The organism is Cellulomonas sp. P4_D11 (genome assembly GCF_056401915.1).
This window is the reverse complement of record NZ_JBFUIK010000009.1, coordinates 1-55,024: the sequence shown is the minus strand read 5'-3', so window position 1 is coordinate 55,024 and position 55,024 is coordinate 1. Positions and strand designations below refer to the sequence as shown.

The 55,024-nt window shown below is 73.2% G+C and carries 56 protein-coding genes, 1 pseudogene and 2 riboswitches (1 of these 59 cut by a window edge); of the genes and pseudogenes, 20 read left to right on the top strand and 37 right to left on the bottom strand.

Translation table 11 applies throughout. The features are described 5' to 3' along the window. Together AC1DT4_RS07740 and AC1DT4_RS07735 are read left to right on the top strand one after the other, a co-directional pair. Positions 1-765, top strand: partial view of a 3-oxoacyl-ACP reductase gene (locus tag AC1DT4_RS07740; protein ID WP_477089201.1) — the 3' portion only. It extends 579 nt beyond the left edge of the window; only the last 765 of its 1,344 coding nucleotides appear in the window; its start codon lies off the left edge, out of view; its stop codon occupies positions 763-765. Next, positions 762-1,631 carry a MaoC family dehydratase gene (locus tag AC1DT4_RS07735; RefSeq protein WP_477089200.1) on the top strand — a complete coding sequence of 290 codons (870 nt, stop codon included), beginning with the start codon at positions 762-764 and terminating at the stop codon, positions 1,629-1,631. Before AC1DT4_RS07740 ends, AC1DT4_RS07735 begins: the two co-directional genes overlap by 4 nt. Positions 1,632-1,676: 45 nt before the next feature. Here the strand turns inward: AC1DT4_RS07735 and AC1DT4_RS07730 are convergent, their stop codons facing one another. The 3 genes from AC1DT4_RS07730 to AC1DT4_RS07720 form a co-directional block, all read right to left on the bottom strand. Continuing rightward, the gene (locus tag AC1DT4_RS07730; protein WP_477089199.1) at positions 1,677-2,324 is read right to left on the bottom strand and encodes a fasciclin domain-containing protein; all 648 of its coding nucleotides are present in this window, start codon (positions 2,322-2,324) and stop codon (positions 1,677-1,679) included. A gap of 267 nt (positions 2,325-2,591) precedes the next feature. Further along, a complete protein-coding gene (locus tag AC1DT4_RS07725; RefSeq protein WP_477089198.1) occupies positions 2,592-2,966 on the bottom strand; it encodes a YrdB family protein in 375 nt (124 codons plus the stop codon). A 135-nt stretch (positions 2,967-3,101) separates the two neighbouring features. After that, complete coding sequence (locus AC1DT4_RS07720; protein WP_477089197.1) at positions 3,102-4,496, bottom strand: aminotransferase class V-fold PLP-dependent enzyme; 1,395 nt, start codon at positions 4,494-4,496, stop codon at positions 3,102-3,104. Between the two features lie 45 nt (positions 4,497-4,541). After that, positions 4,542-4,656, bottom strand: a riboswitch (SAM riboswitch). 119 nt (positions 4,657-4,775) lie between these two features. Beyond that, positions 4,776-4,876: riboswitch (SAM riboswitch) on the top strand. A 10-nt stretch (positions 4,877-4,886) separates the two neighbouring features. Between AC1DT4_RS07720 and AC1DT4_RS07715 the strand changes: the two genes are divergently transcribed. From AC1DT4_RS07715 to AC1DT4_RS07705, 3 genes are read left to right on the top strand one after another with little or no spacing between them, the layout of a single operon-like run. Beyond that, positions 4,887-5,300, top strand: coding sequence for a rhodanese-like domain-containing protein (locus tag AC1DT4_RS07715; RefSeq protein ID WP_477089196.1), 414 nt, complete (start codon positions 4,887-4,889; stop codon positions 5,298-5,300). Positions 5,301-5,359: 59 nt separating this feature from the next. Next, the gene (locus AC1DT4_RS07710; protein ID WP_477089278.1) at positions 5,360-6,553 is read left to right on the top strand and encodes an O-succinylhomoserine sulfhydrylase; all 1,194 of its coding nucleotides are present in this window, start codon (positions 5,360-5,362) and stop codon (positions 6,551-6,553) included. Between the two features lie 41 nt (positions 6,554-6,594). Continuing rightward, the gene (locus tag AC1DT4_RS07705) at positions 6,595-7,206 is read left to right on the top strand and encodes a DUF1345 domain-containing protein (RefSeq protein ID WP_477089195.1); all 612 of its coding nucleotides are present in this window, start codon (positions 6,595-6,597) and stop codon (positions 7,204-7,206) included. Positions 7,207-7,210: 4 nt separating this feature from the next. Here AC1DT4_RS07705 and AC1DT4_RS07700 read toward each other — a convergent pair whose 3' ends face one another. After that, a complete protein-coding gene (locus AC1DT4_RS07700) occupies positions 7,211-7,693 on the bottom strand; it encodes a pyridoxamine 5'-phosphate oxidase family protein (RefSeq protein WP_477089194.1) in 483 nt (160 codons plus the stop codon). 110 nt (positions 7,694-7,803) lie between these two features. On the opposite strand from AC1DT4_RS07700, the gene AC1DT4_RS07695 reads away from it, so the two are divergent. Then, the gene (locus tag AC1DT4_RS07695; RefSeq protein WP_477089193.1) at positions 7,804-8,121 is read left to right on the top strand and encodes a hypothetical protein; all 318 of its coding nucleotides are present in this window, start codon (positions 7,804-7,806) and stop codon (positions 8,119-8,121) included. On the opposite strand, the gene AC1DT4_RS07690 is transcribed toward AC1DT4_RS07695, so the two are convergent. The 6 genes from AC1DT4_RS07690 to purS form a co-directional block, all read right to left on the bottom strand. After that, positions 8,118-8,912, bottom strand: coding sequence for a DUF1684 domain-containing protein (locus tag AC1DT4_RS07690; RefSeq protein WP_477089192.1), 795 nt, complete (start codon positions 8,910-8,912; stop codon positions 8,118-8,120). The genes AC1DT4_RS07695 and AC1DT4_RS07690 overlap by 4 nt on opposite strands. Then, entirely contained in the window at positions 8,912-10,288 is a 1,377-nt protein-coding gene (locus tag AC1DT4_RS07685) for an NtaA/DmoA family FMN-dependent monooxygenase (RefSeq protein ID WP_477089191.1), read from the bottom strand. Before AC1DT4_RS07685 ends, AC1DT4_RS07690 begins: the two co-directional genes overlap by 1 nt. A 9-nt stretch (positions 10,289-10,297) precedes the next feature. After that, complete coding sequence (locus AC1DT4_RS07680; RefSeq protein WP_477089190.1) at positions 10,298-11,383, bottom strand: LLM class flavin-dependent oxidoreductase; 1,086 nt, start codon at positions 11,381-11,383, stop codon at positions 10,298-10,300. A 178-nt stretch (positions 11,384-11,561) separates the two neighbouring features. Beyond that, complete coding sequence (locus tag AC1DT4_RS07675; protein WP_477089189.1) at positions 11,562-12,521, bottom strand: GNAT family N-acetyltransferase; 960 nt, start codon at positions 12,519-12,521, stop codon at positions 11,562-11,564. A 2-nt stretch (positions 12,522-12,523) separates the two neighbouring features. Next, positions 12,524-13,219 carry a phosphoribosylformylglycinamidine synthase subunit PurQ gene (gene purQ / locus AC1DT4_RS07670; RefSeq protein ID WP_477089188.1) on the bottom strand — a complete coding sequence of 232 codons (696 nt, stop codon included), beginning with the start codon at positions 13,217-13,219 and terminating at the stop codon, positions 12,524-12,526. Then, complete coding sequence (purS, locus tag AC1DT4_RS07665) at positions 13,216-13,470, bottom strand: phosphoribosylformylglycinamidine synthase subunit PurS (protein ID WP_477089187.1); 255 nt, start codon at positions 13,468-13,470, stop codon at positions 13,216-13,218. The genes purQ and purS overlap by 4 nt, the downstream gene beginning before the upstream one ends. Positions 13,471-14,174: 704 nt before the next feature. Between purS and AC1DT4_RS07660 the strand changes: the two genes are divergently transcribed. Together AC1DT4_RS07660 and AC1DT4_RS07655 are read left to right on the top strand one after the other, a co-directional pair. Then, positions 14,175-15,509, top strand: coding sequence for an HNH endonuclease signature motif containing protein (locus AC1DT4_RS07660; RefSeq protein WP_477089186.1), 1,335 nt, complete (start codon positions 14,175-14,177; stop codon positions 15,507-15,509). A 169-nt stretch (positions 15,510-15,678) separates the two neighbouring features. Further along, entirely contained in the window at positions 15,679-16,707 is a 1,029-nt protein-coding gene (locus AC1DT4_RS07655; RefSeq protein ID WP_477089185.1) for a DMT family transporter, read from the top strand. Positions 16,708-16,745: 38 nt separating this feature from the next. Here the strand turns inward: AC1DT4_RS07655 and AC1DT4_RS07650 are convergent, their stop codons facing one another. Together AC1DT4_RS07650 and AC1DT4_RS07645 are read right to left on the bottom strand one after the other, a co-directional pair. Then, the gene (locus AC1DT4_RS07650; RefSeq protein WP_477089184.1) at positions 16,746-17,780 is read right to left on the bottom strand and encodes a zinc-binding dehydrogenase; all 1,035 of its coding nucleotides are present in this window, start codon (positions 17,778-17,780) and stop codon (positions 16,746-16,748) included. A gap of 125 nt (positions 17,781-17,905) precedes the next feature. Then, positions 17,906-19,396, bottom strand: a complete 1,491-nt coding sequence (locus tag AC1DT4_RS07645) for an amidohydrolase (protein ID WP_477089183.1) — start codon at positions 19,394-19,396, stop codon at positions 17,906-17,908. Between AC1DT4_RS07645 and AC1DT4_RS07640 the strand changes: the two genes are divergently transcribed. Continuing rightward, positions 19,397-20,200, top strand: a complete 804-nt coding sequence (locus AC1DT4_RS07640; protein WP_477089182.1) for a DNA/RNA non-specific endonuclease — start codon at positions 19,397-19,399, stop codon at positions 20,198-20,200. It begins immediately after the preceding gene. Positions 20,201-20,203: 3 nt separating this feature from the next. On the opposite strand, the gene AC1DT4_RS07635 is transcribed toward AC1DT4_RS07640, so the two are convergent. The 6 genes from AC1DT4_RS07635 to AC1DT4_RS07610 form a co-directional block, all read right to left on the bottom strand. Further along, positions 20,204-21,010 carry an ABC transporter ATP-binding protein gene (locus AC1DT4_RS07635; protein ID WP_477089181.1) on the bottom strand — a complete coding sequence of 269 codons (807 nt, stop codon included), beginning with the start codon at positions 21,008-21,010 and terminating at the stop codon, positions 20,204-20,206. Next, complete coding sequence (locus tag AC1DT4_RS07630) at positions 21,007-22,047, bottom strand: FecCD family ABC transporter permease (protein ID WP_477089180.1); 1,041 nt, start codon at positions 22,045-22,047, stop codon at positions 21,007-21,009. Before AC1DT4_RS07630 ends, AC1DT4_RS07635 begins: the two co-directional genes overlap by 4 nt. Then, complete coding sequence (locus AC1DT4_RS07625) at positions 22,044-23,078, bottom strand: FecCD family ABC transporter permease (protein ID WP_477089179.1); 1,035 nt, start codon at positions 23,076-23,078, stop codon at positions 22,044-22,046. Before AC1DT4_RS07625 ends, AC1DT4_RS07630 begins: the two co-directional genes overlap by 4 nt. Before the next feature lie 10 nt (positions 23,079-23,088). After that, entirely contained in the window at positions 23,089-24,126 is a 1,038-nt protein-coding gene (locus tag AC1DT4_RS07620) for an iron-siderophore ABC transporter substrate-binding protein (protein ID WP_477089178.1), read from the bottom strand. A gap of 118 nt (positions 24,127-24,244) precedes the next feature. Beyond that, positions 24,245-25,141, bottom strand: coding sequence for a phosphoribosylaminoimidazolesuccinocarboxamide synthase (locus AC1DT4_RS07615; RefSeq protein WP_477089177.1), 897 nt, complete (start codon positions 25,139-25,141; stop codon positions 24,245-24,247). Between the two features lie 31 nt (positions 25,142-25,172). After that, positions 25,173-25,580, bottom strand: coding sequence for a hypothetical protein (locus AC1DT4_RS07610; protein ID WP_477089176.1), 408 nt, complete (start codon positions 25,578-25,580; stop codon positions 25,173-25,175). Positions 25,581-25,598: 18 nt separating this feature from the next. On the opposite strand from AC1DT4_RS07610, the gene AC1DT4_RS07605 reads away from it, so the two are divergent. After that, complete coding sequence (locus AC1DT4_RS07605; protein WP_477089175.1) at positions 25,599-26,108, top strand: P-loop nucleotide/nucleoside kinase family protein; 510 nt, start codon at positions 25,599-25,601, stop codon at positions 26,106-26,108. Here AC1DT4_RS07605 and purD read toward each other — a convergent pair. Both purD and AC1DT4_RS07595 read right to left on the bottom strand, forming a co-directional pair. After that, complete coding sequence (purD, locus tag AC1DT4_RS07600; RefSeq protein ID WP_477089174.1) at positions 26,105-27,394, bottom strand: phosphoribosylamine--glycine ligase; 1,290 nt, start codon at positions 27,392-27,394, stop codon at positions 26,105-26,107. The two genes, AC1DT4_RS07605 and purD, sit on opposite strands and share 4 nt — an antisense overlap. Positions 27,395-27,405: 11 nt before the next feature. After that, on the bottom strand, positions 27,406-28,020 hold the full coding sequence (locus tag AC1DT4_RS07595) for a helix-turn-helix domain-containing protein (RefSeq protein ID WP_477089173.1): 615 nt from the start codon (positions 28,018-28,020) through the stop codon (positions 27,406-27,408). A 67-nt stretch (positions 28,021-28,087) separates the two neighbouring features. Between AC1DT4_RS07595 and AC1DT4_RS07590 the strand changes: the two genes are divergently transcribed. Beyond that, positions 28,088-29,395, top strand: a complete 1,308-nt coding sequence (locus tag AC1DT4_RS07590; protein ID WP_477089172.1) for an MFS transporter — start codon at positions 28,088-28,090, stop codon at positions 29,393-29,395. Positions 29,396-29,441: 46 nt separating this feature from the next. Here the strand turns inward: AC1DT4_RS07590 and AC1DT4_RS07585 are convergent, their stop codons facing one another. Both AC1DT4_RS07585 and AC1DT4_RS07580 read right to left on the bottom strand, forming a co-directional pair. Then, positions 29,442-30,728 (bottom strand): adenylosuccinate synthase, encoded by a 1,287-nt coding sequence (locus AC1DT4_RS07585; RefSeq protein WP_477089171.1) that lies wholly within the window; start codon positions 30,726-30,728, stop codon positions 29,442-29,444. 115 nt (positions 30,729-30,843) lie between these two features. Beyond that, positions 30,844-31,272, bottom strand: a complete 429-nt coding sequence (locus AC1DT4_RS07580) for a DUF3151 domain-containing protein (RefSeq protein ID WP_477089170.1) — start codon at positions 31,270-31,272, stop codon at positions 30,844-30,846. Between the two features lie 125 nt (positions 31,273-31,397). On the opposite strand from AC1DT4_RS07580, the gene AC1DT4_RS07575 reads away from it, so the two are divergent. Continuing rightward, positions 31,398-31,769, top strand: coding sequence for an STAS domain-containing protein (locus tag AC1DT4_RS07575; RefSeq protein ID WP_477089169.1), 372 nt, complete (start codon positions 31,398-31,400; stop codon positions 31,767-31,769). A 10-nt stretch (positions 31,770-31,779) separates the two neighbouring features. Here the strand turns inward: AC1DT4_RS07575 and AC1DT4_RS07570 are convergent, their stop codons facing one another. Further along, positions 31,780-33,816: a SpoIIE family protein phosphatase gene (locus AC1DT4_RS07570; RefSeq protein ID WP_477089168.1), complete on the bottom strand. Its 2,037-nt coding sequence runs from the start codon at positions 33,814-33,816 to the stop codon at positions 31,780-31,782. A gap of 166 nt (positions 33,817-33,982) precedes the next feature. On the opposite strand from AC1DT4_RS07570, the gene AC1DT4_RS07565 reads away from it, so the two are divergent. Continuing rightward, entirely contained in the window at positions 33,983-34,402 is a 420-nt protein-coding gene (locus AC1DT4_RS07565; protein ID WP_477089167.1) for an STAS domain-containing protein, read from the top strand. 48 nt (positions 34,403-34,450) lie between these two features. Here the strand turns inward: AC1DT4_RS07565 and fbaA are convergent, their stop codons facing one another. From fbaA to AC1DT4_RS07530, 7 genes are all read right to left on the bottom strand, one after another. Next, positions 34,451-35,476, bottom strand: coding sequence for a class II fructose-bisphosphate aldolase (gene fbaA / locus AC1DT4_RS07560; protein ID WP_477089166.1), 1,026 nt, complete (start codon positions 35,474-35,476; stop codon positions 34,451-34,453). 81 nt (positions 35,477-35,557) lie between these two features. Continuing rightward, complete coding sequence (locus AC1DT4_RS07555) at positions 35,558-36,205, bottom strand: TrmH family RNA methyltransferase (RefSeq protein ID WP_477089165.1); 648 nt, start codon at positions 36,203-36,205, stop codon at positions 35,558-35,560. A gap of 66 nt (positions 36,206-36,271) precedes the next feature. Then, positions 36,272-37,807, bottom strand: a complete 1,536-nt coding sequence (gene arfA / locus AC1DT4_RS07550) for an arabinosylfuranosidase ArfA (RefSeq protein ID WP_477089164.1) — start codon at positions 37,805-37,807, stop codon at positions 36,272-36,274. 32 nt (positions 37,808-37,839) lie between these two features. Beyond that, positions 37,840-38,760, bottom strand: coding sequence for a carbohydrate ABC transporter permease (locus tag AC1DT4_RS07545; RefSeq protein WP_477089163.1), 921 nt, complete (start codon positions 38,758-38,760; stop codon positions 37,840-37,842). Then, on the bottom strand, positions 38,760-39,704 hold the full coding sequence (locus AC1DT4_RS07540) for a carbohydrate ABC transporter permease (protein ID WP_477089162.1): 945 nt from the start codon (positions 39,702-39,704) through the stop codon (positions 38,760-38,762). The genes AC1DT4_RS07545 and AC1DT4_RS07540 overlap by 1 nt, the downstream gene beginning before the upstream one ends. Before the next feature lie 16 nt (positions 39,705-39,720). Further along, positions 39,721-41,082 (bottom strand): extracellular solute-binding protein, encoded by a 1,362-nt coding sequence (locus AC1DT4_RS07535; protein WP_477089161.1) that lies wholly within the window; start codon positions 41,080-41,082, stop codon positions 39,721-39,723. Between the two features lie 131 nt (positions 41,083-41,213). Continuing rightward, positions 41,214-42,215, bottom strand: a complete 1,002-nt coding sequence (locus AC1DT4_RS07530; protein ID WP_477089160.1) for a LacI family DNA-binding transcriptional regulator — start codon at positions 42,213-42,215, stop codon at positions 41,214-41,216. Between the two features lie 95 nt (positions 42,216-42,310). Here AC1DT4_RS07530 and AC1DT4_RS07525 point away from each other — a divergent pair, with 95 nt between their 5' ends. From AC1DT4_RS07525 to AC1DT4_RS07515, 3 genes are all read left to right on the top strand, one after another. After that, a complete protein-coding gene (locus AC1DT4_RS07525) occupies positions 42,311-43,060 on the top strand; it encodes a VTT domain-containing protein (RefSeq protein ID WP_477089159.1) in 750 nt (249 codons plus the stop codon). A gap of 41 nt (positions 43,061-43,101) precedes the next feature. Then, entirely contained in the window at positions 43,102-43,842 is a 741-nt protein-coding gene (locus AC1DT4_RS07520) for an HAD-IIA family hydrolase (protein WP_477089277.1), read from the top strand. 63 nt (positions 43,843-43,905) lie between these two features. Continuing rightward, a complete protein-coding gene (locus AC1DT4_RS07515) occupies positions 43,906-44,646 on the top strand; it encodes a hypothetical protein (RefSeq protein ID WP_477089158.1) in 741 nt (246 codons plus the stop codon). A 4-nt stretch (positions 44,647-44,650) separates the two neighbouring features. On the opposite strand, the gene AC1DT4_RS07510 is transcribed toward AC1DT4_RS07515, so the two are convergent. Genes AC1DT4_RS07510 through AC1DT4_RS07495 form a run of 4 tightly spaced genes read right to left on the bottom strand, consistent with a single transcriptional unit; the run spans position 44,651 to position 47,401 of the window. Next, positions 44,651-45,220 carry a LemA family protein gene (locus AC1DT4_RS07510; RefSeq protein WP_477089157.1) on the bottom strand — a complete coding sequence of 190 codons (570 nt, stop codon included), beginning with the start codon at positions 45,218-45,220 and terminating at the stop codon, positions 44,651-44,653. Between the two features lie 53 nt (positions 45,221-45,273). Then, positions 45,274-45,969 (bottom strand): type III secretion system chaperone family protein, encoded by a 696-nt coding sequence (locus AC1DT4_RS07505; RefSeq protein WP_477089156.1) that lies wholly within the window; start codon positions 45,967-45,969, stop codon positions 45,274-45,276. Positions 45,970-45,974: 5 nt separating this feature from the next. After that, positions 45,975-46,550 carry an orotate phosphoribosyltransferase gene (pyrE, locus tag AC1DT4_RS07500; protein WP_477089155.1) on the bottom strand — a complete coding sequence of 192 codons (576 nt, stop codon included), beginning with the start codon at positions 46,548-46,550 and terminating at the stop codon, positions 45,975-45,977. 56 nt (positions 46,551-46,606) lie between these two features. Beyond that, entirely contained in the window at positions 46,607-47,401 is a 795-nt protein-coding gene (locus tag AC1DT4_RS07495; protein ID WP_477089154.1) for an SDR family NAD(P)-dependent oxidoreductase, read from the bottom strand. 103 nt (positions 47,402-47,504) lie between these two features. On the opposite strand from AC1DT4_RS07495, the gene recQ reads away from it, so the two are divergent. Beyond that, positions 47,505-49,517, top strand: a complete 2,013-nt coding sequence (recQ, locus tag AC1DT4_RS07490) for a DNA helicase RecQ (protein ID WP_477089153.1) — start codon at positions 47,505-47,507, stop codon at positions 49,515-49,517. A 9-nt stretch (positions 49,518-49,526) separates the two neighbouring features. Here recQ and AC1DT4_RS07485 read toward each other — a convergent pair whose 3' ends face one another. Further along, positions 49,527-50,009 (bottom strand): nucleoside deaminase, encoded by a 483-nt coding sequence (locus tag AC1DT4_RS07485; protein WP_477089152.1) that lies wholly within the window; start codon positions 50,007-50,009, stop codon positions 49,527-49,529. Continuing rightward, positions 50,006-50,992 (bottom strand): phosphotransferase enzyme family protein, encoded by a 987-nt coding sequence (locus AC1DT4_RS07480; protein WP_477089151.1) that lies wholly within the window; start codon positions 50,990-50,992, stop codon positions 50,006-50,008. Before AC1DT4_RS07480 ends, AC1DT4_RS07485 begins: the two co-directional genes overlap by 4 nt. Positions 50,993-51,150: 158 nt before the next feature. On the opposite strand from AC1DT4_RS07480, the gene manD reads away from it, so the two are divergent. Continuing rightward, a complete protein-coding gene (gene manD, locus AC1DT4_RS07475) occupies positions 51,151-52,434 on the top strand; it encodes a D-mannonate dehydratase ManD (protein ID WP_477089150.1) in 1,284 nt (427 codons plus the stop codon). Positions 52,435-52,478: 44 nt separating this feature from the next. Further along, a complete protein-coding gene (locus AC1DT4_RS07470) occupies positions 52,479-53,477 on the top strand; it encodes an NADP-dependent oxidoreductase (RefSeq protein ID WP_477089149.1) in 999 nt (332 codons plus the stop codon). A gap of 18 nt (positions 53,478-53,495) precedes the next feature. Here the strand turns inward: AC1DT4_RS07470 and AC1DT4_RS07465 are convergent, their stop codons facing one another. Continuing rightward, complete coding sequence (locus AC1DT4_RS07465) at positions 53,496-54,146, bottom strand: GntR family transcriptional regulator (RefSeq protein WP_477089148.1); 651 nt, start codon at positions 54,144-54,146, stop codon at positions 53,496-53,498. Positions 54,147-54,325: 179 nt separating this feature from the next. On the opposite strand from AC1DT4_RS07465, the pseudogene AC1DT4_RS07460 reads away from it, so the two are divergent. Further along, positions 54,326-55,024 (top strand): annotated as a pseudogene (locus AC1DT4_RS07460) (hypothetical protein); the annotation flags it as partial.

The window sequence follows — 55,024 nt, the reverse complement described above, 5'->3', positions numbered from 1 at the left end:
GCGGGGTCGCTCCCGGAGGACTGGGAGAAGCCGCTGGCCGGCCGCGTCGCGGTCGTCACCGGCGCCGCGCGCGGCATCGGCGCCTCGATCGCCGACACGCTGGCCCGCGACGGCGCCACAGTCGTCGCGGTCGACGTGCCGGCGGCCGGCGAGCAGCTGGTCGCCGTGGCCAACCGCGTGCGGGGGACCGCGCTGCAGCTCGACGTCACCGCGCCGGACGCCGGCGAGCGCCTGCTGGAGCACGCGCTGCAGCGGCACGGGCGGCTGGACATCGTCGTGCACAACGCCGGGATCACGCGCGACAAGCTGCTGGCCAACATGTCCTCGGACAAGTGGGACTCGGTCCTCGCCGTGAACATCGCGTCGCAGCTGCGGATCAACGAGGCCCTGCTGACGTCGGGCGACTTCACCGATGCGCCGCGCATCGTGTCGCTGGCGTCGACGTCGGGCATCGCCGGCAACCGCGGGCAGACCAACTACGCCGCGTCGAAGGGCGGGGTCATCGGCATGGTCCGCGCGACCGCGCCGCTGCTCGCGGCGTTCGGCGGCACGGCCAACGCGGTGGCTCCCGGGTTCATCGAGACCGAGATGACGGCGCGCATCCCCGCTCTCACGCGGCAGGTCGCGCGCCGGCTCAACTCGCTGCAGCAGGGCGGCCAGCCGGTCGACGTCGCCGAGACCGTGGCGTTCCTCGCGTCGCCCGCCGCGGGAGGCATCGTCGGACGCGTGCTGCGCGTGTGCGGCCAGAACATGGTGGGCCAGTGACGACGACCGTCGTCCTGCCGGGGGTGCCGCGGCTCGGCGGGCTGTACGCCCGCGGGGCCGGGCTCGCCGTGGCGCATCGGGTGCGGTCCGGGCCGTCGACCCTGCCGTCCGTGGAGTACGTGGTCCGCGGGGTGCGCGCGTCCTCGGAGCACCTCACGGAGTACCAGCACCTGCTCGGCGAGTCGGCCTCGGACCAGCTGCCCGCCGGCTTCGTTCACGTGCTCGCGTTCCCCGTGGCCACCGCGCTCATGGTCCGGTCGGACTTCCCGCTGTCGCTCGTCGGCCTCGTGCACCTGGCCAACCGGGTCACGCAGAGGCGGCCGCTGACGCTCGGCGACGCGCTCGACATCCGCGCCTCGGCCGCCGACCTGCGCCCGCACCGGTCGGGCACGCAGGTCGACCTCGTCACCGAGGTGTCGGTGGACGGAGCGCTCGCGTGGCGCGGCGTCTCCACGTACCTGGCGCGCGGGGTGTTCCTGGCCGGGTCCGTCGACGACTCGTCGGAACCCTTCGCACCGCCCACCCCGACCGGCCGCTGGACGCTCGACGGCGACGTCGGTCGGCGGTACGCGGCGGTGTCGGGCGACCGCAACCCGATCCACCTCTCGGCGCTGTCCGCCAAGGCGCTCGGCTTCCCCCGCGCCATCGCGCACGGCATGTACACGGCCTCGCGGGCGCTCGCCGACGTCGGCGCCGGCCGCGGGGACGCGTTCGACTGGTCGGTCGAGTTCGTCAAGCCGGTGCTGCTGCCGGGGACGGTGACCGTGCGGGTGGCGGGCGCCCCGGCCGACGGGTTCACGTTCGCCGGCTGGGACGCCCGCTCCGGCAAGCCGCACCTGACGGGAACGGTCACCCGGCTGCGCTGAGCGCGCCGCCTCCGGCCGGTTCTTGACCGGAGGCAGCGGCTGGCCTCAGAGGTCGATCGGGCGCAGGACGAACGTGATCGCGTGCGCGATCTGCACGTTGCCCTTGTTGAGGTCGAGCTTGCCCGGGATCAGGAACGGGTTGAGGTCGTTGCGGTCCTGGTCGCGCAGCTGCACGAGGCCGAACCTCTTCGAGAGGACGTTGACCTTGAACGTGCCGCCCTGGGCGGTAGTGAGGACGGCGTTGTCCGAGGCCAGCGCGGTGGCGGAGTCGATCGTCGCGCCCGGGACCACGTGGTAGAGCAGCACCTGCTCGATGGCGTCGATGCCGACCGCCCCCGCGAGCGCCGTGAGGACCTCCTGCTCGCTGCCGTACCAGCGGTGGGTCAGGTCCTTGGCCAGCAGCTGGAACGCGCGGTCCGTCGGCAGGAACGCCGTGAGCGGGACCGTGCCGTCGGCGAGCACCGCGACCGGGCTCGACGGCTTCGCGGCCAGGACCGCGCCGACCGCCTGGTCGAGGATGTCGAAGTCCCGCCAGTTGTGGTCGAACGTGTCGCCGTCCGACGCCAGCAGCGCCGCCAGGCTGGACGTGCCGGTGGGTGGGGCCTCGGCGCTCGCGGCGGGCGCGAGGGCGAGCCCCCCGCCGGCGACGACACCGGCGGCGACCAGGACGGAGAGCGTGCGACGGATCCTCATGGTGGGCTCCTGCGGACGACGGTCGCGGCCGACGCCCCTGCGCCGCGCCGCGCGGGCACCGGAAGGCGCCCTGTCCCCTCTTCGCCCGACCCCCGGCCCCCGGATGCACCCGGCCGCGGCGAGGTCGTGAGTCTGCGACGAAGTCGTGCGTTGCAGCTCGCGACTTCGTCTCGAACTCACGACCTCGCGGGCGGATCCGGCCGGTGGTCCCCGAGAGCCGGGTCGACCTTCTCGCGACGGGATCCGGCGCCCGGCGTCTCGGTCGGGTCAGGGGCGCTGTGCGGGATCGGTGTCCTTCGCGCCGGCGAACACCGCCGACGCGACGATGGCGAAGGCGATGCCCCACGCGGTGAGGCCGGCGGAGATGCAGACGGCGCCGACCGCGACGAACAGCGCCGTCTGCGCGGCGACCCGCGGCCCGCGTCGGAGGCGGTGTGCCGATGCCGGCGCCATCCATCGCGCCCAGATCCCGATCGCCACCACGCAGAACCCGACCGCGAGCGCGATCGAGGCGAGGGTGCTCGATCCGAGCCGCCAGCCAGCCACCGCCAGCAGAGCGATCATCGCGAGCTCGCAAACGAACGCGAGCACGCCGAGCACCCCGATGCGCGGGACGACGGGCAGCTGCTCGGGCTCGGTCACCGGCCCATTCTCCCCATCGTCGCCCGATCCGATCGCGAGAACGTCACTTCGCCGGGAGAACGGCACCTCGAAGTGACGTTCTGGCGGCGAAGTGACGTTCTCGGTCGGGCGGGCCGGGGGGTGGCAGGGCGGCGGTCAGTCGTCCAGGGCCGGGCCGCAGGCGGCTGCGGCTGTCGCGGCCAGGTGGTCCAGGCCGTGCACGGCGAGCAGCGGGCGCGTGTCGTCGACGACCGCCCAGCAGCCGTCGACCACCTCGTACCGGACGGCCGGACCTGACGCGAGGTACGCGGTGAGCGCCTCGACCAGGCGGTCGACGGCCTCGCTCGTCGTCCCGACGCCCACCGACGCGCGGATGGCGCCGCCCGACGCGCCGAGGTGCGCGAGCAGCGGGTGCGCGCAGAAGCGGCCGTCGCGGACGCCGATGCCGTGCTCGGCGGCGAGGTACGCGGCGACCAGGCCCGGGTCGTGACCCGGCACGGTGAACGTGAGGACGCCGACCGGCGCCGCGGAGTCCGGCCAGATGCGCGCGATCTCGACACCGTCGATGCCCGAGAGCCCCTCGACGAGCCGCGCCCGCAGCGCCTCCTCGTGCGCGGCGAGGGCGCCGGCGGGGAGGGCCGCCAGCTGGTCGCACGCCTCGGCCAGGGCGATCGCGCCGAGCACGTTCGGCGAGCCCGCCTCGTGCCGCGCCGGCGCCGGCTGCCAGACCGTCCGATCGGTCCGCACGTCGCGCACCGCACCTCCCCCTGCGAGGTACGGCGTGCCCGTGTCGAGCCAGTCGCGGCGGCCGACGAGGGCCCCCGCGCCGAACGGTGCGTACGTCTTGTGGCCCGAGAAGGCGACGTAGTCGGCGTCCGTCGACGTCAGCGAGAAGCCCCGGTGCGGGACCAGCTGCGCGCCGTCGACCGCGACCCGGGCGCCCTCGGCGTGGGCGAGTGCGACGACCTCGTCGATCGGCAGCGCCTCCCCCGTCACGTTGGAGGCGCCCGTGACGGTGACCAGGGCGTACGGCTGCCGGGCGAGCTCGGCGCGCAGGGCATCGAGGGTCGCGGCCACGGTGTCGCGGATGGGCAGGATCGTCGTGCGGTTGCCGTGCCGCTCGGACGACTGCACCCAGGGCAGCAGGTTGGCGTGGTGCTCGACGTCCAGCACCAGCACCCGACCGCCGGACGGCACGACGCCGGCCAGCAGGTTGAGGGAGTCCGTGGTGTTGCGCGTGATGATCGCGACGTCGTCGGGACGCGCGTCGACGAACCGCGCGATCGTCTGCCGCGCGGACTCGTACAGCGCGGTGGACACCTGCGACAGGTACCCGGCGCCGCGGTGCACGGAGGCGTAGAGCGGCAGCACCTCGGTCACGCGCGCCGCGACAGCCTCGAGCGCGGGCGCGCTGGCGGCGTAGTCGAGGTTGGCGTACACGCGCTGGGTGCCGTCCACGAGCGGGACGGTGGTGGTGCCGCCGACGACGGGGAGCAGCGCACCCACGACGTCGACGGAAGCACACGAGGTGCGCTCGGCGATGATGGTCATGGTGGTCCTCCGACACGTTCCGGGGGGACACCCTCGACAGGTGGGACCCCGCGCTTGCCGAACCCCGGACGGGGCGCGGCCAGGTCGTCACCCGGGGCACCCCACCGCGGAGGAGGGTTGCCGGCCAGCGAGCCGGGGCTTGACGCTGGCGCTCATGACCTGCAACGAGGGTCGCGGCAGCCCGCGGCACCTGTCAACGCACCGCGCGGTTCGTCTCGCCTGACGGGACACCGTGTCCACCAGTTGGTTCGGACCTGCCGACCGCGCGTAGCATCACCGGCACCATCCAGAGCGGCTGAGAGATCTGGCTCGACGACGCCGCAGCAACCCGCGGGCACCACGTGCCCGGCCGAGGGTGCTACCGCCAGGACCGATGAGACGAGGCCGTTGATGAGCTACGCCGGTGACCTGACCCCCCAGCAGGCCTGGGACCTCCTGACGTCCGACGAGACCGCCGTGCTCGTCGACGTCCGCACGGACGCCGAGTGGCGGTACGTCGGCATCCCCGACTCCGCGGCGCTCGACGGGCGCGCGGCCCTGGTCGAGTGGGTCTCCTACCCGTCGGGACGGCCCAACCCACAGTTCCTCAAGCAGCTCGCCGACGCCGGCGTCGGGGCCGGTCGACCCGTGGTGTTCCTGTGCCGCTCCGGCGTCCGGTCGATCGCCGCCGCGCAGGCCGCGACCGCCGCGGGCCTGGGCCCGGCCTACAACGTGCTCGAGGGCTTCGAGGGTGACGTCGGCCCCGACGGTCACCGCGGTCACTCCGGCTGGCGCGCCGCCGGCCTGCCGTGGCGGCAGGCGTGAACCCCCGGCGCGTCCCCGGCCCCGGCGACTGGGACGACCGCCGCGCCCCGCGCACCGACCTGCGGCCCGACACCCTCGCCGTGCGCGGCGGGCTGGTCCGCTCGCAGTTCCAGGAGACCTCCGAGGCGATCTTCCTGACGCAGGGGTACGTCTACGACGCCGCCGCGGAGGCCGAGGCCGCGTTCGCCGGCGAGGCCGACCGGTTCCTCTACAGCCGCTACAACAACCCGACGGTGTCCACGTTCGAGGAGCGCCTGCGGCTGCTCGAGGGCGCCGAGGCGGCGTTCGCGACGGCGTCGGGCATGTCCGCGGTGTTCACGTCGCTCGCCGCGCTCGTGCAGTCGGGGTCGCGCATCGTGTCCGCGCGCGCGCTGTTCGGGTCGACCGTCGTGATCTTCGAGGAGATCCTGGCCAAGTGGGGCGTGCGCACCGACTACGTCGACGGGCACGAGCTCTCGCAGTGGGAGGAGGCGCTCTCGACGCCGGCGGACGTCGTGTTCTTCGAGACGCCGTCCAACCCCATGCAGGACCTGGTCGACATCGCCGCCGTCAGCCGGCTGGCGCACGCCGCCGGCGCGACCGTCGTCGTCGACAACGTGTTCGCCACCCCGGTGCTCTCGCGGCCCCTCGAGCTCGGCGCGGACGTCGTCGTGTACTCGGCGACCAAGCACATCGACGGCCAGGGGCGGGTGCTCGGCGGCGCGATCCTGGGCACCGACGAGTACATCCACGGGCCGGTGCAGACGCTCATCCGGAACACCGGGCCGTCGCTGTCGGCGTTCAACGCGTGGGTGCTGCTCAAGGGCCTCGAGACGCTGTCGCTGCGCGTGCGGCACCAGACGGCGTCGGCCCTGCAGGTGGCGACCTGGCTCGAGCAGCAGCCCGGCGTGTCGCTGGTCCGCTACCCGTACCTGGCGAGCCACCCGCAGCACGAGCTCGCGCTCGCGCAGCAGTCCGGCGGCGGGACCGTCGTGACGTTCAACCTCGCAGTGCCGGCGGGCGCGCAGCCCGACGTCGCCAAGAAGGTGACGTTCGGCGTGCTCGACGCGCTGCGGATCGTCGACATCTCCAACAACCTCGGCGACGCCAAGTCGATGGTCACGCACCCGGCGACGACGACGCACCGCAAGCTGGGCCCCGAGGGGCGCGCGGCCGTCGGCATCGGCGAGTCGACCGTGCGGCTGTCGGTGGGCCTCGAGGACCCGGCGGACCTCATCGACGACCTGACGCAGGCGCTCGACACACTGGGGTGACACCTCCCTGATCCCGCCGTCGGGAGCGGAACACTGGCGGCGTGAGCAACTCGTCGTCGCTGGTCCGACTCCTGGTCGGAGTGCTGGCCGGGGTGGTCGTCGCCGCCGTCGTCGGCTGGACGTCGGCGGTCGCCGCGGTCCTCGCCGGCTGGGCGACCGTGGCCGCGGTGTTCGTCGTGTGGACCTGGGCGGCGGTCGCGCCGATGGGTCCCGACGACACCGCGTCGCACGCCACGCGCGAGGAGCCCACCCGGTTCGGCGCGCACGCCGTCGTCCTCGCCGCGGCGCTGGTCACCCTGGTCGGGGTCGTCGTCGTGCTGGTCGAGAAGGAGATCGGCCAGCTGCTGCCGACGATCGCCGTGCTCGCCAGCGTGCTGGCGTCGTGGGCCGCGATCCACACGGTGTTCGCGCTGCGGTACGCGCGCATGTACCTGACCGACGGCGCCGGTGGGATCGACTTCCACATGCGAGAGGCGCCGCGGTACACCGACTTCGCGTACGTCGCCGTGACCGTCGGCATGAGCTTCGCCATCTCCGACACCGACCTGGGCTCGTCGTCGATGCGCCGGACCGCGCTCGGGCACGCGCTGCTCAGCTACCTGTTCGGGACCGTGATCATCGCGCTGCTGGTCAACCTCGTCGCGTCGATGTGACCGCTCAGAGCCGGACGGTCTCGTTCTCGCCGCCGTCGTAGCGCTCGCCGGTCACCTTGGCCTTGACCAGGCTGAACGCGGTGGTCAGGCGGCCGCCCTTGGCGTGCCAATACTCCGCCGTCTCCCCGCGGAGCACGACCAGGACCACGCCGGGAGTCTCCGGACCGTCGGGGAACCAGGCCTCGGCGGAGGTGCCCCACAGCTCCTTGATCTTGGCGCGGTCGCGGACCACCTCGGCGCGACCGGAGACCGAGACCCAGGCCGTCGAGTCCGCGAAGGCCGCGTTGGCGGGGCTGCCGCCCTCGACCTCGTGCACCTTGTGGCTGCCCTCCTCGGCGAAGAACCACAGGTCCCCGTCGAAGTCCACGTCCTGCACACCCATGGGCCGGCTCACCAGCGAGCCGTCCGCCGACACCGTGGTGAGCATCGCGATCCGCGCGTCCTTGATCAGTCCCGCGACCTTGGCCTGCTGGTCCTCGTTCGTCATGCGTTCCTCCTCGGGTGGCACGCCCGCGGGGCTGCTGATCGCGGCGGCCGGGCCACCGTAGGCACGCCGCGCCGGTACCGCATGTCGGAGGTGCGCGGGATGCTCGGTCCATGACGGACAGCGACTACGACGCGATCGCCGACGACCTGGTCGCGCGCGGCGCGACGCGCGCGCAGATGATGGGGCGCCCGATCCTCAAGGTGGGCTCCACCATGTTCGCCGGGCACGTCGGCGGCGACCGGTTGGTGGTCAAGCTCGGCCGGAACAGCGCCGAGCACGCGGAGGCGCTGGCGCTGCCCGGGGCGGCGGTGTGGTCACCGGGCGACAGCGGGCGCCTGTTCTACGACTGGGTCGCGCTGCCCGCCTCGGCCGAGGACGAGTGGATGAGGTTCGCGGAGATCGCGCGGCTGCGCGCGTCGAAGGCCTAGAGCACCCACTGCTCCCCGGCCTCGATCGCCACGGTCAGCACGTTCTCCGGCGGCGGGATCGGGCAGGTGGCGAACTGCGTGAGGCCGCAGGGCAGGTTCGAGGCGCGGTTGAGATCGAGCGTGACCGTGCCGTCGTCGGCCACTGGGCCCAGCGCGAGGGTGCGCGCGGCGGGGTAGGTGGTGACGCCGCTCGTCGCGTCCCGGAACAGCACGCTGAGCCCGCGGGCGCCGCCGTCGAACACGATGAGCGCCTGCGGGACCCCGGAGACCTCGAAGTGCACGGTGCCGACGGCGGTGTGGTGGTGCTCGAGCCCGTCGACGACCGCACCCGTGGTGACCGTGCGGCGCTCGTCGTACGGCTCGAACCGGCCGGTCAGCACCCAGTCCGGCGACGGGTCGTAGGCCGGGATGCCGTCGAACGCGGCGAGCTGCGGGGCTGCCGGGTCGTGCACCCGGACGATCGCGTGACCGGTGCGGCGGGCCACCTCGAGGAGGAGGTCACCGGCACGGACCGACAGGCCGGGCGCGCCCTCGACCGGGTCGAGCGTCGCGACGCCGCCCTCGACCGGCGTGCCGTCGGGCAGCTCGAGCCCCTCGACGGCCTCCACGCGCACGAGCCCGTCGGCGGACCACAGGCCCGGCACGCCGGCGAGCGCGCGGGGTTCGGCCGAGAGCCAGTGCAGGGCCGTGATCGCGACCCAGCCGTGCGGCTGGCGGAAGTAGGCCTCGCGCGTCGCGTGCCAGTCCTCCCAGTCGGCGAGGAAGGCGGAACGCTCGGTCGTGGTCGTCATCAGGAAGCCCTCACATCGGCGTCGGCGGTGCGGCCGAAGGCGTCGGCCGGCGGGAGCCCGAGGTGCTCGCGCAGGGTCGAGCCCTCGTAGGACGTGCGGAACGTGCCCCGCTCCTGCAGCAGCGGGACCACGGTGTCGACGAACTCGTCGAGACCGTGCGGCGTCAGGTGCGGCACGAGGATGAAGCCGTCGGAGGCGTCCTCCTGCACGTACCGGTCGATCTCGGCGGCCACGTGCTGCGGGGTGCCGACGAACGAGTGGCGGCCGATGACCTGGATCACCAGCTCGCGGATGGACAGGCCCTTGGCCTCGGAGAGCTCGCGCCACTGACGGGCGATGGCCAGCGGGTCGCGGAAGTGCGAGGCGCGGCCCTGCGTGATCGACGGGGCGTCGACCAGCGGGTCGATGCTGGGCAGCGGGCCGTCGACGTCGTAGTCCGACAGGTCGCGGTTCCAGACCTGCTCGACGAACGACCGCGCGACGCTCGGCCGGACCTGCTGGAGCTGGATCGCGCGGAGCTTCTCTTCGGCCTCGGCCTCGGTGTCCCCCAGCACGAACGACGCGGCGGGCAGGATCAGCAGGTCCTCGGAGCGCCGGCCGTACGCGGCCAGCCGTCCCTTCACGTCCGTGTAGAACGCCTTGCCGTCGGCGAGCTCGCTGTGCCGGGAGAAGACCGCGTCCGCCACCTGCGCGGCGAGCTCGCGGCCGCCGTCGGAGTCGCCGGCCTGCAGGATCACCGGGTGGCCCTGCGGCGGCCGCGGGAGGGTCGGGGTGGCCTCGATGTCGACCAGGCGGCCGCCCGTGCGGACGGTGTCCAAGGAGCCCGGGCGGACGAACTGGCCGGAGGCCGCGTCGGCCACGACCGCGTCCGGTGCCCACGCGTCCCACAGCGCCCGCGCGGCGTCGACCACCTCGCGCGCCCGCTCGTACCGGTCCGGGTAGGCGAGGTAGCCGCCGCGACGGAAGTTCGCGCCGTGGAAGGCGTCCGACGAGGTCACGACGTTCCACGCGGCCCGGCCGGCCGAGAGGTGGTCGAGCGTCGCGAGCTGCCGGGCGAGCTCGTAGGGGTCGTTGAAGGTCGCGTTGATGGTCCCCGCGAGGCCGACGTGGGTGGTCACGCCGGCCAGGGCGGCCAGAACCGCGTAGGTGTCGGGGCGGCCGACGACGTCCTGGTCGACCAGCTGTCCCCGGTGCTCGCGGAGGCGCAGGCCCTCGGCCAGGAAGACGAAGTCGAACAGCCCGCGCTCGGCGGTGGCGGCGAGGTGCCGGAACGACGCGAACGACGACTGGGTGTCGGCGTGGTGGCTCGGGTCCGTCCAGACCGTGTGGTGGTTGACGCCCGGGAAGTGGGCCGCGAGGTGAATCTGCTTGGTCATCGGAGGTCCTTAGCGGGCGGCCGCGTAGCGGCTGACGGGGCGGGGCAGGCCGAGGGAGTCGCGCAGGGTGCTGCCGCCCCGGCTCGGTGGCAGGACCTCGCCCAGCAGCGGGAGGTCGCCCGCGAGGGCGAGCGGGCGGAGCGTGAGCCCGTCGGCGCCGGAGCGGTCGACCAGGTCCCGAAGCGTCTCGGCCGCGGTGGCGGGGCCGGCGACGACGGCGGCGGTGGGCCACGGCTCGAGCGCGTCGAGGTCGTCGAGGCGTGCGCGGGCGTCGTCGTCGGACGTGCCGAGCAGGACGTCGACGTCGAGGAGGACGATCACCTCGCGCCCGGCTGCCGCGGCCGCCGCCCGCACGAGCGCCACGGCGCCCTCGTCGGCAACCCGCACGACGTCCGCCCGGCGCGCGGCGACCTCGCGGGCGTGCGGCTCGTCGCCCCGGAGGATCACGACCGGACGGCCCTGGGGCGAGCGCGGCGTGATCGACGCGCCTTGCACCGAGAAGAACTCGCCCTCGAACTCGATGGCGTGCACGCGGTCGCGGTCGATGTACCGGTCGTTCTCGGCGTCCAGGACGATCGCATCGTCCTCCCAGCTGTCCCAGAGCCGGCCGAGCACCTCCAGCACGTCGTCGGCCTCGCGCCACAGGGCGGACAGGTCCCGCGGGACGCGCTCGTCGTAGCGCAGGGCCTCGGCGCCGGCCCGGCTGTCCCCCGCCGGCGCGGCGACGTCGACCTGCACGGCTCCGCGGCCCAGGCTCACGTGGTCCAGCGTCTGGATCTCCTTGCCGACGTGAAACGGCTCGCGGTAGGTCACCGGCACCACCGGGGCCAGGCCGACGCCGTCGGTGAGCGGCCCGAGCAGCGCCGCCACGCCGACCGCGTCCAGGCTGCCGACGAGGGCGCCGGGCCGCTCGACCGGCGGGGCCGCGGTGTCGTCGAGGATGACGAGGGTCGCGCCGGCGTCGGCTGCTGCTCGCGCGAGCCGGACCCAGTGCTGCGCGGCGAAGGGGTCGGTCGGGCTCAGGCGCCAGGCGGCCGGGTGGCGGCCCGCGGCTGTCAGCTCGATCGCGACAGGGAACGTCTCAGAGGTGGTCATCGTGTCTTCCGGTCGTCGGGCGCATCGGTCCTGGCAGGAGCACCCGCACCCGGTGGGCCGGGGGGTTGCTGCGACGTCGACGAGCCAGGTCTCTCGGTCGCTCGGGATGGCGCGCACAAAGTAGGAAGGGGTCGGCCCTATGGCCAGGCTTGGGACTGAAGATCCCGCGATGTGAGACTCAGAGGTCCTTCGCGAAGCACAGCGAGAGGAGGTCGTCCGCGTAGGGCGCGAACGGCGGCACGGGCCGGTAGCCGGCGGTGCGGTACAGCGTGACGGCCTCCGGCTGCCGGATGCCCGTCTGCAGGACCACGCTGGTCAGGCCGTGGGCGCGGGCGTCGTCCTCGATGGCGGCGAGCAGGGCGCGGGCGACGCCGGTGCCGCGGGCCTCGTCGGCGACCCAGACCTTCTTGAGCTCGCCGGAGCCGTCCGGGAAGCCGTCGCCGGTCGCGCGCAACGACGCGCACCCGACCGCTCGGCCGTCGATGCGTGCGAGCACCGTCGAGAGGACGCCGATGCCGTTGCGGGCGTCGAAGTCCTCGTAGGGCCCGACGTCGGCGAACTCGGGGTAGCGCGTGGACCCGTCGAGGTGGAACGCGTAGCGGAGCGCCGCGGCATCCGGGTCGTCCCACGGGACGCGCGTCAGCTCGATCGGGGGGCGCTGCCTTTCCCGCGGCGCGCGCGGCTCCTGGTCGAGGTCCTTGGTGAAGCAGCGCGACGACGTCTCCGTCGCGTACTCGCCGAAGTTGTCCATCGAGTGGTAGCCGGCCGACAGGTACAGGCCGATCGCCTGGGCCTGCAGCACGCCCGTCTCGAGGACGAGCCGGTGCAGGCCCCTGTCTCGGGCGACCCGCTCCAGCTCGGTCAGCACCGCGCGCGAGTACCCGCGGCCCCGCTGCTCCGGCACGACGAACATGCGCTTGAGCTCGCCGACGCCCGGCCCCAGCACGTCCTGGGCGTCGCGGATCGCGCCGCAGGCCACCGGCTCGCCGTCGACGCGCAGCAGGATCATCGCGAGGATGCTCTCGCCCGTCATCGTGTGGCCGATGTCGTCCTCGCCGTACAGGTCCCGGAGCTCGTCCTGCTGGGCGGTGCGGAGGCGTGCGGCGTCGGGGTGGTCCCAGTCGACGATCTCCAGCACGGTCAGCCGACGAGGGCCTTGAGGACCGACGTGAAGAACCGCAGCCCGTCCGTGCCCGTCCGGGGTCCGTTCGCGCCGTCCGGGCCGAAGCCCTCTTCGACCGCGTGCTCGGGGTGCGGCATCAGGCCGACCACGTTGCCCGCCGCGTTGCTGATGCCGGCGATGCCGCGGCGCGAGCCGTTCGGGTTCCAGCCCTGGTAGCGGAACACCACGCGGCCCTCGCCCTCCAGCTCGTCGAGCGTGTGCTCGTCGGCGACGTACTGGCCGTCCTGGTTCTTCAGCGGGATCGTGATGTGCTCGCCCACCGTGTAGTCGCGGGTCCACGCGGTGTCGACGTTGTCGACGGACAGGACCTGCTCGCGGCACACGAAGTGCAGGTGGTCGTTCTTGATCATCGAGCCGGGCAGCAGGTGTGCCTCCGTGAGGACCTGGAAGCCGTTGCAGATGCCCAGGACCGGGAGGCCCTTGTTCGCCGCATCGACGATCTCGCCCATGACCGGCGCGAACCGGCTGATGGCGCCCGCGCGCAGGTAGTCGCCGTACGAGAAGCCGCCGGGGAGCACCACCGCGTCGACCCCGTGCAGGTCGGCGTCGCCGTGCCAGAGGCTCACGGCCTCCGCGCCCGCGAGCCGAACCGCGCGCGCGGCGTCCCGGTCGTCCAGCGTGCCCGGGAAGGTGACGACGCCGATGCGGGTCATGCCTGGGCGTCCTCGTACACCGCGACGACGTCCTCGATCACCGGGTTGGAGAGGACCTGCTCGCCGGCCCGGCGGGCTGCCGCGAGGATCTCGTCGGTCACCGGCCCGTCGACCTCGAGCTCGAACCGCTTGCCCTGACGGACGGACGCGAACTGCCCGAACCCGAGCCGCGGCAGCGCGCCGGCGACGGCCTTGCCCTGCGGGTCGAGGATCTCGGGCTTCGGCATGACATCGACGACGACTCGTCCCACAGGGGGGCTCCAGGTGTTCGCGCGGCGGTGGGGGTCGCGGCGATTCTAGCGAGTGGTTCGGGGGGTCCTGCGCACGTGCTCAGTCGGTGGCCGCGAGGGCAATGACACGTTGCCATTGGCGACGGGTCGGTGGCCGCGAGGGCGTTGCCATCGGGGACGACTGCGCGCGGCCGGCCTCGCGCACCCCCGGAACCGACCGCGCGCATCCTCGCTGCTCACGCCTCCGCACTTGGCTGCGGGCAGATGCAGCTTGCCCTCTACCGCCTCCTTGCCACTCACTTCTCTCCTGCTCGCCCCTGCCCTCAGCTCCCCGATCCCATCTCGCGCGCTGCGACCTTCGCGTCCACCCCCTCGCGCCGCAATCGCGTCGAGCACGGCGGCATCAGGCCGACTCTATTTGCGCTGGTCAGGGGCGAATGTCAGTGGTCGGTCGTACAGTTGTTCGAAGACGGATCGAGCGAGGTCGGTGGCGGGAGGTGGCGACGATGACGGCGGTGCTGGATGCTCCGGTGCGCGTTGATGGGCGGTCGACCGCGACGCTCACCCCCGCTTCGGGCGCGACCAACGGGTCTGTGCGGCAGGGCTCCGCCCCCGCAGCCGCTACGGGGATGGACGACTACCCGCCGGTGGTGTGGGCGGACTCGGGGCACGGCGCTCGGCCCGATGCGGCGCCGGCGCCTGGTCCGGCTGGCCGGGTCGTGGACATGGCCGCCGCGGAGGTCCCGCTGCCGGGTGTGCGGGTCGAGGACTTGGTCGCGATGCTGACCTCGGTGCCGGTCGCGGACGTCTCGGGTGCGGCGTTGGTGAACGCTGTTGCGGCGTCGCAGCAGGCGGTCGCGATGCTCCAGGCTTTGCAGGCCGGGTTCGTGCGTGAGCTGGCGGACCGCACCCCGATGGACACCCTGGAGCGGGTCTCCGACGAGGTCGCCTGCGCCCTGGTCTGCACCCGCCGGTTGGCCGAGAACCTGTTCCTGCGTGCGGACGCCGTCGCGGACCACCCGGTGCTGGCCGACGCGTGGGCGGCCGGTGCTCTGGAGGCGCGCAAGGTCGACGTGATCCTGGCCGAGATCCACACGGGCGGGGCCGGTCTGGACCGCGACGTCATCGACCGGGTGGTCGCCGACGCCGTGAACCACGCCGCCGAGCTGACCGCCCCGCAGCTGACCCGGCACGTGCGCGCGATCCTGCTGGCCGCCAACCCGGACGTGCCGGAGAAGCGGCGCCGGACCGAACGGGAGCGGCGCGGGGTGTTCCTGGAGCTGGCGCCCGACGCGATGGCCCGCCTGATCGCCTACCTCCCCGCAGCCGAGGCCACCGCGGCGTTCACCGCGATCGACGCCCTGGCCGGCAACGCCACCGTCGACGGGGATGGCCGGACAGTCGATCAGCGGCGCGCGGACGCATTCAGTGACATCTTCACCGGGATCCTGGACCGGCAGGCCACCCCCGACGGCACCCCACTACCCACCCGGCACGGGCAACGGGCCGCCCTGCAGGTCTCTGTGGCCGCCTCCACCCTGCTGGGTCTGGACGACAACCCGGGGTTCCTGGGGTCCTACGGGCCGATCCCGGCCCAGGTCGCCCGTGAGCTCGCCCAAGACGCGACCTGGCGCCGGGTGCTGACCGACCCGGCCACCGGGCAGGTCTGCTCCGTGGGCACCCAGTCCTACCGGCCGGGTGCGGACCTGACCCGCACCGTCCAAGCCCGCGACGTCACCTGCACCTTCCCCGGCTGCCGGCAACCCGCCACACGCTGCGAGCTCGACCACCGCATCCCCTACGACCACAACCGCACCGACACCGAGCAGGCTCACGACACGCAAACGTGCGAGTCGAACCTGCACGCCCTCTGCAAACACCACCACCAAGCCAAGACCAAGGGCTGGTGGCAGGTCACCTACAACCCCACCACCGGGGTCTCGACCTGGACCGACCGGCACGGACTGACCTACGCGCGCAGTCCCGTCCTGGTCCTGGTCCCACCCGACGCGCTCGAGCACCGATCCCCGCCACCCGACATCGGCGACCCACCCTTCTGACGCCTCTGACCGTCTGACACCTCGGACGCCCCGCGGCCTCCATCTGAGCTGGCTCCTCGCGGCGGCTGAACCACACCCCGCCAGTTGCGCGCCGCTTCCGTCAGGGCTTGGGGCTCGTGCGATCCGGGGGTCGTCTACGGGTGTCAGTGGGTCGGGAGATGATGCGTGCATGAGCTCTCCGGCCCCTTCGACCCGCGGCTGGATCGGCCCCTACCTGCTGCTCGCCGGCCTGTGGGGATGCAGCTTCCTGTTCATCGCCACGGCGCTGCAGACGTTCGCTCCCACCCAGGTCGCGTTCGGGCGGATCATCGTCGGATTCGCCATGCTCGCCCTGATCCTGCTGGTCCGGCGCGAGCGGGTCCGGGTGGAGCGGCGTCGGATCGGTGACTTCGTGATCGTCGGCGCGGTGATGACCGCGATCCCGTTCGTGCTCTTCGCGCTTGCCGAGCAGCGGGTCAGCTCGGTGCTGGCGGGGCTGGTGAACGCGACGACGCCCCTTTTCACAGCGGTGTTCGTCGCTCTCCTGCTGCCGGCAGAACGGCCGGACCGGCTGCAGGTCGGCGGCCTGGTGATCGGGTTCGGCGGCATCGCGGTGCTGCTCGGAGTGTGGGACTCGGGCGCGATCGACCTGGTCGGCGGCCTCATGCTGCTCGGCGCCACGTTCTGCTACGGCATCGGTAACGCGTGGAGCCGTCGGCGGCTGACCACCACCGGCCTCTCGAACGTGGCGCTGCCAGCGATCCAGCTGGCGGTCGGCGCTGTCGTGATCCTGCCCTTCGCGGTCTCGACGCCGCTCGCCGGGCCGCTCGCCCCCGCGCCCGCACTCGCGCTGCTGGCGCTCGGGCTCGGCGGCACCGGGTTGGCGTACGTGCTGTTCTGGCGGGTGCTCGCGATCGCCGGCGCCACGGTGACGGCGAGCGTCACGTACGTGATCCCGCTCGTCTCCACGACGCTCGGGGTGCTCGTCCTCCACGAGGGGCTGCACTGGTACGAGCCGGTCGGCGGGGCGATCGTGCTCGCCGGTGTCGCCCTGACCCAGTGGGGCGCCGCCCGGCGTCGCGCAGCCGGTGCCACGCAGGCAGCAGCTGCGGCCGTGAAGATCCCCGCAGGGCCCGCGGTGGGTGCCGACTCAGAGGTCGGCTCGGGCGAACCCGGGTCGGTGCGCGCCGAACAGGGCGCCGGGCCTCTCCGCGGCTGACTGCTGCCGCGGGCACCAAGAACCGGGTGCGCCGCAGGTCAGGGGACGACGACCGTCATGCCTGGTCCGCTGGTCCCGGCGCCCAGGGCAGCGAGCGCGGCCGGGGCGTCGTCGAGGCCGATCGTGCGCCCGACCAGGCGGGACGGGTCGAGCTCGCCGGAGGCGATCCGGGCGAGCATGGCCGGGTACTCGTGCGCGGCCATGCCGTGGCTGCCGTAGATCTCGAGCTCCCACCCGATCACGCGGCCCATCGGCAACGGCGGCGCGGTGTCGGCGCCGAGCAGGAGGCCGACCTGCACGTGCCGCCCTCGCCGGCGCAGGGAGAGGATCGACGCGGCCGCCGTCGCGCGGCTGCCGAGCGCGTCGAACGACACGGCCGCGCCACCGTCGGTGAGCGCGTGGATCTGCGCGGCGACGTCGCCGGTGCCGTCGAGGACCGCGGTGGCGCCCATGTCCAGCGCGGCCTCGCGGGCGGCGGGGGCGACGTCGACCGCGACGACCCTCGCCCCGGCGGCGGCCGCGATCATCACTGCGGAGAGCCCGACGCCGCCGCAGCCGTGTACGGCGACCCAGTCCCCCGCTGCGACTCGGCCGTGCACGGTGACGGCGCGGTAGGCGGTCGCGAACCGGCAGCCGAGCCCGGCCGCGGTGACCGGCGACATCCCGGCGGGAAGGCGGACCAGGTTCACGTCCGCGTGGTGGAGGGCGACGAGGTCCGCGAACGAGCCGTCGTCGGTGAATCCCGGCTGGCGCTGCCGCTCGCACACCTGCTGCTCGCCAACCCGGCACGCGGCACACGTCCCGCAGGCGCAGACGAACGGCACGGTGACCTCGTCGCCGACGGCCCAGGAGCGGACGCCAGGACCGACCTCGACCACGACGCCCGCGAGCTCGTGACCGGGGACGTGCGGGAGCGTGATGTCGTCGTCGTGACCCTGCCAGCCGTGCCAGTCCGAGCGACACACGCCCGTGGCCGTGACACGCAGGACGACGCCGTCGTCGGGGCAGGTGGGCGAGGGGACCTCGCGGACGGCCGGGAGGACGCCGAACTGGTCGATCACGACGGCACGCATGGCGCCCATCCTCGCGGATGAGCCGGGGGCTCCTGACGCGCGGCGCGGTCGACCAGAGACGACGCCGCACGGTCGACGAGAGCGGCGCGGCGTGGTCGACCACAGGAGCGGTTCGACGAGAGCGCTCAGAGCGTGCGGTGCGTCCAGTCGCCGGCGACGAGCGTCCCGGCGACGGGCATGCCGCGCAGCGGGGCGGTCAGGGGGTCGGCGTCGAGGACGGCGAGGTCGGCGGGTGAACCGACCGCTGGCGCCAGCCCGCGGCCGTCGACGGACGACTCCAGCGCGACCCGCCGGTCGAGCGCCTGCTCCGGGTGCCAGGGGGAACGGCCATCGCGGGACCGGGCGACCGCGGCGTCGGCGGCGATCCACGGGTCCAGGGGTGCCACGGGGGCGTCGGACCCGAGCGCGAGCCGGACGCCGGCCCGGTGCAGCGCACCGAACGCGAACGCGCGGTCGGTGCGGCCTGCCCAGTGGTGGTCGGCCACGTCCCGGTCGTCCATCGCGTGCTCGGGCTGGACGCTCGCCACGACCCCGAGCGAGGCGAACCGCTCGACGTCGTCCCAGGACACCAGCTGCGCGTGCTCGATGGACCCGGCGGCGCCGGACGAGGCGAACGAGTCCAGGGCCAGGGCGTTGGCGGCGTCGCCGATCGCGTGGATCGCGCAACGCAGGCCGTGGCGCGTCGCGTGCGCCATCAGGGGCGCCAGCCGCGAGGGCGGGATGGTGAGGATCCCGCGGGCGTGCGGGCCGGTCAGGCCCGGGTACGGGTCGTGGCAGAAGGCGGTGCGGGTGTTGAGCGAACCGTCGGTGATGACCTTGAGCGGCCCCTGCGTGACGAGGCCTGCGACGAGGTCGCCGGTGTGCAGGTCCTCGCGCACGACGCGGTCGAGGAACTCCTCCCAGACACCGGCGCGGATCCGGAGCCTCCCCGGCCGGGCGGCGGCCCGGCGACGCCATACAGCGACGTTGTCGGCGATCTCGAGGTCGACGACGCCGACGACTCCCCGCGCGGCGGCCGCGGCGCTCGCGTCGTCGACGAGCGCGTCGGCGACGTCGTCGGGAACGTGGTCGACCGCGCCCTGCAGCGGCAGCCACTCGCTCTCGCGGAGCAGACCGGTGGGGTGCGCGCCGACGCCGAGGAACCGCAGGCCGGCGGTCGAGACCCAGGCGCAGTGCAGGTCGCCGGACACGAGGACCACGGGCACGTCGCCGACGGCGGCGTCGAGGAGCGCGGCGGTCGGCACGTCGGGCCAGAGCCCGTCGCGGAAGCCGTACCCGACGAGGGCGGTGCCGGGAGTGGGCCGGGGCGCGGCGGCGACGAGCGAGGCGGCGTGCGCGGCCGACGTGGCCGACGAGACGTCGAGCCGGCGCCGGGCCAGCGCCCACTGCGTGAGGTGCACGTGCGCGTCCCAGAGTCCGCGCATGAGCCAGCGGCCGTCGAGCGGCACGTGGGCCGCGCGGTCGCCCGCCGCGGCGGTCAGGTCGGCACCGACCGCGGCGACCCGGCCGTCCCGGAGCAGGACGTCGACGGGCTGGTCGGCGCCGACGAGCCGCGCCTGCCGCAGCAGGAGCGCGGCCGCCGGGTGGGCGTGGGCGGTGGTCGGTACGGTCCCCATGTGAGCACCGTAGAGGCGGGATACGACCCCACGTTCCTCGGTCCGCCGGTGCCGCTCCCGGTGCCGACGCAGCCGGTCCGCGAGCTGCCGTCGACGCACTTCACCGTGCTGCTCGACCCGGAGCGCCGGCTCGCGGCGGCGACAGCGGTGAACATCGACGGCGCCCGGCTGGTCGACCTCGAGCGCGGCGACGACTGGCACCTCGACCCGCGCGTCCCGGCCGACGAGCAGGCCGGTCCCGAGCTGTACGTGCGCAACGACCTCGACCGCGGCCACCTGGTGCGCCGCCGCGACCCGGTCTGGGGTGACCTCGTCGTCGCCCGGCGGGCCAACTTCGACACGTTCGCGTACCCGAACGCCGCGCCGCAGGCCTCCGCCTTCAACCAGGGCGAGCTCCTGTGGGTCGGCCTGGAGGACCACGTGCTGGAGTACGCGCGCGCCCACCGGAGCCGGCTGTCGGTGTGCACGGGACCGGTGCTGGCCGACGACGACCCGGTCTACCGCGGCGTCGGCATCCCGCGGTTGTTCTGGAAGGTCGCGGCGTGGGCTGCCGAGGACGGGCGGCTTCGGGCGACGGCCTTCGTGCTCGACCAGGCGAGCCTCGTGGCGGGCATCCAGGCCGCCGACGAGGTCCCGCCGCTCGGCCCGTTCCGCACGTTCCAGGTGCCCGTCGCGGACGTCGAGGAGCTCACGGGCGTCGACCTCGGGCCGCTGGTGGACGCCGACGTGCTCGCGCCAGTCGGCGCGCGGGGCGACCGCACGCGGTGGGTTCCGCTGGCCGCGCTGGAGGAGATCCGGCTGTAGAGGTCAGGCCGAATGACGGACGTGGGCGTCGCGGCGCGCGGGCACGACCATCGGGGTTCCGGTCTCCGGGTCGGGCACGACACGGCAGGCGAGGCCGAACACCTCGCGGACGAGCGGCTCGGTGACCACGAGCTCGGGCGGACCCTCGGCGACGACCACGCCGGCCTTCATGGCGATCAGGTGGGTCGCGTAGCGCGCGGCCTGGTTGAGGTCGTGCAGGACGGCGACCAGCGTCCGCCCGTCCTCGTGCAGCCGGGCGCAGAGGTCCATGACCTCGAACTGGTGCGCGATGTCGAGGAACGTCGTCGGCTCGTCGAGGAGCAGGAGGTCGGTCTGCTGCGCGAGGGCCATGGCCAGCCAGACCCGCTGCCGCTGGCCGCCGGAGAGGTCGGAGACGAACCGGTCGCGCAGGTCCGTGACCTCGGTGGCGTCGAGGGCGTCGGCGACCGCGCGGGCGTCGGCGGCCGACCACTGCCGCAGGAGCCCCTGGTGGGGGTAGCGGCCGCGGGCGACCAGGTCGCCGACCGTGATCGCCTCCGGCGCGATCGGGCTCTGCGGGAGCATTGCGAGCCGCCGCGCCACGTCCTTGCTCTTCATCGACGCGATGGGCTGGCCGTCCAGCAGCACCTCGCCGGCCCGCGGCTTGAGGGTGCGGCCGAGCGCGCGCAGGAGCGTCGACTTGCCGCACCCGTTCGGCCCGATGATGACGGTGAACGACGCAGGCGGGATCTGGACCGACAGGTCCTGCGCGACGACGAGCTGGTCGTAGGCCAGGGTCAGGCCCGACGCCTCCAGCGGTGGACCGTTCACGCGGCGCTCCTCCTCCACTCGCGGACCAGCAGGACCGCGAGGTACACGCCGCCGAGGGCGGCGGTGACGACTCCGACGGGGTAGACGACGCCGGGCACGGCGTACTGCGCGATCAGGTCCGCGACGACGAGCACCGCGGCACCGCAGCAGGCGGCCGCGACCATGCCGGGACCGGTCGACCGGGTCAGGCGGCGCGCGATCTGCGGCGCGGTGAGCGCGACGAAGGCGATCGGCCCGCTCACGGTCACGGCCGCCGCGGTCAGCAGGACACCGACGACGACCGCCCAGGTCCGCACGCGGTCGGCCGGGACACCGACCGCCACGGCGACCTCGTCGCCCATCTCCACCAGCTGCAGGGGTCGGGTGAGCACCAGCGCCGCGGGCAGGAGCACCAGCAGCGCGACGACGATGAGCACGACGTCCGCCCACGACCGAGCCGCGAGGCTGCCGTTGAGGTACGCGGCGACGACCTGCGCGTCCTCGCGGGTGGCCCGCGCGAGCGCGAGCTGCACGAACGCGAGCGACATGGCCCCGACCGCGATGCCGACGACGACCATGCGCAGCGGCGCCCGGAACCCGGCGCCGGACCCGAGGTAGACCGCGAGGATCGCGATCCCGGCGCCGATCAGCGCCCCGACCGGGACCGGCACGACGCCGGGCCACAGCAGGGAGGCCGCCGCGGCACCCGCGGCGGCACCGGCGCCGAGCCCGATGACGTCGGGGCTGCCCAGCGGGTTGCGCGTCACGGACTGGAACATGGCTCCCGACACGGCGAACGCGGCGCCGGCGGCTGCCCCGACCAGCAACCGCGGCAGCCGGTTGGTCCACAGCACCCACTCCTGCGCCCGCGACCCCTGACCGGCAACGACCGACGGCAGCTCGGCGAGCGGGATCCCGAGCTTCCCGGCGGCCAGCGTGACCAACGCCGTGACGACGACGATCGCGAGCGCGACCACGCAGACGACGACCGGCCGGCGGTGCCAGCGGACCGCGACGACCGGCTCCGCGGCCGGGCCCAGGGTGAGGACGCCGCTCACAGTCCGACCCTCCCCCGGCGCACGGCGGCGATGAGGAACGGCGCCCCGACGAACGCGGTCACCGCGCCGACGGGCAGCTCCCCGGGCCGCGCGACGACCCGGCCGAGGACGTCGGCGGCCAGCAGCAGGACCGGCCCGAGGACGAGGCAGTACGGCAGGAGCCAGCGATGGTCGGAGCCGGTGAACCCGCGGACCACGAGCGGGACGGCGAGGCCGACGAACGCGATCGGCCCGACGGCGGCGACCGCCGCGGCGCACAGCACCGTCGCGCCCGCTGCGCCGAGCAGGCGGGTGCGGCCGGCGCGCACGCCGAGGGAGGTCGCCGCCTCGTCGCCGAGCGCCAGCGCGTTCAGCGGCCGCGCGAGCAGGAGGCAGAGCACGAGCCCGGCGACGATGAACGGGAGCACCGCGCCGACGGTCGACGGCGGCCGCCCGGCCAGCGACCCGACCACCCAGTACCGATAGGTGTCGAACACGGTCGGGCTCGCCAGCGTGATGGCCTCCACCAGCGCGACGAGCACCGCCGAGACGGCCGCGCCCGCGAGCACGAGCCGTACCGGCGTGGCTCGTCGGCCTCCCGACCCGACGACGTAGACCGCGAGCGCCGCGAACAGGGCGCCCGGCACGGCGGCCCACACGGACCGACCGGTGGCGCCGCCGACCAGCACGGTCGTGACGACGAGCGACGCCGACGCCCCGGCGTTGACGCCGAGGAGGCCGGGGTCGCCCAGCGGGTTGCGCGTGAGCCCCTGGATCACCACGCCGGCCACCGCGAGCGCGGCGCCGACCAGCAGGCCGAGCTCGGTTCGCGGGATCCGCGAGGCCACGACGGTCGAGACGTACGACCCGTCGGGGCGCTGCCACGCCGCCCAGACGTCGCCGAGCGGCACCGCCTTCGACCCGACGGCGATGCTCAGGGCGACCACCAGCACGAGCAGGAGCGCCGCGGCGACGAGCCCGAGACCGAGCCGGAGCGTGCGCGAGCCCCGCACGCGGGCGGCGTGCGGGGCTCGGGCGACGGCGGTGGTCACGGGACGAAAGCTACGGAGCGACGTTCGCAGCGCCCGCGGTGATCAGCGGGAGGTACTGGTCGAGCGCCCACGGCACGCTCAGCGGCGTCGCCACCGAGACCGCCATGCCGAGCTTCGGGTCGAGCATCGGCACGTAGGCACCGGACGCGAACGCCGGGATCTGCGCCCAGAGCGGCTGCGCCTCCGTGGCGGCCTGCTCGTCGGCGTCGTTGAACCACGTGAAGAGCATCTGCGCGTCGTCCAGCTGGTCGGCGTTCTCCAGGCCCAGGGTCGCGACGAACGTCCCGGGCGAGGCGGTCAGCGTCGACACCGAGGGGGCGAGCGTCATGCCCAGGCCGGTGAGCAGCTCGACGCGCGGGTCGCCGGGCAGGTAGACCGACAGGGCGCCGGGCTGGTCGCCGCCGTACACGTAGGCGAAGGTGACGCCGGCGAGCTCGGGGTGCACCGCGGCGGCCTCGTCGATCGCGGCCTGGCGCTGGTCGAGCAGCGGCTGCGCCTTCTCGGGCACGCCGAGGGCCTTCGCCGCGATGGTCACCTGGTCCTCGAGCGAGGTCTGCCAGGCGTCGCCGGGGTACGCGACGACGGGCACGAACGCCGACAGCTGGTCGAACGTCGCCTGGTCGAGGCCCGACTGCGGGGCCAGCACCAGGTCGGGGCTCAGCGCGACGACCGCGTCGACGTCGAGCTCGGGGTACATCGCGATGGTCGTCGGGAGCTCGTCGCCCGCCCTCTCCACGGCCTCGCGGAACCACGGCTGGTAGCCGTCGGCGTCGCCGCCCCAGGTGTCCGACTCGATGCCCACCGGCGTCGTGCCCAGCGAGAACGCGATGTCCGCAGCGCCCCAGCCGAGGGTCACGACGCGCTCGGGCTTCGCGGTGATCTCCGCGGAGCCGAGGGCCGAGTCGATGGTGACCGGGAAGGCTGTGTCGGTCGCGTCCGTCGCCGACGGCGCGGAGCCGGCGTCGTCCGACGCACCGGCGCAGGCGGCCAGGGACAGGGCGACGGCCGTCGCGGTGGCCACGAGGGCCGAGAGGCGCGCGATGCGCACAGCGGTGCTCCCATTCGTTCGGGGTGGGCCACCGGCACAGCCATTGGAGGTGGCGCAGAATGAGGTAAGCCTAACCTCCGCTCGACCCCGAGCCCTCACCCCTCGGGTGAGCGAAAGGTCACACCGACAGCGGCGTGCCCGTCAGCCGCTCGTACGCCTCGAGGTAGCGGTCGCGCGTGCGCTCGACGACGTCGGCCGGCAGAGACGGGGGCGGCGCGTCGGCGGTGCGGTCCCACCCGGACGCGTCCGACGTCAGCCAGTCGCGGACGAACTGCTTGTCGAAGCTGGGCTGCGCGCGGCCCGGCTGCCACAGGTCGGCGGGCCAGAACCGCGACGAGTCGGGGGTCAGCACCTCGTCGCCGAGCGTGATCGCGCCGGTGGTCGGGTCGGTGCCGAACTCGAGCTTGGTGTCGGCCAGGATCACGCCGCGCTCGCGCGCGATGCCCTCGGCCCGGGCGTAGACCGCGAGCGTCAGCGAGCGCAGGGCCTCGGCATTCCCCGACCCGACCTGCTCGGCGACCACCTCGAACGGCACGTTCTCGTCGTGCTCCCCCAGCTCGGCCTTCGTCGCCGGCGTGAAGATCGGCTCCGGCAGCCGCGACCCGTCGACCAGACCCTCGGGCAGCGCGATCCCGGTGACCGACCCGGACACCCGGTACTCCGCGAGCCCGGACCCGGTGAGGTAGCCGCGCGCGACGCACTCGACGGGGAACATGTCGAGCCGGCGGCAGACCATGGCGCGCCCGGCGACCTCGGCCGGCACCTCCGTCGACACGACGTGGTTGGGCACCAGGTCCGCCAGCTGCTCGAACCACCACAGGCTCAGCTGCGTGAGCACGACGCCCTTGCCCGGGATCCCCGGGCTGAGCACGTGGTCGTACGCCGAGACCCGGTCGCTCGCGACGACGAGGACCACGTCGCCGAGGTCCGCGGTCGTGGGCGAGCCGTCGGGGACGTAGAGGTCGCGGACCTTGCCCGAGTAGGTGTGGGTCCAGCCGGGGATCGCAGAAGTCACGGGCCTAAGTGTGCAGGATGTGCCCTGCGGATCAGACGATCTCGTCCCCGCCCTCGAGACCCTCCGGGATGGGCAGCCCGACCAGGCGCACCAGCCGCTCGACGGTCTCCTCGACGAAGGTGTCCTCCGGTTCGTCCACGTGCGCCTCCGCCATCAGGCGTCGCACGTGCTTGGCCTCGACGTCGACGGCCCCGACCAGCAGCGCCCACTCGGCGAACGCCTCGGCTTCGGCGGCGAGGTCGACGGGGTCGCTCTCGGCCGGGTCGTCGAAGAAGTCGCGCGGCTGGAAGCCCAGGTAGAACCGCCCGAGCCCCTCGGGGGCGGGCCGGTAGTCGACGGTCGCGATGTCGCCGTCCTGGACCTCGATGCTCAGGCTGGGGGTCGCGGCGGCATCGCCGCCCCAGGCGCCGTCGCCGTACACGAACGTGGTGGTGGCCATCCCGCGATGATGGCACCCATGACGGAGAATTCCCTGCTCGTCGTGCTCGGCGGGCTGCCCGGGTCCGGCAAGACCACCCTCGCCCGCGCGCTCGCCCGCGAGCTGCGGGCCGTGCACGTCCGGATCGACACGCTCGAGCAGGCGATCGTGCAGTCGTCGCTGGCCGTGCCCGACGCCAACGAGGCCGGTTACGCCGCGGGCGCGCGGGTCGCGCTCGACAACCTGCGACTGGGGCTGCCCGTGGTCGCCGACTGCGTCAACCCGGTGCGCGCCAGCCAGGAGGGGTGGCGGTGGGTGGCCGACGAGGCCGGCGCGCGGCTGGTCGAGGTCCTCGTCATCTGCTCCGACCCCGACGAGCACCGCCGACGGGTCGAGGAGCGAGTCGCCGACATCCCGGGGCACCGGCAGCCGACCTGGGCCGACGTGACGGCGCTCGAGCTGGACCCGTGGCCGGAGGCGACCGTCGTCGACACCGCGGGGCGGTCCGTGGCGCGGGTGCTGGCGGCGGTGCGCGGGCTGACGGGCTAGAGGACGGCGGCCGCGATGTCCGAGCGGTGGTGCGAGCCGGGCAGATCGATCTGCTCGACGCCCGCGTAGGCCGAGGCACGGGCTGCGGCCAGGTCCGGGCCGACGCCGACCACCGAGAGCACCCGGCCGCCGGCGGAGACGAGGTGCGAGCCGTCGATCGCGTCGTCGTCGTCGCCGGGCGAGTTGAGCTGCATCGCCGTGCCGGCGTGCAGGACGTGCACGCCCGGCAGGGCCTCGGCGTCCTCGATGCCCGTGATCGGGTCACCGGACCGGACCGCGCCCGGGTAGCCGCCGGACGCGATGACGACGGTCACCGCGGCGTCGTCGCGCCACTCCAGGGGCGGCAGCGCGCCCAGGGTCCCGGTGGCCGACGCGAGCAGCACGCCCGCCAGCGGCGTCGCGAGGCGGGCCAGGACGACCTGGGTCTCGGGGTCGCCGAACCGGGCGTTGAACTCGACGACGCGCAGGCCGTTCGACGTCAGGGCGAGGCCGACGTACAGGACGCCCGAGAACGGCGTGCCGCGGCGGGCCATCTCCAGGATCGTCGGGCGCGCGACGCGCTCGACCACCTCGTCGACCAGGTCGGCGGGCGCCCACGGCAGGGGCGAGTACGCGCCCATGCCACCGGTGTTGGGGCCCTCGTCGCCGTCGAGCGCGCGCTTGAAGTCCTGCGCGGGGACCAGCGGCACCACGTCGGCGCCGTCGGAGAGCACGAAGAGCGAGATCTCGGGGCCGTCGAGGTAGTCCTCGATGACGACGCGCCCGCCCGGCTTGGCCAGGCACGCGGCGGCGTGCTCGAGGGCCTCGTCGCGGTCGTCGGTGACGACGACGCCCTTGCCCGCGGCCAGGCCGTCGTCCTTGACCACGTACGGCGCCCCGAACGCGTCGAGGCCGGCGGCGGCCTCCGCGATCGTCGTCGCGACCCGCGGCTCGGCCGTCGGGACACTCGCGGCGGCCATGACCTCCTTGGCGAACGCCTTCGACCCCTCGAGCCGGGCGCCCTCCGCAGAAGGACCGAACGCCGGGATGCCCATCGCGCGCACGGCGTCGCAGACCCCGGCGACGAGGGGCGCCTCGGGCCCCACGACCACGAGGTCCACCCCCAGGCTCGTGGCGAGCGCCGCGACCGCCGACCCGTCCAGCTGGTCGACCGGGTGCAGCGTCGCGAGCGCGCCGATGCCGGGGTTGCCGGGCGCGGCATGCAGCTCGGTGACCGCGGGATCGAGGGACAGGGCGCGCACCAGCGCGTGCTCACGGGCGCCGGTGCCGACGACGAGGATCTTCACGGCTCGCGAGCCTACCGATCCGCGGACGGCCCGGCGCCCTCGTCCAGGGGCAGCGGGAGCGCGTCGAAGTAGATGCGCACGCGCCGGCGGCCCGCGGTGTCGCCGGCCGCCTTGCGCTCCTTGGCGCGCTTGAGGGCACCGTCCAGGAGCTCCTGGACGGCGAGCACGAGCTCGTCCAGCTCCCCGACGGTGAGGTCCCCCGTCGAGCGGTCGTTGAGCGACACGGCCTCCCACTCCGGGGTGTCGCCCGCGACCAGCCACCGCTGCAGCACCTGCGCGCGCTCGGCCACGACCCCCTGCAGCAGGGCGTTCGCGGCATCGGCGGTCCGCGGGTCGCGGAGCATGTCGCGCCCGTCGAGGCTGTACCCGACCGCCCGCCACCACCGGTCACGGCCGCGCTCGTGGGCCGGGTCGTCCTCGACGAACCCGTGCTTCTCCAGCTGGCGGAGGTGGTAGCTGGTCTGCCCGCTGCTCTCGCCCAGGTGCCGGCCGAGCTGGCTGGCGGTCGCCGAACCGTGCTCGGACAGGTAGTCGTACATGGCCATCCGCAGGGGGTGGGCCAACGCCTTGAGCTCCTCCGGCCCGATCGCGCGGGCCCGGAAGGACAGGGGCTTGCTCTCGCTCATTCGCAGAGATACCTTTGCAGAGTTGTCTTTGCAGAGTTTCCTCTTCGATCGTACCGGGAGTCCACCCATGAGCGAGGACGTCGCAGCGCGAGAGCCCCTCGGCCGCCGCTTCACGGCGCACCTGACCGCCACGGGCCTCGCCAACCTCGGCGACGGCATCGTGCAGACCGGGGTCCCGCTGTACGCCCTGACGATCACGCGCTCGCCCGGTCAGATCGCGCTCCTCACCGCCGCCGCCTGGCTCCCGTGGCTCGTGCTCGGCCTCGCCGCCGGGGTCGTCGTCGACCGGAGGGACCGCAAGTACACGCAGGTGGTCGGGCTGGCCGCTCGCGCGCTGCTGCTCGGGCTCGCCGTGTGGCTCGTGGCGTCCGGGCACATGACGATCGCCGCGCTCACCGTGATCGTGCTGCTGTACGGCGTCACCGACGTCTTCGTCGACCTCGCCGGCTCGGCCCTGGTGCCCGACATCGTCCCGCGCTCCCGGCTGGAGGCGGCGAACGGCCGCACGCTGGCCGCGCAGCAGGTCATGGCCGCGTTCGTCGGCGGCCCGATCGCCGGCGCCATGCTCGCGCTCGGCGCCGGGTGGGTGTTCGGCGTCCCCGCCGGCCTGGGCGTCGCGGCGCTGCTGCTCATCGCCACCCGGATCCCGGGCACGTACAAGCACGCGTCCGCGGAGAAGCGCCGGGCGACCACCGAGATCCGCGAGGGCGTCGGCTTCCTGGTCCGGCACCCCGTGCTGCGGCCGCTGCTGGTGGCCGGCAGCGTGATGAACATGGCGAGCACCGGCTACTTCGCCGTGTTCGTGCTCTGGATGGTGGGCCCCGGCTCCCGCGTCGGCCTCGAGCCGGCGCACTACCCGCTGGTCATCGCCGTCCTCGCCGTCGGCGCGGTGCTCGGCTCGATCGCGGCCGAGCCGCTCGGCCGCCGCATCCCCGAGGTCCGGCTGCTCCTGGGCTGCTGGACGCTCGACGCGCTGCTCATGCTGGTCCCCGTCCTGGTCCCCACCGTGCCGGCCATCGCGACCGCCATGTTCTTCCTCGGGTTCCTCAACACCAACGGCAACGTGATCTCGCAGTCGATGCGCCAGCGGATGGTCGCGCCCGGGATGCTCGGCCGCGTCGGCGGCGCCAGCCGGACGCTCGGCTACGGGCTCATGCCGCTCGGGGCGCTGCTCGGCGGGTTCGTCGCGGAGCAGTGGGGGCTGCCCGCCGTGTTCCTCGGGGCCACCGTCGTCTGCGTCGCCGCCGTCGCCTACCCGATCGCCGTCGTCCGCCAGCGCATGCTCGCCGAGTTCGAGCTGCCGCCCGTCGTCGACGAGCCGGTCGAGGAACCCGTGGAGGAAGAGGCGCTGCCGCCCCTGACCGCCACGGTCTGAGCCTCAGCCCCGCACGTAGGTGGCGTGCGGGGCTGGGGCGAAGGCGTCAGCTGAGCAGCTCGTGCCGGACGATCGTGGCCTCGCGGCCGGGGCCGACGCCGACCGAGGAGATGCGGACGCCCGAGATCTCCTCGAGCCGCAGCAGGTAGCGCTGCGCGTTGACGGGCAGGTCCTCGAACTCGCGGGCACCCGAGATGTCCTCGGTCCAGCCGTCGAGGTACTCGTAGACCGGCGTCGCGTGGTGGAAGTCCGACTGGTCGTACGGCATCTCGTCGAAGCGGCGGCCGTTGACGTCGTAGCCCACGGCGACCGGGATCTTGTCGCGGCCGGTCAGGACGTCGAGCTTGGTGACGACGAGGTCGGTGAGGCCGTTGACGCGGGCGGCGTAGCGGACCACGACGGCGTCGTACCAGCCGGTGCGGCGCGGGCGTCCGGTGGTCGTGCCGAACTCGCCGCCGGTCTGCCGCAGCCACTCGCCGTCGTCGTCCAGCAGCTCGGTGGGGAACGGGCCCTCGCCCACCCGCGTCGTGTACGCCTTGGCGACGGCGACCACGCGGTCGATCCTCGTCGGCCCCACGCCCGAGCCCGTGCACGCCCCGCCGGCCGTGGCCGACGAGGACGTGACGAACGGGTAGGTGCCGTGGTCGACGTCCAGCATCGTGGCCTGCCCGGCCTCGAAGACGAGCGTCTTGCCCTCGTCCAGCGCCCGGTTGAGCAGCAGCGGGGTGTCCGCGACCAGGGGGTGCAGGCGGTCCGCGTGACGCAGCAGGTCGTCGACCGTCTCGTCGACCGTGATCGCGCGCCGGTTGTAGACCTTCACCAGCAGGTGGTTCTTCTGGTCGAGGGCGCCCTCGACCTTCTCGCGCAGGATCTTCTCGTCGAACAGGTCCTGGATCCGGATGCCGACGCGGTTGATCTTGTCGGAGTACGCCGGCCCGATGCCGCGGCCCGTGGTGCCGATGCGTCGCTTGCCCAGGAACCGCTCGGTGACCTTGTCGAGCGTCCGGTTGTACGGCGCGATGACGTGGGCCGCCGACGAGACCTTGAGGGCGGACGTGTCATGACCGCGTGCCTCGAGCGCGTCGATCTCCTCGAACAGCACGTCGATGTCGACGACGACGCCGTTCCCGATGACGGGCACGACGCCCGGCGAGAGGATGCCCGACGGCAGCAGGTGGAGGGCGTACTTCTCCCCGGCGATGACGACCGTGTGGCCCGCGTTGTTGCCGCCGTTGAACTTCACGACGAAGTCGGTCCGCGCGCCGAGCTGGTCGGTCGCCTTGCCCTTGCCCTCGTCGCCCCACTGGGCACCGAGCACCACGACGGCCGGCATCTAGATCACCACTCCCACCCTGCCTACGGTGCGCACCCGTGTGCGGGGCGCGGGCACCGGGCGGCAGTGACCCAGTACCTCCGAGAGGGTACCGGACCGTCAAGAGATGGTCATGTCAGCGCAGGTTGGCGACCTCGTCGACGGACGTGCCGCTGTCCACGAGGAACTTCTCGCAGCGCTCGGCCTCGTCGGACTCCCCGATCGCCTCGGCGGCCTCCGCGAGCGCGAGCAGCGCGCGCAGGAAGCCCTCGTTGGGGGCGTGCGTCGCGGGGATCGGGCCGCGACCGTGCCAGCCGGCGCGGCGCAGCGCGTCGAGCCCGCGGTGGTAGCCGGTGCGCGCGTAGGCGTACGCCGCGACGGGGTCGCCCTCGTCGCGCAGCGCGCCCTCGGCCAGCAGCGCCCACAGGAGCGACGACGCGGGTGCGGCCGGGACCGCCTCGCGCGGCGTGGAACCGCTGGTGAGAGCGGCCCGGGCGTCGGCCTCGGGGCCGTCCGCGGGCAGGAGCGTGGGGGCGGGACCGTCCAGGAGGTTCTCGTGGCTCATGCCGTCAGTGTCCCCCAGGTCGGGCCGTGTTCCGCGTGCGGCTCCTCGGGGGCGCGACTACAGTCGTGCCGCCGAGCTGGACCGCTGTTCGGCACGCGCCCCATCCCCCTCACCGACAGGGCGACATGATCGAGATCTCGACCTCCTCGACGACGACCACGCTCACCGTCGAGGGCGACCTGGACCTGGCCGAGCGCGACCAGTTCCCGGAGATCGCCGCGCGCGTCGTCGGGCTGCGCCGCCAGCTGCTGGTCATCGACATGTGCCGCGTGACCTTCATGGACTCGACCGGTGCGGCGTTCCTCATCTCGCTCGCCGACGCCGGCCGCAAGCGCGGCGGCGCGACGGTGCTGCGCGGGGCGGACCAGCGCGACCTCTTCGTCATCGAGATCTGCGGCGCCCTCGAGCTGTTCCGTATCGACGCGGAGCACCACTGCGACGCGGGCGTCGCGGACTCCGGGTTCCGCCGCCCGGACGGGGCGTCCGCCCCCGCCTAGCAGCGGGCCGTCACGACCCCGGCAGGGTGCCCGGGCGCACCTTCGCCCACACGAGCTTGCCGCCGCGCGACTGCCGCCAGCCCCAGTCGGCCAGGCGCTCGACGATCTGCATCCCGAACCCGCCCACGCGCCCGGGGTGGCCGTCGGTGGTGACGGGCGGCGCCGGGTTGGCGTCCTCGACCTCGATGCGCAGCCCGTCCCCCGTGTCGTACAGCTGCAGCGACACGTGCCCGTAGCCGTGCAGCACGGCGTTGGCGACGAGCTCCGAGACGACCAGCTCCGCGTTCGCGGACTCCTCGATCCCCCAGGCCTGGCACGTCCGGACGACCGCGTGCCGCGCCCGTCCGATCGACGCCGCCTCGCTCGGCAGGGACCAACGGCGCCGGCGCGGGCTCCGTGTGCGCTCGGAGGCGTCCAGCACGGACGGCACGCGGACGACGACCACCGCGACGTCGTCCTCGGGGTGGTCGGCCAGCCGGGACAGCAGCTCCTCACCGACCCCCGCGGCGTCGCGCGCCGTCACCGCCGCGGCCACCGCGGACAGCGCCTCGAGCCCCTCGCGCAGGCCCCGGTCGCGCCGCTCGATGAGCCCGTCCGTGTAGTAGACGAGGACGTCGCCCGGGTCGAGGTCGACGCTCGCCGTCGTCCGGCCCGCCCCGCCGAACCCGATGAGCGGGCCGCCCGCGGCTCCGAGCTGCGTGACCTGGCCGCCGCGGACGTGCAGCGCGGGCAGGTGGCCGGCGCGCGAGTACTGGAGCTGCCAGGTCCCGTCGGTCCGGGTGAGCGTGGACAGGACCAGGCCCGCCGGGCGCGGCACCCGCATCCCGGCGACGAGCTGGTCGACGCGCTCGAGCACCGGTCCGGGCGTCGTGATGTCGAAGATGTACGAGCGGACCACCGAGCGCAGCTGGCCCATGGAGGCCGCGGCCTCCACGTCGTGCCCCACGACGTCCCCGATGACGACCCCGATGACGTCCGGACCGACCTGGAGCACGTCGTACCAGTCGCCGCCCACCTGGGCGTTCTCCGAGTTCGGCGCGTAGTACGTCCACACGTCGAGCCCGTCGACCTCGGCCTGCTCGGGCAGCATCGCGCGCTGCAGCGTCTCGGCCAGCCGGTGCTCACGGTCGTACAGCCGGGCGTTGTCGATGACCAGGCCGACGCGCCGGGCGGTCAGGTCGAGCACCGTGCGCACCGAGGCCTCGATGTCGCGGAGCCCGGCGCCGTCGTGCGCGTGGACCGCCAGCACGCCCAGCACGCGACGGCGGCCCGGCAGCGGGAACACGAGCACGCGGCGGTCGTCGCCGGGCTCGGACCCTCCCAGCTCGTGGTCGATCTCGTGCGCCAGCCACGCGGAGGCGGTGCCGACGCCGTACGACCCACCGAGCTCGAGCTCGATCGCCCGGTCGAGCTCGGCGTCGAGCAGCTGCTGGACGGCGTCGGGGCGGACGTCCAGCGCAGCCGGTCCCTCGCCGTGCCGGGTGCCCTTGCCGGTCGGGGGGTTCGAGGCGTCGATGCCGTCGGCCGCACGCAGGCCGCCGTCGTTGAGGTAGAAGCCTGCCCAGCCGACCACGGACCGGCGCAGCATCGCCGCGATCTCGCGCAGGGCGTGCGGGTCGTCGACGTCCATGAGCAGGTCGGACACCTGAGCGATCAGCCCGAGGCTTCGCCGCTCCCGCCGCTCGGCCTCCACCAGCGCCGCCTGCTCGGCGTCGTGCGAGAGCTGCTCGGTGAGGTCCTGCAGCGCGGCGACCCAGTGGGTCAGCGCACCGCCGTCCCCGGACCGGACGGGCGACAGCGCGGCGCGGCACGCGAACTCGGTGCCGTCGGCCCGGCGCAGGGTGAGCGTCCGCGTGACGGGCTGCTCCGCGCGGACTGACGATCGCAGGGCACCCAGCTCCGGCGGCCCGAGCGACGAGTCGCGCGCGATGTCCGCGTGGCGCCGTCGTGCCTCGTCCAGGCCGTACCCTGTGACCCTCTCGAAGGCGTCGTTGACCCACACCACGGGCAGGTCGGGCTGAGTCGCATCCAGCAGGGCGATCGGCACGGAAGTAGCCCGCAGGGCGCGGTCACGGACGTCGGCGAGCTGGCGATCGGGGAAAGGGGCAGCGTGGGAGTTGACCGCTACCACCTCCGATCGTCTAGCGTGCTGAACAGGCAGGTCGTCGAGAATCCGGCGCCGGGCCCATGCGGTTGTCAGCGAAAGGAGCGCCGTGCGCGACGGTAACAGCACGATCCCCGACGGGCCTGCGGACGTCTCGAAGGACGACCACGGCACGGGGATCGTCGGCGAGCCTGGTGCGGTCCACGTCATCGTGGGCACCGACGCCACTCGCATCGTGCTCTCGGGGGAGGTCGACGCCGACCTCGGTCCCGAGCTCCAGGAGGCGACGGCGGAGGCCGAGCAGGTGGGCCTGCCCATCGAGGTCGACGCCCACCACGTCACGTTCATGGACTCGTCCGGCGTCGCGTTCCTCGCGCGCCTGTCCATCCGGTCGCAGCACCGGGTCCGCCTGCTGCGCGTGCCGCCCACCGTGCGGTTCCTGCTCGAGGTCACCCGCATCGGCGAGCTGCTCGACGTCGTCGAGGGCGACGAGTCGGAGTTCCAGCCGGTGGGAGACACCCAGAGCTAGACGCACGAGAGGCCCCCGTCGCGACGGGGGCCTCTCGTCTGTCCGTGCTCAGGCGCCGAGCGACTGCCCGGCCGAGCGGAGCTGCTGCGCGGCCTCGACCAGGCGCTGCGCCATGCCGGCCTCGGCGAGCTTGCCCCAGGCGCGCGGGTCGTAGGCCTTCTTGTTGCCCACCTCGCCGTCGACCTTGAGCACGCCGTCGTAGTTGCGGAAGAAGTGGTCCGCCACCGGACGGCTGAACGCGTACTGCGTGTCCGTGTCGATGTTCATCTTGATGACGCCGTTGTCGACGGCCTCGGCGATCTCGGCCTCGGTCGAGCCGGAGCCGCCGTGGAAGACCAGGTCGAACGGGTCCGCCTTGCCGATCGCGTCGCCGACGGCCTTCTGGATGTCCGCGAGGATCGACGGGCGCAGCTTGACCGCACCCGGCTTGTAGACGCCGTGCACGTTGCCGAACGTGAGGGCCGTCAGGTAGCGACCCTTCTCGCCGGCGCCGAGCGCCTTGACCGTCGCCAGGCCGTCCTCGACCGTCGTGTACAGCTTGTCGTTGATCTCGGCGGTGTGGCCGTCCTCCTCGCCGCCGACCACGCCGACCTCGATCTCGAGGATCGTGCGGGCGGCGACGGAGAGCTCGAGGAGCTCCTCGGCGATCAGCAGGTTCTCGTCGAGCGGCACGGACGAGCCGTCCCACATGTGCGACTGGAACGTGGGCAGCTTGCCGGCCTTGACCTGCTCGACCTCGAGCGCGAGCAGCGGCCGAACCCAGGAGTCCAGGTTCTGCTTGGCGCAGTGGTCGGTGTGCAGCGCGACGGTGATCGGGTAGCCCTTGGCCACCTCGGCCGCGTAGGCCGCGAGGGCGAGCGAGCCGGCGACGCGGTCCTTGACGGTCGCGCCGGACGCGTACTCCGCGCCGCCGACCGACACCTGGATGATGCCGTCGGACTGCGCCTCGGCGAAGCCCTGCAGCGCGGCGGTGACGCTCTGGGACGAGGTGACGTTCACGGCCGGGTAGGCGAACTTGCCTGCCTTCGCCCGGTCGATCATCTCGGCGTATGCCTCGGGGGTGGCGATGGCCATCTGCAGCATCTCCTGCGGTTCGTGGGAGGGGGGTATCACCAAGATTCTGGCACGCCCGCCGGGTTGCCCGGCCGGGACGTTCTACCCCTGGACACCCGACGCGTGCTGCCCGATCCACGCGTGCATCGCGATCGCGGCGGCCGCTCCGGCGTTGATCGAGCGGGTCGACCCGAACTGCGCGATGTGCAGGACGTCGACGACCGCGTCGCGCGCGGCGTCGGACAACCCGACCGACTCCTGGCCGAACAGCAGCACGCACGCGCGCGGGAGCGGGTACCCCTCGAGCGCGACGGAGCCCGGCAGGTTGTCGACGCCGAGCACCGGCAGCCCCGCGTCTGCGGCCCAGTGCAGCAGGTCGTCGACCGTCGGGTGGTGGCGGACGTGCTGGTACCGGTCGGTGACCATGGCGCCGCGGCGGTTCCAGCGGCGGTTGCCGACGATGTGCACCTCGGCCGCGAGGAACGCGTTGGCGGTGCGGACCACCGACCCGATGTTGAGGTCGTGCGCCCAGTTCTCCACGGCGACGTGGAACTGGTGCCGCCGGGTGTCCAGGTCCGCGACGATCGCCTCGACGGTCCAGTACCGGTAGCGGTCGACCACGTTGCGCCGGTCGCCCTCCGCCAGGAGCTGGGGGTCGTAGCGGTCGTCGAGGGGCGCGCCCGCGCTGTCGAGGACAGGCCACGGACCGATCCACGGGCCGACCCCGACCTCCGCGCGCTCCTCGTCCACGGGCGCCACGGTAACCGGCGACGGGCCCGGGTCCCTCCCACCCGGGCCGCGTCGTCGGAAGCCCCGTCAGGCCAGCGAGACCTCCAGCTCGACGACCGCCCAGCTCAGGGGCGGCAACCGCAGGCTGACGCTGCCGTCGTCGGCGCGCACGCCGTCCAGCGGGACGAGGCCCACCCGGTCCTGCGCGTCCTGCGTGTTGGACGCGTGCCGGTCGCCCCCGTCGGGCACGGTCAGCACCTCGGCCCGCGTGACCCGGCCCGCGGCCCAGCCGCGCAGGTCGACCGCCACCTCGGCGTCCTCGTCGAGACCCCGGTGCGCCAGGAACAGGGCGACGCGGCCGTTCTCCTCGTCCCACGTGGCCGACACGTCGACCAGGTCCACGTCGTCGAACCGCGCGGTCTCGTAGCGGTCGGACGTGACCGCGGTGCGCAGGACCACGCCCTTCGCGAGGGCCGCCGTGCGCGCGAACGGCCAGAAGATCGACTGCCGCCAGGCGGGGCCGCCCTCCTCCGAGCGGATGGGCGCGATGACGTTGACCAGCTGGGCCTGGTTGGCGATCTTGACGCGGTCGCCGTGCCGCAGCAGCGAGTTGAGCAGCGTGCCGACGACCACCGCGTCGGTCACCGAGTACTCGTCCTCGATGATCCGCGGGTGCTCCTTCCACACGCCGGCCTTCTCGATGACGTGCGGCTGGTCCTCGGTCTCCAGGCCGGTCTGGTACCAGACGTTCCACTCGTCGAACGAGAGGTTGATGTGCTTCTTGTGCTTGCCGCGGGCCCGCACCGCGTCGGCGGTGGAGACGACCGACTCGATGAAGTAGTCCATGTCCACCGCGCTGGCCAGGAAGCTCGCGTGGTCGCCGTCGTGCTCCTGGTAGTAGGCGTGCAGCGAGACGTAGTCGACCTGGTCGTAGGTGTGCCCGAGCACCGTCTGCTCCCACGCGCCGAACGTCGGCATGGCGGAGCTCGACGAGCCGCAGGCGACCAGCTCGATCCGCGGGTCGACCAGCCGCATGGCCTTGGCCGCCTCGACCGCCAGCCGGCCGTACTCGTCGGCGGTCTTGGCACCCATCTGCCACGGGCCGTCCATCTCGTTGCCCAGGCACCACAGCTTGATGTCGAACGGGTCGTCGTGGCCGTTCTTGCGCCGCCGGTCCGACAGCTCGGTGCCGCCGGGGTGGTTGGCGTACTCGACGAGCGCGCGGGCCTCCTCGACGCCCCGGGTGCCCAGGTTGACGGCCTCCATGACCTCGACCCCGGCCACCCGCGACCAGTCGACGAACTCGTGCAGGCCGAACGCGTTGGTCTCGACCGTGTGCCAGGCGCCGTCCAGGCGGCGCGGGCGGTCCGGGCCGACCCCGTCCTCCCACGCGTACCCGGAGACGAAGTTGCCGCCGGGGTACCGGATGACGGTGGCGCCCAGCTCCTTGACCAGGTCGAGGACGTCGCGGCGGAAGCCCTGCTCGTCGGCCGTGGCGTGGCCGGGCTCGTAGATGCCGGTGTAGACGCACCGACCCATGTGCTCGACGAACGACCCGAAGATCCGTCGGGGGACCTCGCCGACGACGAAGTCGCGGTCGAGCGTGACACGTGCGCGGGACATGGAGCTCCTCAGTGTTCTCGGAAAGCGGGGGGCTACTGGCCGCCGAAGCCGGTGGTGGCGAAGCCCTTGATGATCTGGCGCTGGAAGAAGAGGAAGACGACCACCAGCGGGATCGCCGCGAGCACGGCCGACGCCATGACCTGCGCGTACTGCAGGCCGTAGGCGCTCTTCACGGTCTGCAGCCCGACGGGCAGCGTCATGAGCGACGAGTCGCTGGTGGCGATGAACGGCCACAGGAAGTTGTTCCACGCGCCGATGAACACGAAGATCGCGACGGCCGCGAGGATGGGCCGCGACAGGGGCAGCACGATCGACCAGAACACCCGCAGGCGTCCGGCGCCGTCGATGCGGGCGGCGTCCTCGAGCTCGATCGGCACCTGGTCGAAGAACTTCTTGAGGATGAACACCATGGCCGGCGCGACCACCTGGGGCAGGATGATCGCCCAGTAGGTGTCGACGAGGTTGAGCGTCAGCATCTCGTAGAACAGCGGGACGATGAGCACCTGCGGCGGGATGATGATCGACGCGATCATCCCCCAGAACAGCCAGCGGCGGCCCGCGAAGTCGAGCCGGGAGAAGCCGTAGGCGGCCAGCGCCGACACCACCAGCGTGATGAGCGTGATCGCGGTGGCCGTCACCAGGCTGTTCCAGGTCCAGAGCGGGATGTTCCCCTGGCTCAGCACGCTCTCGTACGCCTGCGTGGTGAAGCCGCTCTTCGGGAAGAACGACACGGGCGTCGCGGCCGCGTCCGTCTCGGACTTGAACGAGGTGACGAGGGCCCACAGGAAGGGGAGCAGCCACAGCAGGGCGAGCACGACGAGGGCGACGAGCGCGCCGATGCGGCCCGGGCTGGCGAAGCGCTCCCCGATGCGCAGACCTGCGCGCTCGGCGAACCGGCCGCGAGGGTGGTGGACGACGCGCTGGGTGGTGGGCTCGGTGGCGATGGCGGTCATCAGGCGCTCCTCCTGGACGTCAACCGGACCTGGCCGATCGAGATGATGACGATGAGGGCGAAGAAGATGTACGCGATGGCGGACGCGTACCCGAACCGGTAGCCGGTGAAGCCGGTCTCGAAGATGTACATGACGACCGGCCGGGTGACGCCGGCGGGACCGCCGTTGGTCATGACGTAGATCTGGTCGAAGACCTTCAGCGAGGCCAGGATCTGCAGCATCATGATGAGCACCGTGGTGGGGCCCAGCTGCGGGACGGTGATCGAGCGCAGCTGCCGCCACCTGCCGGCGCCGTCGAGGGCCGAGGCCTCGTACTGCTGCTCCGGGATGTTCTGCAGGGCCGTGAGGTAGAGCAGGAAGTTGAACCCGACGGTCCACCACGTGGTCATGACGACCACGGCGAACATGGCCCACGTCGGATCTTGCAGCCAGGCGACCGGATCGATCCCGAAGGCCCCGAGCAGGTAGTTCACGAGCCCGAGCTGCGGGTTGTACATCCAGATCCAGATCTGCGCGGCGACCGTCGACGCCAGCAGGAACGGCATGAAGAACGAGAGCCGCCACAGCCACTGGCCGGGCAGCCCCTGGTGCACGAGAAGAGCCAGCACGAGCGCGACGATGACGAGCGGGATCGTCGACAGCACCGTGAACCACAGGGTGTTGAGCAACGAGCGCCACATGATCGGGTCGCGCAGCGCCTCGGCGTAGTTGGCGAAGCCGATGAGCTCGCCGTTCGCGCCGGTGATGCTCTCGCCGGTGAAGCTGAGGTAGAAGCCGTGGACGAGCGGCCAGATGAGGAACATCGCGAAGACGATGACGAAGGGCGCGACGAACGCCCAGCCGATCCGGTTGTTGCGGGCGCGAGCGTCACGCGCGCCGGACCGGACCTGCTCCGTCGAGCCTGCGCGCGTGCCGGTGGCGACGCTGAGAGCTGCGGTGGACATGTTCGACTCCTTCCGGTCAGACGGGGTTCGGCTTGGCGAGCTGGACGTTCACGCGGCGGACGAAGGCGTTGAAGCCGTCCGCGGCGTCGGACTTGTCGAGGTAGACGCCCTGGACGGTCTCGAGGAAGTAGTTCTGGAAGTCGCTGCCCGAGCCCGTGAACCACGCCTCGGGGTCGTAGTTGAGGATCTCGGCGGCGGGCGCGTAGTGCGCCTGCGGCAGGAGCGCCTGGTACTCGGGGCTCTGCACGACCGGCTGGAACGCGGGGATGTGCCCGGCCTCGGCCCACGCCAGCGAGCTGGTGAGGATGTCCGCCACGAAGCGGTACGTCTCCTGGCGCTGCTGCTCGTTCGGGCTCGACTGGTGCGGGAGCGTGAACGCGTGCGAGTCGGCGTAGGCCGCCGGGGTGCCGAACAGGGTCGGGATCGGCTGGGCGTCGAAGTTGATGCCGGCGTTCTTGGCGGTCGGCAGCTCCCACACGCCGGTGAAGAACATGCCGCTCTCTCCCGACATGAACTCGGAGACGGCGGTGCCGTAGTCGCCGCTCGCCGTGCAGATCGTGCCGTCCAGCAGCTGCTGGACGAACTCGAGGGACGACACCGCGGCGTCCTGGTCGACCTCGGCCCGCGGGCCGGAGAGGTCGAAGTCGGCGCCGTGCTGCTTGTAGAACGTGTAGAACAGCCGCCACATCTGGGCGCCGTCACCGAGGTAGCCGTACGACAGCCCGTGCTTGCCCGTGACGGACTGCATGGCCCGGGCGACCTCGAGGAACTGGTCGGGGCTGTCGATCGGCGCGAGCTGCCCGTCGGACCCGAGGACCCCGGCCTTCTCGGCCACGTCGAGGTTGTACATCATGATGAACGGGTGCGAGTCGAGGGCGATCGAGTACTGCTTGCCGTTCAGCCCGCCCTTGGCCCACACGCGGTCGAGGAAGTCCGACTGCTGCACCCCGTTCTCGGCCAGCAGGTCGAGGTCCCAGGGATCGAGCAGCCCGCCCGGCGCGTACCCGGCCACGCGTGAGGCGTGCATGATCGCGGTGTCGGGGGCGCGGCCGCCCACGCTCGCCATGGCCAGCTTGGTGTAGTACGGCGCACCCCAGGCCAGCACGGTCTGGGTGGCCTCGTAGCCGTGGTGCAGGGCGTTGACCTCGTCGACGAGGCCCGCCATGTTGATGCCGTCGCCGCCGCTGAGCAGGTGCCAGAACGCCAGCTGGCGGACGCCGTCCGCGGCCGAGGCGTTCGGGGCGCACCCGGCGAGCGAACCGATCGCGGCGACACCGCCGACGGCGGCGAGGGAGCCGACCAGCATCTGGCGGCGCGTGATGCCCTGTCCGGGCGGGGGTGGTGCCGCGAGCGTGCGCGGCCGATGGTGCAGTGCCATGCCCTCACTCCTTCGTGAGACACAACTTCCGGTGCAGGTCCGGCGTCGTTGCCGTGCCCGATTCGTAGCATTACATCGTTGGAATGGATCCGCAACAGGTCCGCGCGACCTCAGTCAGGTGGGTCGTGACCTCAGCCGGTGCTGGCGCGAACCACCAGGCGGTGGGGGAAGACGATCTGCCTGGCCGGGCGCCCTGGGTCGTCGATGCGGTCGCTCAGCAGGTCCAGCGCCGTCGTCGTGTAGGCCCTCAGGTCGAAGGCCACCGTCGTCAGTGGTGGCACCGCGTACCGGGCGCCGGCGATGTCGTCGAACCCCGCGACGGCGACGTCGTCGGGGATCCGCAGACCGCTCTCCCACAGCACGCCGAGCACCCCGAACGCCATCGAGTCCGTGAAGCAGAAGAAGGCGTCCGGGACCTCGTGGCTCGCCAGGAACGCGCGGGCGGCGGCGACGGCCTCCGCGGTGGTCCAGGCGGCCGTCGGGATCTCGAGCGCCGGGTCGTGGTCGAGGCCGGCGGCCGCCAGCGCCAGCCGGTACCCCTCGGTGCGCTGGCGCGCCGCCGCCGTCTCGATCAGTCCCGGCGTCCCGACGATCGCGATGCGGCGGCGGCCCGTCGCGATCAGGTGCGCGGTCATGTCCTGCGCCGCCTGCACGCTGTCGACGCCGACGTGGTCCGCGCGGTCCTGCACCACCTCGCCGATGAGCACCGTCGGGGGCAGCGGACCCGCGACCACCGGGACCGCCGAGTCGGCCAGCGACACCGGGTTGAGCACGAGCCCGTCGACCAGGTGGGACCGGGCGCGGGACAGAAGCGCCCGCTCGCGCGCCGGCTCGGCGGCCGTCTCCTCGATCTGCACCGACCAGCCGCGCGCGTGCCCCTCCTCGACGAAGTGGTGCGCGAGCTCCGCGGAGTACGCGGTCGACAGGTCGGGCAGGGCCAGCGCGATCAGGCCGTACCGACCGTTGCGCAGGCCCCGCGCCCCGAGGTTGGGGACGTAGTCCAGCTCGGCGAGGGCTCGCTCCACCCGTTCCCGCGTCTCCGGGCGCACGAACACGACGCCGTTGATGACGTTGGAGACGGTCTTGGGCGACACGCCCGCCCGGGCAGCGACGTCCTTCACGGTGGCGCGCACGGCGCCATTGTTCAGCATGGGTAGATCCCGGACCGCACAGGGTCCGCACATCTCACCCTCGGACCGCCCACGGGCGGCGCCGTAGGCTGGGCGCCATGATGACGACCGCTCTCTCGGCCGCCGGACCGCTCGGGGCCCTCGGCCCCGACTTCCTCGACCCGCAGCACCTGATCGACTCGTTCGGGACCTGGGTGCTCCTCGGCATCATGGCGATCATCTTCATCGAGGTCGGCCTGCTGTTCCCGATCCTGCCCGGTGACTCGCTGCTGTTCACCGCCGGCGCCCTGGTGGCCCAGGACAACCTCGAGATCAAGATCAACATCGGGGCCCTGATCGCGATCCTCATCCTGACCGCCTACGCGGGCACGCAGACCGGGTACCTCATCGGCCGCAAGCTCGGCCCGAAGGTGTTCAGCAAGCCCGACTCGCGGTTCTTCAAGCAGAAGTACATCGACCAGACGTACGCGTACTTCGACAAGTACGGTGGCCGGACGCTGATCGTGGCGCAGTTCATCCCGTTCGTGCGCACGTACGCGTCCGTCGCCGCCGGCGTCGGCAAGATGCCCTACCGGCACTTCGCGTTCTTCAACGCCATCGGCGTGATCCTGTGGGCCGGCGGCGTGACGCTGCTCGGCTACCTGCTGGGCAACATCGCGTTCATCCGGGACAACATCGAGGCGCTGCTGGTCCTCGTCGTCCTCATGTCCGTGGTCCCGGTGCTCATCGAGGTGTGGCGCAAGCGTCGGCACCAGAAGACCGGCGAGATCACCGAGGACGGGCGCGACCTGCGCTACGACGAGCAGTCCGAGCGCGACGAGGTCGAGCGCAAGGCGTTCGGCGCGTGACGCACCACGGGCCGCGGGAGATCCGGTCGTGGCTGTCCGACATGGACGGCGTCCTGGTCCACGAGGGCACGGCGCTGCCCGGCGCGGCCGAGTTCGTGCGCGCGCTGCGCGACAACGACCGCCCGTTCCTCATCCTCACGAACAACTCGATCTTCACCACGCGCGACCTGCGCGCACGGCTGGCCGCCTCCGGGATCGACGTCCCCGAGGACGCCATCTGGACCTCGGCACTGGCCACGGCGCAGTTCCTCGTCGACCAGATGCCCAGCGGCTCCGCGTACGTCATCGGCGAGGCGGGCCTGACCACCGCTCTGTACGAGGCGGGCTACACCCTCACGGCCGCGCAGCCCGACTTCGTGGTGCTCGGTGAGACCCGGACCTACTCGTTCGAGGCGATCACCCAGGCCATCCGGCTGATCCAGGGTGGCGCGCGCTTCATCGCGACCAACCCCGACGTCACCGGCCCGTCGGCCGACGGCGACCTGCCGGCCACGGGAGCCGTCGCCGCCATGATCAGCGCGGCGACCGGGCGGCAGCCCTACTTCGTCGGCAAGCCGAACCCGATGATGATCCGGTCCGCGCTCAACCGGATCGACGCGCACTCGGAGACCACCGTCATGGTCGGCGACCGGATGGACACCGACGTCGTCTCGGGCATCGAGGCCGGGCTGCGCACGTTCCTCGTGCTCTCCGGGTCCACCCGGCTGGCCGACGTCGAGAGCTTCCCGTTCCGGCCGACCGAGATCCTCGACTCCGTGAAGGACCTGATCGAGCGCGTCTAGCGCCCGACCCGGCCCCGGAGCATCCTGGAGCCAGGGCCTCCGCCGGCCCGTCCGGAGGCCCTGATGTCCGCTGCGGAAGCCGTCCCGTCCGCCTCGGACCGTCGCGCCGCGGTCGTCGAAGGGACCGTGCGGTCCGCCGCCGCCGGTGCCGGCGCGGGCCTGGTCGCCGGCGTGGCGACCGGCATGCTCGCCCGGCTCGTCATGCGCCTGCTCGCCGCGACGTCCCCTCACGCCCGGGGGATGACGACCGACGACCTCGCCACCGTCGGCGTGATCTCGGCGAGCGGCACCCTGGCCCTCCTGGTGCTCACCGCGCTCCCCGGCGCCGCGGGCGGGCTCGTGTACGCGGGCGTCCGGCACGCGCTGCCCGGGACCGCGACGCAGCGCGCGCTGACCTTCGGCGCGGTCGGGGCGCTGCTGATGGGGTCGAGCATCGTCAAGGACGCCGAGTCGGTCGACTTCGGCGTGCTGCAGCCGGCCTGGTTCGCCGTGGTCGCGTTCACGCTGCTGCCCGGCTTCGGCGCGTGGTTGGCCGCGGCGCTGGTCGAGCGGTGGCACGCGTACGGCGAGGCGCGACCGCGGTGGCTCGACGGCGTGGTGGTCGTCGTCGGCGGGCTCGGGCTCCTCGCCTGCTTCCCGGTCTCCCTGCCGCTCGTCGTCGCGGCCACCGTCGTCGCCCAGGTCCCGGCCCTCGCGCGGGCGTGGTCGGGCGCCCTCGGGCAACTGCTCGTCCGCGTCGTGCTCGCCCTGCTGGCCCTCGACGGGCTGGCCGCCGACGTCGTGTCGATCGTGACCCGGACCTGACGGGTCAGAAGCTGACCTCGGGCGCCGCGCGCACGCTGGGCTCGTCGGCCTCGAAGTACTCGGCCCGCTCGAAGTGGAACATGCCCGCGATGATGTTCGGCGGGAAGCTCTCGACCTTGGTGTTCAGCTCGCGGACGTTCGCGTTGTAGAACCGGCGGCCGGCGGCGATGCGGTCCTCGGTGTTGGTCAGCTCGGCCTGCAGCTGCTGGAAGTTCTCGCTCGCGCGCAGCACCGGGTACGCCTCGGCGACGGCGAACAGCCGGCCGAGCGCCTGGGTCAGCTGGTTCTCCTGCACAGCCTGCTCGGCGGGGCCCGCCCCCGGGGCGGCCGCGGCGGCGCGGGCGCGCGCGACCTCGTCGAACACCCCACGCTCGTGGGCCGCGTAGCCCTTCACCGACTCGACGAGGTTCGGGATGAGGTCGTGCCGGCGGTGCAGCTCGACGTCGATCTGCCGCCAGGCCTCCTGCACCAGGTTCCGCAGGCGCACGAAGCCGTTGTACGTGGCGACCGCCCAGATCAGCACGATCACGACGATCACGGCGAGGACGATCAGGACGATGACACCGGTGCTCACAGCAGGGCCTCTCAGAGGTCGGGCAGGTCAGGCGATCGTAGCGTCGGGCGCGGTCAGATGGTGTGCTCCGCAGGGTCGTAGCCGTGGTCCTGCCACACGTGCCGAGGGATCGACCGCACGATGCTCGACAGCAACCCGAGCCGCGGCGCGAGGCGGTCCAGGTCGGTGGTGCCGGTCTCCCACGACAGGATCCAGGTGCCGTCGATCCGCCAGGCCGCCGTGCGCGCGTCGGGCCGCAGCAGCCGCTCCATCAGGCGCGGGTGCACGATCGCGTGCCCCGTCCGCGCGTCGGAGGCGGCGACCCGGAACGCCCGGTTGAAGTCGTCGGACTCGAACTGGATGTCCTGGGCGCCCACCAGCTTGGCCAGCAGCGCGCCGATCCCCTCCGGCGTCACCTCCACGGTGGGCAGGTACGTCGGCAGGACGAGGCCGACGACGTGCGCGCGGTGCGTGGAGCGGTTCTTCCCGCTGCCCGTGGTCCACGCGTAGGTGAAGGACAGGGCGGGCATCGACTCGAACGGGCCGCGCAGCACCTCGGTCGCCCGGCGTGCGCTCCCCTGACCGAAGGGCTGCCCCTGCGAGATGTCCGTCAGCTCGCGCTCCGACTCCGCGTACGTCCAGCCGTTGCGGAGCGCCCACGCCCGGAACCGCTCGTGCCGCTTGTGCTGCAGCCAGATGCTGCCGACGAGGAGCGCGACGCCCGCGACGAGGGCGAGGACGAACAGCAGCGGGAAGCCGGAGTCCGCCACCCGCGTCAGGCCAGACCGAGGTCCGACAGGCTGAACAGGTAGTGGTACGGCACGCCGAGCGCCTCGATCTTGGCCTGGGCACCGGTGGCGCGGTCGACGATCACCGCGACGCCCAGCACCTCGGCGCCGACCTCGCGCGCGGCCTCGACGGCCGCGATGGGCGAGCCGCCCGTGGTCGACGTGTCCTCGAGGACGACGACCTTGCGGCCGGCGATGTCCGGGCCCTCGATGCGGCGCTGCATGCCGTGCGCCTTGGCCTCCTTGCGCACGACGAACGCGTCGAGGTCCTGCCCGCGGCTCGCGGCGGCGTGCAGAAGGCTCGTCGCCACGGGGTCCGCACCCAGGGTCAGGCCGCCGACGGCGTCGATCTCCGCCGTGCCCAGTCCGACCTCCTCGAGCCGGTCGAGCAGCAGGTGCCCGATGAGCGGCGCGGCGCGGTGGTGCAGCGTCACGCGGCGCAGGTCGACGTAGTAGTCGGCCTCACGGCCGGACGACAGCGTGACCTTCCCGTGCACGACCGCGAGGGTCTTGATGAGCTCGAGCAGCTGCTCGCGGGGCGTCGGGGAGAGGTCGGTGCTCACGGCGGCCAGGCTACCGGGGCCGCGCGGCCGCCGGGCCTGCTCGGTCGGCGCTCTGCTCAGTCGGCGGTCTGGAGGTCGACGTCCTGCTCCTGGAACGCCCGGCGGTACCTGCCGAACGCACGGACGGCGCTGCGCGGGGCGAGGCGGGCGAGCGCCGACAGCGTCTGGTAGCGCAGGCTCGGCGTCGAGATCACCGCCCCGCGGCGGACGTCGGCAAGGCCCGTGGCCACGACGTCCTCGGCGTTCAGCCACACGATCTCGGGGTAGGCGGTCATGTCGATCTCGCCGCGGTCGTGGAACTCGGTGTGCACGAAGCCCGGGCAGAGGGCGGTCGCCGTGACGCCGGTGTCGCGCAGCTCGACTGCGAGGCCCTCGGTGAACACGCGGACCCACGCCTTGTGCGCGGAGTAGGTGCCCGACGCGAGCAGGGCGGCGACGGACGCGACGTTGAGGATCGCCCCGCGGCCGCGCTCGACCATCGCGCCCGCGGCGGCGTGCGACAGGACGAGCACGGCGGTGACCATGACCGCGAGCGCGGACTCCTCGGCCTCGAGGTCGCCGGTGACGAACCGCTGGTTCAGGCCGAGCCCGGCGTTGTTGACCAGCAGGCCGATCGGACGCTCGGTGGCCCGGAGGCGGTCGGCCACGCGCTCGACGTCGGCGCGGACGGACAGGTCGGCGACAAGCACCTCGGCGCGGATGCCCGCGGCCGCCTCGAGCTGCGCGGCGAGGCGCGTCAGGCGCTCCTCGTTGCGCGCGACCAGGACGACGTCGTGCTTGGCCGTGGCCAGCTGCCAGGCGAACTCCAGACCGAGGCCGGCGGACGCGCCGGTGATGAGTGCGGTAGCCATGGGCCCACCCTACGGAGCGCCCCGGACCTCGCGCGCGCTGCCGGGGGTGACGTCGGGAGCACTGTGGACGGCGGGCCGTCGGGCGTCGGCGGCGGCACGTAGGGTGTGCGGCGTGACTGACGGGTGGGGTGGGGACGTGCCGGACTGGCCGCTGGACGAGGAGCCGCCGTTCGACCCGTTCTACGACGCCGCGCCGCCCGAGCACGAGCCCGCGCGTCGCGAGCGTTCCGCTCCCCCGCCCCGCCCGGACATCCCGCGCGAGGTCGCCCAGGTGCTCGAGCCCGAGGCGGCCCTGGCCGCGGCGGCCGAGGTGCTGCACAGCGTGTGGGGGTACGACGCCTTCCGCGGCGAGCAGGCCGAGATCATCGACACCGTGGTCCGCGGCGGGGACGCGCTGGTGCTCATGCCCACCGGCGGCGGCAAGTCGCTCTGCTACCAGGTCCCGGCGCTGGTCCGGCAGGGCACGGGCGTCGTCGTCTCCCCCCTGATCGCCCTCATGCAGGACCAGGTCGACGCCCTGTCCGCGCTCGGGGTCCGGGCGGGCTTCCTCAACTCGACGCAGCAGTCGTTCGAGCGGCGCAAGGTCGAGGACGCCTACCTCGCGGGCGAGCTCGACCTGCTCTACCTCGCGCCCGAGCGCCTGCGCGTGCCCGAGACGATCGAGCTGCTGGACCGCGGGACCGTCGCGCTGTTCGCCATCGACGAGGCGCACTGCGTGTCCCAGTGGGGGCACGACTTCCGGCCCGACTACCTGCAGCTGTCGATGCTGCACGAGCGCTGGCCCGAGGTCCCCCGGATCGCGCTGACGGCCACGGCCACCGAGCAGACGCACGCGGAGATCGCGCAGCGGCTGCAGCTCGGGGACGCCAAGCACTTCGTCGCCAGCTTCGACCGGCCCAACATCCAGTACCGGATCGCGCCGAAGGACAAGCCGCGCGACCAGCTGCTCAACCTCCTGCGCACCGAGCACGAGGGCGACGCCGGGATCGTCTACTGCCTGTCCCGGAACTCCGTCGAGCAGACCGCGCAGTTCCTGGTGGACCACGGCGTGCCGGCGTTGCCGTACCACGCGGGCCTGGACCGCCAGGTGCGCGCCCGGAACCAGTCGAGGTACCTGCGCGAGGACGGGATCGTGATGGTCGCGACCATCGCGTTCGGCATGGGCATCGACAAGCCCGACGTGCGATTCGTCGCTCACCTCGACCTGCCCAAGTCCGTCGAGGGCTACTACCAGGAGACGGGCCGCGCGGGCCGCGACGGGTTGCCGTCGACGGCCTGGCTCGCGTACGGGCTGGCCGACGTCGTGCAGCAGCGCCGCATGATCGACACGTCCGAGGGCGACGCGGCGCACAAGCGTCGGCTGACCGCCCACCTGGACGCGATGCTCGCGCTCTGCGAGACGGTCTCGTGCCGGCGGGTGCAGCTGCTCAACTACTTCGGCCAGCCGTCCGAGCCCTGCGGCAACTGCGACACCTGCCTGAGCCCGCCCGAGTCGTGGGACGGAACCGTCGCGGCGCAGAAGCTCTTGTCGACCGTCGTCCGGCTCGAGCAGCGCGGGCAGCGGTACGGCGTCGGGCACCTGGTCGACATCCTGCGCGGCAAGGTCACGCCGCGGATCACGCAGCTCGGGCACGAGTCGCTCTCGACGTTCGGCGTGGGGCAGGAGCTCTCCGACGGCGAGTGGCGGGGGGTCGTGCGGCAGCTGCTCGCGATGGAGCTGCTCGGCGTGGACACCGAGGGCTACGGCACCCTGCGGCTGGCACCCGACAGCGCCGACGTGCTGCGCGGCGCCCGCGAGGTCCGGCTGCGGCGCGAGACGGAGAAGGTGGTGCGGGCCCGCGGGTCGCGCTCCGGCCGGCCGACCGCTGCCGCCGACCTGTCCGACGACGCGCTCGAGCTGTTCGAGGTGCTGCGCGCGTGGCGGGCGGGGGTCGCGAAGGAGCAGGGCGTGCCGGCGTACGTGGTGTTCCACGACGCCACGCTGCGCGAGGTCGTGACGCAGCGGCCGACGTCGCTCGAGGCCCTCGGCGGGATCAGCGGGATCGGCGCCGCGAAGCTCGAGCGGCACGGACCGGGACTGCTGGCGGCTCTGGCGGGCGAGGGCGAACCGGCCTGACGCTGCCGGTCAGGCCTTCCCGAACCGGCGGCGCTGGAGCTCGCGGACCTCGTCGGCGAGCTCGGGGACCGGGCCCTCGACCGGGATGCCCGGCGCGACCGTGGTGATCGGCAGGACGGCGACCGGCCCGGCGGGGATGCCCCACTCCGCCCGCCACGCGGCGGTCTGCTCGGCCGACGTCGCGTAGACGATCCGGCCCAGGCCGACCCACGCGTGGGCTGCCGCGCACATCGGGCAGTGCTCGCCCGACGTGTAGACGGTCGACGACGCGCGCTCGTCCGGTGTCAGGTGGGCGGCCGACCAGCGGGCGATCTCGAGCTCCGGGTGGCGGGTCTCGTCGCCACCCTTGACGCGGTTGCGGTCCTCGAAGCGGACCCGGCCGCCTGCGTCGACCAGCACCGAGCCGTAAGGCTCGTCGCCGTCGTCGAGGGCCTCGCGGGCGAGCTCGACCGCTCGCCGCAGCTGGGACAGGTCGAGCTCCGTGAGCGTCATCGGCCCACCGTCGCGGCCAGCACGCGTGCGCGCAACCCGTGCCGGTGAGCGACGAGCGAAGCCCGTAGGTCGACCGACCACGGAGGTTCTGCGGCCGGACCGTCGACCTCCAGGTGCGCCAGGCTGGCGAGCCCGCGGACCGCGACGACCGCGCTGTGGAGCGGGAGCGCAGCGACCTCGTCGTCCCCGAGCGGCCGGACCGTCCGGTACCCGGCCACGAACTCCGCGAGGAGCTCCGGGTGCGCCACCCCGACGGGCTGGTCACCCACGAGGTCGCGGACGGCCGACGCGATGTCCTGGACGAACGGGCCGGTGCGCGCCTCGTCGGCGTCGAACGCGACCGGTCGACCGCCGCTCCACCGCAGGTTGTCCAGCTCGAAGTCCCCGTGGAGCGTGCCGTGCGGGAGCCGCCGCTCGTCCGCGTCGGCGAGGACGGCACGGGCCGCGACCAGGACGTCGGGGGCGTCGGCGCAGGCCCGCGCGAGCGCCGGCAGGTCGAGTGGCGGAGGTTCGCGGGCGGGACCGAGGGCGGGCGCGTCGCGGTGCAGTCGCGCCAGCGCGGCTCCCCAGCGGGCGGCGAGCGCCGGCGTGAGGTCGTCGAGCCCGAGCTCCACCCCGGGGGCTGCCGGGACGGCAGTGGCGTGCACGTCGCCCAGCTCGGTCGGCACGGTCTCCACGAGGCGCCCGGCCGCAGACGGCACCGGCGCGACGGTCGACCCGTGCGACGCCCACGCCGCGAGCAGCCGCGCGGGAGCCTCCAGGTCCCGGACGGTCCGCAAGGACGCCGGGACAAAGCGCAGGTACATCACGCCGCGCGGGTCGACGCCGGGCGGCACGACGAAGACGTGGGTCGCGCTCGACCGCTTCCACCTGGCGGCGCCGGGCGCGATGCCCCACCGGTCGGCGACGGCATCGGCCACGGGGCTGCGCCAGGACTCGTCGACGGTCACGTCGACCCGGGCGATCTCGGCGAGCGGGAGCATCAGCGCATCCTCTCCGCGCGGGGCGCGCGGCGTCACGGCGTTTCTTGCGCGCCGGCTGAGACGGCCCAGCCCCTACGGTGGACCCGCACGCAGGGGGCGGTGAGCCGCCCGACACATCACGAGCGCGCCGACGCCGTCGTCGGCCGGACGGAGCACGCATGTCCACGGGCCACGAGGACCTGACACCGGGTGGGACGACGACGAACGCCCGTGGTACCGCCATCCGCTCGGCCGAGGTACTGGTCAGCAGCCCGGACCGCAACTTCGTCACCCTGCGGCTGACCACCGAGGACGGCGTGGTCGGGCTCGGGGACGCGACGCTCAACGGCCGCGAGCTCTCGGTGGCGTCCTATCTCGCGGACCACGTGGTGCCGCTGCTGATCGGGCGTGACGCGCACCGGATCGAGGACACCTGGCAGTTCCTCTACCGCTCGGCGTACTGGCGGCGCGGGCCGGTGACCATGGCCGCGATCGCCGCCGTCGACGTGGCGCTCTGGGACATCAAGGCCAAGATCGCCGGGCTGCCGCTCTACCAGCTGCTCGGGGGCGCCAGCCGGACCGGGATCATGGCCTACGGGCACGCGAGCGGTCGCGACCTGCCCGAGCTGTTCGACTCGATCCGCCACCACCAGGAGCTCGGCTACCGGTCCATCCGCGTGCAGACCGCCGTCCCGGGCATCGACGCGGTCTACGGCGTGGCCGCGCAGCCGTCGTCGTCGGGCCGGTACGACTACGAGCCTGCCCAGCGCATCCCGCTGCCGGCCGAGGAGGACTGGGACACGCGGGCCTACCTGCGCCACATCCCCGGCGTGTTCGAGGCCGTCCGTCACGAGTTCGGGCCCGAGCTGCCGCTGCTGCACGACGGGCACCACCGCATGACTCCGATCCAGGCCGCGCGCCTGGGCAAGGACCTCGAGCCCTACGACCTGTTCTGGCTCGAGGACTGCACGCCGGCCGAGAACCAGGAGGCGCTGCGCCTGGTCCGGCAGCACACGACCACGCCGCTGGCGATCGGCGAGGTGTTCAACACCGTCTGGGACTACCAGACGCTGGTGCGCGAGCAGCTCATCGACTACGTGCGTGGCGCGGTCACGCACACGGGTGGGATCACCGCGCTGCGCAAGGTCCTCGACTTCGCGGCGCAGTACCAGATCAAGTCGGGCATCCACGGGCCGACCGACATCTCCCCGGTCGGCATGGCCGCGGCTCTGCACCTCGACCTGGCGATCCACAACTTCGGCATCCAGGAGTACATGCAGCACGGCGCGCGCACGAACGAGGTGTTCCGGCAGTCGTTCTCGTTCACGGACGGCTACCTGCACCCGGGCGACGAGCCCGGGCTCGGGGTCAGCTACGACGACGAGGCCGCGGCCGGTTATCCGTACGTGCCCGCCTACCTGCCGTTCAACCGGCTCAAGGACGGCACCGTGCACGACTGGTGAGCGGTCGACGGGCTGAGCGGGCCCGCCCGGCGCAGACTCGGGGCATGTCGATCAGCACGCAGGTCCAGCTCGTCCGTCGGCCGCAGGGGTGGCCGGTCCCCGAGGACTTCCGCACCGTGACCGTCGACCTGCCGGAGCTCGGCCCGGACCAGGTCCGGGTGGCCAACGAGTTCCTCTCCGTCGACCCGTACATGCGCGGCCGCATGAACGACGAGGAGTCGTACACGCCGCCGTTCGCGCTGGGCGCGACGATGACGGGCGGGGCGGTCGGGCGCGTCGTCGCGTCGACCTCGGACGCGGTCCCCGTCGGCGCGGCCGTGACGCACGACCTCGGGTGGCGGGACGTGGCGCAGGGCGAGGTCGGCCGGTTCCGCGTGGTCCCGGGCGGCGTCCCGCTGTCGGCCTACCTCGGCGTGCTCGGGATGACGGCGTTCACCGCGCACCTCGGGCTGCTCGAGATCGCGCAGATGAAGCCCGGCGACGTCGTGTTCGTGTCCGGGGCGGCCGGCGCGGTGGGGTCGATGGTCGGGCAGATCGCGCGGCTGAAGGGCGCGTCGCGCGTGATCGGGTCCGCTGGGTCGGCCGAGAAGGTCGCGCTCGTGCAGGAGAGGTACGGGTTCGACGCCGCCTTCGACTACAAGGACGGACACGTCTACCGGCAGCTCCGCAGCGCGGCACCGGACGGGATCGACGTGTACTTCGACAACGTCGGCGGCGTGCACCTCGAGGCGGCCCTCGGCACCCTGAACCGGGACGGGCGCGTCGCGGTCTGCGGGGCGATCTCCGGGTACAACGAGGAGCAGGCGCAGCCCGGCCCGCGCAACATGGCGCGGATCATCCAGCAGGGGCTGACGCTGCGGGGCTTCACCGTCGGGTTCCACACCCAGCACTACCCGGCGTTCCTGGCCGACATGCGCGAGTGGTTCACCACCGGGCAGATCTCCTACGACGAGACCGTGGTCGACGGCCTCGACCATGCGGTCGACGCGTTCCTCGCGATGATGCGCGGCGAGACGACCGGCAAGACCGTCGTCAGGCTGTGAGCCAGGGCGTCGCCTGACCTACGCCTGTGCCCGTGCCTGTGCCGCCACGGTCGCGACGAGCTCGGTCCCGTGCTCGAGGAAGATGTCGCGCGCCAGCACCGCCAGGGCGTCGGCGTCGCGACGGGGCACCTCGGTGAGGATCGCCGCCATCCGCCGGGACTCCAGCTCCGGCGCCCCGCCGACGAGCGCCCGCATGCGGGTGACGTGCACGCGGTACCGGTCGACGCTCTCCACCAGCACCGCGTTGTCGCAGCGCTCCAGGATCAGGTCGAAGAACCCGGGGGCGACGGGGGCGGACGCGAGGGCGCCGCTGCCCGCCTGAGCGACCCACTCCCGGTCCTCGTCGGTCAGGTTCGGCGCCGCCAGCCGGGTCGCCAGGCCGAACAGCTCCGCGAGCACGACGACGATCTGCTGGAGCCGCGCGGGCTCGACGGGCGCGACGGTGTAGCGGCGGCCGACGTCGATGCGTACGAGGCCGATCTCCGCCAGCCGCTGGAGCACCTGCCGCACCGGGGTGCGTGAGACGCCGAGCGTCTCGGCCAGCTCCGCCTCGCGGAGGGTCTCCCCCGGCTGCAGGTCCCCGCTGACGATCGCGGAGCGGACCGTCGTGACCAGCTGGTCGGTCAACGACGTGAGCCGGAGCGGTTCCTTCGGCGGACTCAGTGGCACGGACAGCTCCTACGGCTCTGGAACGACTCCCGAGGGTAGCCCGGCGCCGCAGGTCGACGGAGGACCAAAGTCAGGACCAAGGTCCCTGCATACCGGTATACCGGGGTACCAGTATGGAGTCATCGGTGCAGATGCACCAGGGATACGCGGGTCGAGAACCCGCACAGGGAGGAACGACCGTGAACCGCACCAAGTACCGGATCGGCGCGATCGCCACGAGCGCAGCGCTGCTCAGCGCCGTCGCCGTGCCGGCGATGGCGAGCGACCACTCCGACCAGACGTCGGAGAGCAGCACCGCCCAGGACGTCGTCCTGGTCGACGACGGCGCGGCGCTGGACGAGACCGCCCCCGTCGACAGCGACGTCGTCGCCGACGAGGCGCCGGCAGAGGTTGTCGACGAGGCGCCGGCCGAGGAGGCCCCCGCTGAGGAGGCCCCCGCCGACGAGACCGTCGTCGACGACGCCCCCGCGATCGCCGAGGAGGTGCCGGCTGACGTCACCGAGCCGGTCGTCGACGAGCCCGCCGCGGTCGTCGCGCCCCTCGCCGTGACGTCGGTCCACTCGACCGACAAGGTCGCTGCCGGGTGGGCCATGGAGGACCGCACCTTCGGTCACCACGAGTACGTCAAGAACGGTCTGCACGTGTGGACCGAGGCGGGCACGGCCAACCCCGGCCTGACCCAGTCGAAGGCCGCCGGCTACGTCGCGGCGAGCTTCCCGCTCTCCGACGCCGTGTCGACGAGCATCGACTTCGCCTCCTACTCCGGCGTGCGCCCGAGCGTGCAGCTGGCCGTCGACCGCGACGGCAACGGCACCTGGGACGGCTACCTCGTCTACGAGCCGTGGGCCTACGGCGACGGCAACTGGTGGACCTCCAAG

What these genes read in the sequence shown, in the direction of transcription:
- AC1DT4_RS07730 (WP_477089199.1), bottom strand. Translation starts at nt 2,324, where the DNA reads ATGAGGATCCGTCGCACGCTCTCCGTCCTGGTCGCCGCCGGTGTCGTC.
- AC1DT4_RS07720 (WP_477089197.1), bottom strand. Translation starts at nt 4,496, where the DNA reads ATGACCATCATCGCCGAGCGCACCTCGTGTGCTTCCGTCGACGTCGTG.
- AC1DT4_RS07715 (WP_477089196.1), top strand. Translation starts at nt 4,887, where the DNA reads ATGAGCTACGCCGGTGACCTGACCCCCCAGCAGGCCTGGGACCTCCTG.
- AC1DT4_RS07700 (WP_477089194.1), bottom strand. Translation starts at nt 7,693, where the DNA reads ATGACGAACGAGGACCAGCAGGCCAAGGTCGCGGGACTGATCAAGGAC.
- AC1DT4_RS07695 (WP_477089193.1), top strand. Translation starts at nt 7,804, where the DNA reads ATGACGGACAGCGACTACGACGCGATCGCCGACGACCTGGTCGCGCGC.
- AC1DT4_RS07690 (WP_477089192.1), bottom strand. Translation starts at nt 8,912, where the DNA reads ATGACGACCACGACCGAGCGTTCCGCCTTCCTCGCCGACTGGGAGGAC.
- AC1DT4_RS07685 (WP_477089191.1), bottom strand. Translation starts at nt 10,288, where the DNA reads ATGACCAAGCAGATTCACCTCGCGGCCCACTTCCCGGGCGTCAACCAC.
- AC1DT4_RS07680 (WP_477089190.1), bottom strand. Translation starts at nt 11,383, where the DNA reads ATGACCACCTCTGAGACGTTCCCTGTCGCGATCGAGCTGACAGCCGCG.
- purQ (WP_477089188.1), bottom strand. Translation starts at nt 13,219, where the DNA reads ATGACCCGCATCGGCGTCGTCACCTTCCCGGGCACGCTGGACGACCGG.
- AC1DT4_RS07660 (WP_477089186.1), top strand. Translation starts at nt 14,175, where the DNA reads ATGGCCGCCGCGGAGGTCCCGCTGCCGGGTGTGCGGGTCGAGGACTTG.
- AC1DT4_RS07655 (WP_477089185.1), top strand. Translation starts at nt 15,679, where the DNA reads ATGAGCTCTCCGGCCCCTTCGACCCGCGGCTGGATCGGCCCCTACCTG.
- AC1DT4_RS07650 (WP_477089184.1), bottom strand. Translation starts at nt 17,780, where the DNA reads ATGCGTGCCGTCGTGATCGACCAGTTCGGCGTCCTCCCGGCCGTCCGC.
- AC1DT4_RS07645 (WP_477089183.1), bottom strand. Translation starts at nt 19,396, where the DNA reads ATGGGGACCGTACCGACCACCGCCCACGCCCACCCGGCGGCCGCGCTC.
- AC1DT4_RS07610 (WP_477089176.1), bottom strand. Translation starts at nt 25,580, where the DNA reads ATGGCCACCACCACGTTCGTGTACGGCGACGGCGCCTGGGGCGGCGAT.
- AC1DT4_RS07605 (WP_477089175.1), top strand. Translation starts at nt 25,599, where the DNA reads ATGACGGAGAATTCCCTGCTCGTCGTGCTCGGCGGGCTGCCCGGGTCC.
- AC1DT4_RS07595 (WP_477089173.1), bottom strand. Translation starts at nt 28,020, where the DNA reads ATGAGCGAGAGCAAGCCCCTGTCCTTCCGGGCCCGCGCGATCGGGCCG.
- AC1DT4_RS07590 (WP_477089172.1), top strand. Translation starts at nt 28,088, where the DNA reads ATGAGCGAGGACGTCGCAGCGCGAGAGCCCCTCGGCCGCCGCTTCACG.
- AC1DT4_RS07585 (WP_477089171.1), bottom strand. Translation starts at nt 30,728, where the DNA reads ATGCCGGCCGTCGTGGTGCTCGGTGCCCAGTGGGGCGACGAGGGCAAG.
- AC1DT4_RS07580 (WP_477089170.1), bottom strand. Translation starts at nt 31,272, where the DNA reads ATGAGCCACGAGAACCTCCTGGACGGTCCCGCCCCCACGCTCCTGCCC.
- AC1DT4_RS07575 (WP_477089169.1), top strand. Translation starts at nt 31,398, where the DNA reads ATGATCGAGATCTCGACCTCCTCGACGACGACCACGCTCACCGTCGAG.
- fbaA (WP_477089166.1), bottom strand. Translation starts at nt 35,476, where the DNA reads ATGGCCATCGCCACCCCCGAGGCATACGCCGAGATGATCGACCGGGCG.
- arfA (WP_477089164.1), bottom strand. Translation starts at nt 37,807, where the DNA reads ATGTCCCGCGCACGTGTCACGCTCGACCGCGACTTCGTCGTCGGCGAG.
- AC1DT4_RS07545 (WP_477089163.1), bottom strand. Translation starts at nt 38,760, where the DNA reads ATGACCGCCATCGCCACCGAGCCCACCACCCAGCGCGTCGTCCACCAC.
- AC1DT4_RS07540 (WP_477089162.1), bottom strand. Translation starts at nt 39,704, where the DNA reads ATGTCCACCGCAGCTCTCAGCGTCGCCACCGGCACGCGCGCAGGCTCG.
- AC1DT4_RS07535 (WP_477089161.1), bottom strand. Translation starts at nt 41,082, where the DNA reads ATGGCACTGCACCATCGGCCGCGCACGCTCGCGGCACCACCCCCGCCC.
- AC1DT4_RS07525 (WP_477089159.1), top strand. Translation starts at nt 42,311, where the DNA reads ATGATGACGACCGCTCTCTCGGCCGCCGGACCGCTCGGGGCCCTCGGC.
- AC1DT4_RS07520 (WP_477089277.1), top strand. Translation starts at nt 43,102, where the DNA reads ATGGACGGCGTCCTGGTCCACGAGGGCACGGCGCTGCCCGGCGCGGCC.
- AC1DT4_RS07515 (WP_477089158.1), top strand. Translation starts at nt 43,906, where the DNA reads ATGTCCGCTGCGGAAGCCGTCCCGTCCGCCTCGGACCGTCGCGCCGCG.
- AC1DT4_RS07495 (WP_477089154.1), bottom strand. Translation starts at nt 47,401, where the DNA reads ATGGCTACCGCACTCATCACCGGCGCGTCCGCCGGCCTCGGTCTGGAG.
- AC1DT4_RS07485 (WP_477089152.1), bottom strand. Translation starts at nt 50,009, where the DNA reads ATGACGCTCACGGAGCTCGACCTGTCCCAGCTGCGGCGAGCGGTCGAG.
- AC1DT4_RS07480 (WP_477089151.1), bottom strand. Translation starts at nt 50,992, where the DNA reads ATGCTCCCGCTCGCCGAGATCGCCCGGGTCGACGTGACCGTCGACGAG.
- manD (WP_477089150.1), top strand. Translation starts at nt 51,151, where the DNA reads ATGTCCACGGGCCACGAGGACCTGACACCGGGTGGGACGACGACGAAC.
- AC1DT4_RS07470 (WP_477089149.1), top strand. Translation starts at nt 52,479, where the DNA reads ATGTCGATCAGCACGCAGGTCCAGCTCGTCCGTCGGCCGCAGGGGTGG.